This is a genomic window from Bradyrhizobium sp. LeoB3, from assembly GCF_055456055.1.
The window spans coordinates 1-56089 of record NZ_JBVBEF010000038.1 but is presented as its reverse complement, the minus strand read 5'-3'; the positions used below and the strand labels follow the sequence as shown (position 1 = coordinate 56089).

Here is a 56089-nt window from a genome sequence, read left to right as displayed (position 1 = left end):
CCGAGAAGATTTCCGCCGGCACGAACGGCATCGCCGTGGTGGAGGCGCCGAATCCGGAGATGGAAGCGCTCGCCATCGCCATTGCCATGCGCGAGGCGAGGCATCTCAATAAATCCGCCGCACTGGTCACGCCGGACCGCGCCTTGGCGCGGCGGGTGATGGCGGCACTGACGCGCTGGAATCTCGAATTCGACGATTCCGGCGGTGAAGCGCTGATGGACACACCATCGGGCATTTTCGCCCGCCTCACCGCGGAAGCCGCGACCAAGGGATTGGAGCCACCGACGCTGCTCGCGCTCTTGAAACATCCGCTGTTCCGGCTCGGCGCCGCGCCGGGCGCCTACCTTCGCGCGACCGAAGTCTTGGAGCTGGCGCTCTTGCGCGGCACGCGGCCGCAAGCCGGCAGCGAAGGCCTTGCCCGCGACTTCGAACGCTTCCGCAGCGAACTCGCCAAGCTGCGCCGCGGCGAGACCTCATCGCTTCATGCCCTCGAACAACGGACCCGGCTCCGCGACGTCGAGCTCGACCAGGCGCAGTCGCTGATATCAAAGCTGAGGGCCGCGCTTGCACCGCTTGAAAGTCTCAGCGCATCCAAGCCGTACGATTTTGCCGAGTTGGCGCTCCGTCATCGCGAGGCTCTCACTGCGTTGTCCTGCGATCAGCACGGCATCGCCGTCGCCTTCGAAGAGCAGGCCGGTTCCGTGCTCGCATCCGCATTCGATGATCTCGTGGGCGCCAAGAAACTAAGCGGCGTGATGGTCCCGCTCTCCGATTATCCCGACGTCTTTCAGACTGCGTTTGCCGACCGCATGGTGCGTCGCCCGGAATCGCCGCGCGCGCAACTGCACATCTTCGGCCAGCTCGAAGCGCGACTGACGGAGACCGATCGCGTGATCCTTGGCGGGCTCGTCGAAGGCGTCTGGCCGCCGGCGCCGCGGATCGATCCCTGGCTCAGCCGGCCGATGCGGCACGAGCTCGGTCTCGACCTGCCGGAACGGCGTATCGGCCTTTCCGCCCACGACTTTGCGCAACTGCTCGGCACTGACGATGTGATCCTCACCCACTCGGCCAAGGTCGGCGGCGCGCCGGCGGTGGCCTCGCGCTTCCTGCATCGGCTGGAAGCGGTCGCCGGCGAGGCGCGCTGGAAAGCCGCGAAAGCACTGGGCGAGACATACGTTCAATACGCCGCCGAGCTCGACCGGCCGGACAAGGTCGAGCCGATCGCGCAGCCCGCGCCGAAGCCGCCGCTTGCGACAAGGCCGCTCAAGATGTCGGTGACCGCGATCGAGGACTGGCTGCGCGATCCCTACACGATCTACGCAAGATATATCCTGCGGCTCGACCCGCTCGATCCCGTCGACATGCCGCTGTCGGCGGCCGATCGTGGCTCGGCAATCCACGCTGCGCTCGGCGAATTCACGCAAGCCTTCGCCGATGCGCTGCCGGACGATCCGCTGCGCGCCCTGCGTGAGATCGGTGGCAAGCATTTTGCGCCGCTGATGGAACGGCCGGAAGCGCGGGCGCTGTGGTGGCCGCGCTTCCAGCGCATCGCGGCATGGTTTGCCGAATGGGAGACCGCGCGGCGCGGCGCTATCGCGGCGATCAATGCCGAGATCCGTGGCGAGATCGGCATCCCCCTCGACAATGCGCGCACCTTTACACTTTCGGCGCGCGCCGACCGGATCGAGCGCCGCGGCGATGGCTCGTTCGCCATCCTCGACTACAAGACCGGACAGCCGCCGACAGGCAAGCAGGTACGCATGGGACTGTCGCCGCAGCTCACGCTGGAAGCCGCGATCCTGCGCGAGGGCGGCTTTGAGGGCATTCCCGCTGCCGCGTCTGTCGGCGAGCTCACCTATGTCAGGCTCAGCGGCAACAACCCGCCGGGCGAGCAACGAACATTGGAACTGAAAATCAGGCCGGGCGATACGCCGCAATCGCCCGACGATGCCGCCGACCACGCGCGGAAGGAGCTGGAAAAACTGATCCGCCAGTTCGAGGACGAGAACCAGGCCTACACCTCGCTGAATCTCTCGATGTGGGCCAACCGCTACGGCACCTATGACGATCTCGCCCGCATAAAGGAGTGGTCCGCGGCCGGCGGCCTGGGAGTAGAGGAATGGTGAAAGCGCCGCGCCCCATTCCCGACGCGGTGCGCGCCACGCAGGCGCGCGCGTCCGATCCCAAGGCGTCCGCGTTCGTGTCCGCCAACGCCGGTTCAGGCAAGACCCATGTACTGGTGCAGCGCGTGATCCGGCTGTTGCTGGAGGGCACGCCGCCGGAAAAGATCCTCTGCATCACCTTCACCAAGGCGGCCGCGGCCAACATGGCCGAGCGGGTGTTCTCCACGCTCGGCCATTGGGTCACCCTCGACGATACGGCGCTGGACGCGGCGATCCGCGAAGCCGGCATTGCCCATCCCAATGTGAGGCTCCGACGGGAAGCGCGAAAGCTGTTCGCCTGCGCGCTGGAGACGCCGGGCGGGCTGAAGGTGCAGACCATCCATGCGCTATGCACCCGCCTGCTGCAGCAGTTCCCGTTCGAGGCCAATGTGCCGGCGCGGTTCGCCGTGCTCGACGAGCGCGACCAGAACGAGATGATGGAGCGCGCCAATCTCGCGGTGCTGCTGGAAGCCTCGCGCAATCCCGACAGCGCCACGGGGCGTGCGTTGATGGTGGCGATGGCGAGCGCGGCCGACGTCACCTTCAAGGACGTGGTGCGCGAAGCCTGCCTCAGCCGCGATCATTTCATGGCCTGGACCGATGCCGCGGGCAGCGCGGTGGCCGCCGCCGGCCAGATGTCGGCAGCACTTGGCGTCGCCGCTGATGATTCGATCGAGGACGTCGAGCGCGCGATCCTGGATGGTCCCTATCTGCCACGCGCGCGCTGGGAGGACATTGCGCTCGTCCTCGACACCGGCAACAAGTCCGACCAGGATCAGGCGTCACGCCTGCGTGAGGCGCTGGTCTTCACCGGCAGCGCGCAGGTCGATGCCTATCTTGGCGTCTTCCTTACCGACGCCGACCGCACGCCGCGCAAGTCCGTGGTGACGAAGAAATTCTTCGACAACAATCCCGCCATCGGTCGGCTGTTCGAAGCAGAAAGCCAGCGCATCCATCCGCTGATCGAGCGCCGCCGCGCCGTAACGATCCGCGACCGCACCGAGGCGCTGCTGCATATCGCGACTGCGGCGGCCGCGAACTACCGCCGCGAAAAGCTGGAGCGCGGGCTGCTCGACTATGACGACCTCATCGACAAGACGCTCGAGATGCTCGACCGCGTCTCCTCGGGTTGGGTGCACTACAAGCTCGACCGCGGCGTCGATCATGTCCTGATCGACGAGGCGCAGGATACCAGTCCCAAGCAATGGGACATCGTCGCGCACATCATTTCCGAATTCACCTCCGGCGCCGGCGCGCGCGACGGTGTGGTCCGCACCGTGTTCGCGGTCGGCGACGAGAAGCAGTCGATTTTCTCGTTCCAGGGCGCGGCCCCGCATGAATTCGATCTGCGCCGCCGGGAGCTGAAGAAGAAGTTCGAGGATGCCGGGCTGAAATTCGATCCCGTTTCCTTCACCTATTCGTTCCGTTCGGGACCCGCGATCCTGCAATCGGTCGACCACGTGTTCCGTGAGCAGGAGATCTATCGCAGCATCCATGCGGTCGAGAACGGCTATCCGCTCCACAATGCGCTCGCCGACGCCGGTCCCAGCATGATCGAACTCTGGGAGCTCGCGGAAGCCGACGACAGGCAGGACATCGAGGGCTGGCGCGCGCCGTTCGACGGCGTCTCCGTCACCAGCCCCGAAGTGAAGCTTGCGAAGCGCATCCAGGCCGAGATCAGGCGGCTGGTGGAAAGCCGCACCATGACCGGCAGCCGCGGCAATCGCCGGCCGCTCACCTACGGCGATGTGCTGGTGCTGGTGCGAAGACGCGGCAACGCGTTCGACGCCGTGATCCAGGCGCTGAAACACGCCAATATCCCGGTCGCCGGAGCCGACCGGCTGAAATTGACCGAGCACATCGCGATCATCGATTTGATGAACCTCGCGGACGCGCTGCTGCTGCCGCAGGACGATCTGGCACTGGCGGTCGCACTGAAGAGCCCGCTGTTCGGCCTCGACGACGACGATCTGTTCAAGCTGGCCTGGGAGCGCAAGAGATCGCTGCGCCACGCGCTGGCGCTGCATGCGGCGACCGATGAGCGCCTCGCGGCCGCGCTGAAACGGCTCGAACGATGCGAGCGGCGCTTTGCGGACTCTACGCCGTTCGCCTTTTATGCCTGGCTGCTTGGCGGCGAAGGCGGGCGGGCGCGCATCCTGCGTCGCCTCGGCCATGAGGCCAATGATGCGCTCGACGAATTCCTTGAGCTTGCGCTGGCCTATGAGCGCAAGGCACCCAGCTCGCTGCAGGGCTTCGTGGCCTGGCTGCGTGCCGCCGACACCGAGGTGAAGCGCGACATGGAGATTTCGCGCGACGAGGTGCGCGTGATGACCGTGCACGGCGCCAAGGGGCTGGAAGCCTCCGTCGTGTTCCTGGTGGACACCACCACCTCGCCCGCGGACACGCAACGGCTGCGGCTGATCCATCTGCCACAGGGCAACAGCGCGCCGCACGGGCCCGGCGTCGTGGTCTGGGCCGGCCGCAAGGCCGAAGATCCCGGTCCCGTCGCCAAGGCACGCGAGGCGATGCTGGAGGAGACGGAAGACGAATATCGCCGCCTGCTCTACGTCGCGATGACCCGGGCTGCAGATCGATTGATCGTTGGCGGCTGCCTGCCCGGCAATATGAAGAAGGTCCGGACTTCCTCCTGGTATGACCTGATCGACAAGGGCCTCGCCAATTCCGACCTCAGCTTGCAGGAGATCGAGACCCCGGCGGGCCTGGTGAAGCGTTATTTCCGGCCCGATGATGCCGATGCGACGACCGGCGTCGCGGTGTCGGGGGCGCCGCAGCCGATCGAACTGCCGTCCTGGCTGCAGCGGCCGGCGCCGACTGAGCTCGCCGCCGACAGCCGGCTGCGGCCATCCGACCCCAGCGACGACAGCCGCCGCGTCCGCAGCGGCGAGCAGCTCGTGCTGCGTGCCCGCGCCATCCAGCGCGGCACGCTGGTGCACCGGCTGTTGCAGTCGCTGCCGGACATCGCACCCGAGCGCCGACGCGGTGCGGCGCTGTCCTATCTCGAACGCAATGCCGAGGATTGGACCGCCGAGGAGCGCACGGCGCTGGCCGAAAGCGTGCTGGCCTTGATCGCCGATCCGCGTTTTGCCGCGGTGTTCGCGGCCGGAAGCCGAGCGGAAGTGTCCATCGTCGGCCGGCTGGACCAGCCCGGGCGATCGCCGGCGCTGGTATCCGGTCAGATCGACCGGCTGGTGGTGACGCCGGACGAAATTTTGATCGTCGACTTCAAGACCAACCACGCCCCGCCGAAAACTGCGGCCGAGGCGCCGCGGGGCTATATCCGGCAGCTCGCGCTCTACCGGGCCGTGCTGCGCAAGCTTTATCCCGGCCGTCCCGTCCGCGCCGCCCTGCTCTGGACCGAAAGTACTGAAATGATGGAGATTTCCGTCTCCGCGCTGGACAGGGAGCTGGCATCCCATCATGCTGGCGTGACTGAGCTTGACCCGGCAGGGGTGCGTTCATAGGTTTGTTGTACGATCCCGGGCGCGACTCAGTCGCGCCCTTTTCTTCCAACCGAACGAGGTACCCCATGGCCGTTGGCAAGGTTTCTGACGCCAATTTCGATGCCGAAGTGCTCAACGCGACCGGGCCTGTCGTGGTCGATTTCTGGGCCGAATGGTGCGGCCCCTGCCGCATGATCGCGCCCGCGCTGGACGAGATCGCGGGTTCGATGGGCGACAAGGTCAAGATCGTGAAGCTCAACGTCGACGAGAGCCCGAAGACGGCTTCTAAATATGGCGTGATGTCGATCCCGACCCTGATGATTTTCAAGGGCGGCGAGATGGCCTCGCGCCAGGTCGGCGCGGCGCCGAAGGCGAAGCTGCAGCAGTGGATTTCCGCTGCGGTCTGATCCGTCTCCTTAGAATAATTTTCGACAACGGCCGGCGGATAGTCGGCCGTTTGCGTTGAGGGGGCGTGTGTTGCGTTTGAAGGTCCTCGCCCGTGCCGTCTCCCCGTCGAAAGATCGCTTCCGATTCCGCCGCGCTGGTCGCGATGGAGGCCCGTTCGGTCGATGCGATCCCGCGCGGGGACGAATGGCAATATGAGCCGAAATGGGATGGCTTCCGCTGCCTGCTCGCGCGCCAGGGTGCGAAGGTCGACCTGCGCTCGAAGTCCGGGGAAGATCTCGGCCGCTATTTTCCGGAGCTGATCGCCGCAGCGCTCGAGTTGAAGGCGACTTCGTTCCTGCTCGACGGCGAAATTGTCGTGCCGCATGGCAAGACGTTCTCGTTCGACGATCTGCTGCAGCGGATTCATCCCGCTGCCAGCCGCATCAAGAAGCTGGCGCACGAAACGCCGGCGCTGTTCATCGCCTTCGACCTGCTCGCGACGGCCACAGAGAAGAAGCTTTCCGCCGAGCCGTTGAGCCAACGACGCCCAACGCTCGAAACCTTCGCCAAAGCGCACTTCAAGTCCACTCCAACATTTCGGCTATCGCCCGTCACCACAAGCTACGCCACGGCTGTGAAGTGGCTGAAGCAATCGGGCGGCGGCTTCGACGGCGTGATCGCCAAGCGCATCGAGCTGCCCTATCAGGCGGGCAAGCGCGAGGGCATGCAGAAGATCAAGAAATTCCGCAGCGCCGATTGCGTCGTCGGCGGCTTTCGCTACTCGACCAACAAGATCGACGGCCGGAACGTCGTCGGCTCGCTCCTGCTCGGCCTCTATGACGATGACGGCCTGTTGCACCATGTCGGCTTCACCTCCGCGATCAAGCGCGAGGAGAAGCCGGCGTTGACGTCAAAGCTGGAGACGCTGATCGCAAAGCCCGGCTTCACCGGGAATGCGCCTGGTGGCCCGAGCCGCTGGTCGACCGAACGCTCCGCGCAATGGTGTCCGCTGAAGCCGAAACTGGTGATCGAGGTCTGCTACGATCATTTCAGCGGCGAGCGCTTTCGCCACGGCACCTCGATCCTGCGCTGGCGCCCGGACAAGGCACCGCGGCAATGCACCTTCGAGCAGCTGAAGCAGAAGGCCGTCGATCCGATGAGGCTGTTGAAGGCGCAGGAATCGCAGCCCGGATGAAGCGGAGCGTAATCCGGGGCTTTCCGCACGTGGACAGACTTTCCCCGGACTACGCTCCGCTCCATCCGGGCTACGGCATCGTGCTAGCGGATCCACCCGGTCGCCAGCGCCGATGCCAGTTCCAACTGGCCATTCTCGCGCGCCAGCGCGGCCATGGCGTCGTGATCGTAGGGCACATGGCGGAACGTCACCCGCCAGGCACCGTCGGCTAATTCCAGGATCGCGTAGCGCGCGTCGGGCGTGCCCGCCTCCACGACATGCTTGTACGGATGGACGTCGCGATAGCCAGGAGAACCGACGCTGCCAGGATTGACGATCAGGCGGCCGTCACGAAGCCGCACCGCACGCGCGAGATGGCTGTGGCCGCAGAGGATGAGCGGCTGGCTGATGCCGCCGGCTGCTTGCTCGATCGTCTCCAGTGATGCCATCCGCACCGTGCCATCAGGCAGCACTGTCTCCAGCCAATAGACTTCATCGTCGGCAGGCGTCGCATGGCAGAGAAAGACCTGATCACGGAACACCCGTGTCGGCGGCACGGTACGCAGCCAGTCGAGATGGCTTTGATCGAGTTGCGCGTACGCCGGCCGGTCCCACGAACCCATCTTCTCCGGCGGCCGATCGATGAGATAGCGATCGTGATTGCCAAGTACGTGAACGGCACCGAGCGCCATCAGCGTGTCCATCGTCCGCCGCGCGTCCAGCGGACCGCTCGCCATGTCGCCGAGATTGACGATCTCGGCAATCCCCTGCGCGCGGATATCAGCAACCACAGCTTCCAGCGCCAGATAGTTGCCGTGCACGTCGGCGATGGCGGCAAAGCGCAGCGTCATGTCGGCGGCGTGCCGTTCACGTCGAGCACATGGCCGGCGAGATAGAGCGAGCCGGTGATCAGGATGCGCGGCGGCACCTCGTAAGCAAGCTGCGAAAGCGCATGCAGCGCGGCCTCCACGCTCGCTGCGATCTCGACGCGCATGCCGAACGCGCGCGCCGCATCCGCCAGCCGGTCCGGCGGCATCGCGCCCGCACGGCCCGGAATCTCGACCGCGATGATGTGGCGCGTCAGACCGGCGAAATTGGCCAGGAAGCCGGATGCATCCTTGTTCGCCATCATGCCGGCGATCACCACCAGCGGACGCGACACGCGCTCTTCGAGATCGCCGACCGCAGTGGCCGCCACGCGACCGCCTTCGGCATTGTGTCCGCCATCGAGCCAGATCTCGGAGCCCGGCGGCGCCAGATTGACCAGCGCACCCGACGCCAGCCGCTGCATTCGCGCCGGCCACTCGGCATTGACGATGCCGGCCTCGAACGAAGCGATCCCGATCTTGAACGCATCGATCGCACGCAGCGTCGCGATCGCAAGCCCCGCATTGTCGAACTGGTGACGGCCGAACAGTTTTGGCGCTGCCAGATCCATCAGGCCGCGGTCATCCTGATAGACCAGCCGGCCGCGCTCGACCCCGACATGCCATTGCTGTCCGGCCACGTGCAGTGGGGCCCGTCGGCGCGCCGCCTGAGCCTCGACGACGGTCATCGCATCAGGCGACTGCTCGGCACAGATCACCGGCACGCCGCGCTTGATGATCGCGGCCTTCTCGCCTGCGATCGCGGTCAGTGTGTCGCCGAGGAATTCGGTGTGATCCATGCTGATCGGCGCGATGACGGAGGCAAGCGGCGTCTCGACCACATTGGTCGAATCCAGCCTGCCGCCGAGACCGACCTCCAGCAGCGTGACGTCGGCCGCATGCTGGGCGAACAGGCAGAACGCCGCCGCGGTCTCGATCTCGAAGATCGTGATCGGCTGGCCGTCATTGACCCGTTCGCAATGCTCGAGCACCGCGCGCAATTCATCATCGCTAACAAGCACGCCGCCACCGACGCGGCCGAGCCGATAGCACTCATTCAGCCGCACCAGATAGGGCGAGGTGAAGACATGCACACGCAAGCCGGCTGCTTCCAGGATCGCACGCAAATAAGCGATCGTGGAGCCCTTGCCGTTGGTGCCGGCAACATGGATCACCGGCGGCAGCTTGCGCTCGGGATGATCGAGCCGCGCGAGCAGGGCGTGCATGCGATCGAGGCTGAGATCGATCGTCTTCGGATGCAGCGCCGACAGGCGCGCAACCAGCTCGCCGAGCGGCGGCGATGGCTGGGCGGGCGGTACGCTCACGCGTGCGGCGCTGCCGGCACGGTTTCCGGTGCCGAGACGATCTGGGTGGGTGCCGTGACCTCCGGCGCAGGTTTCGAGGGCACCTGCAGCGCCGGCGATTTGGTGAGCAGGCGGCACAGCCGTGCCAGCGTCGCGCGCATGTCGTGGCGATGCACGACCATGTCGACCATGCCGTGGTCGCGCAGATATTCGGCGCGCTGGAATCCGTCCGGCAGTTTCTCGCGGATAGTCTGCTCGATCACGCGCGCGCCGGCAAAGCCGATCAGCGCGCCGGGCTCGGCGATATGCACGTCTCCCAGCATCGCATAGGAGGCGGTGACGCCGCCGGTGGTCGGATTGGTCAGTACGACGATGTAGGGCTGCTTGGCTTCGCGCAACATCTGCACGCCCACGGTCGTCCGCGGCATCTGCATCAGCGACAGAATGCCTTCCTGCATCCGCGCGCCGCCCGAGGCGGCGAACACGATGAAGGGCGACTTCTTCTCGACCGCGAGCTCGAGCCCGCGCACCATCGCCTCCCCGGCAGCCATGCCGAGCGAGCCGCCCATGAAGTCGAAATCCTGCACCGCGATCACGACGCCCGCGCCCTCGAGCTTGCCGTATCCGACCTTGATCGCGTCATTGAGACTGGTCTTGGCCCGCGCATCCTTGATACGGTCGACATATTTGCGCTCGTCGCGGAACTTCAGCGGATCGGGTGTTACGTCCGGCAGCGCCACGTCGAACCAGGTCTCGTTGTCGAAGATCGACTTCAGCCGCGCCACCGCGCCCATGCGCATGTGGTAATTCGAGCCGGGGATGACGAACTGGTTGGCCTCGACGTCCTTGTAGAACACGAGCTGCCCGGAATCCGGGCACTTGATCCAAAGATTCTCCGGCGTCTCGCGCCGCAGGATGCTGCGGATTTTCGGCCGGACGACATTGGTGAGCCAGTTCATGCTTCGCTCCGAAATGCGGTCGGTTCCGCATTGGCTGAATATATGGCGGGCCGGGTAACGCCCGGCAAGCCGCCTGCAACGACGGTAGCGGCCTATTCGGCCGCTTGTTTGGCGCCTCGCACGCCCTGCGCCAGCGCGGCAGCAAGATCGGCAACGGCCGGCACGGTCCTGGCGGTAGCCCGCCCCTCCGCATCGAGACTGCCGCGCAGGGCATCGACCAGCGCGGTGCCGACCACCGCCCCGCTGCTACTCTCGGCAATGGCTCGAGCGGCTTCCGGGGTACGGATGCCGAAGCCGACGCAAACCGGCAGCTTGGTATGCCGCTTGATGCGTGCCACCGCTTCGCCGACCGCCGTGGCGTCTGCCGCCGCGGCGCCGGTGATGCCAGTGATCGAGACATAATAGACAAAGCCCGAGGTGTTCGCGAGCACCGCCGGCAGGCGCTTGTCGTCGGTGGTCGGCGTCGCCAGGCGGATGAAATTGAGCCCGGCCTTCATCGCCGGCAGGCACAGCTCGGTGTCCTCCTCCGGCGGCAGGTCGACGATGATCAGGCCATCGACGCCCGCGGCCTTGGCATCGGCGAGGAACTTGTCGACGCCATAGATGTAGATCGGATTGTAATAGCCCATCAGCACCAGCGGCGTGGCGTTATCATCCTTGCGGAAGCTGCGCACCATTTCGAGCGTCTTCTTCAGCGTCATGCCGCCCTTGAGCGCGCGCAGCCCCGCTGCCTGGATCGACGGCCCATCCGCCATCGGATCGGTGAAGGGCATGCCGATCTCGATGATATCGGCGCCGGCATTCGGCAGAGCCTTGAGGATGTCGAGCGATGTCGCAGGGTCGGGATCGCCGGCCATCACGAAGGTGACAAAAGCGGAGCGGCCCTGCTTCGCGAGCTCGGTAAAACGTGCATCGATACGGGTGGTCATGGCGCGGCATTCGCTGTGCTATACCTCTCCCCTCCGGGGAGAGGTCGGCTGCGCAGCAGCCGGGTGAGGGGGATGGAGGGGTTCAAGGCAAGAGCACGAAGCCTCCGCGCGTCGCAGACCAGCGCCGAGGCCAAACTTTGGCAGGCATTGCGCAACAGGAAGCTGGCGCGATGGAAATTCCGCCGCCAGCATCCAATCGATCGGTACATCGTCGATTTCGTCACGCTCGATGGGAAATTGATCGTCGAGGTCGACGGAGCGACCCATTCCAGGGACTCAGAGATCAAGTACGACGAGGCGCGAACAAAGGTTCTCGAAGCCTGCGGCTTCCTCGTCGTGCGCGTCCAGAATACGGACGTATATGAGAATCTCGACGGGGTGCTTGAGATGATCGAAACCTCACTTCGGTTCGAGTGAGCGGAGAGACCCCTCACCCGGCTGCTGCGCAGCCGACCTCTCCCCTGCGGGGAGAGGTCGGAAAGGGAGCGGCGGCGAGAGGTCACTTGTTTCGGCCCTTCAAGATGTCGCCGACTTGCGGCACGTCCTTGTCGCCGCGGCCGGAGAGGTTGACCACCATCAGGTGATCCCTGGGCCGCTTCGGTGCGAGCTCCATTACCTTGGCGATGGCATGCGCGGGCTCGAGCGCCGGGATGATGCCTTCGAGCCGCGACAGCAACTGGAAGGCTTCCAGCGCTTCCTCATCGGTCGCCGAGAGATAGTTGACGCGGCCGGTCTCGTGCAGCCAGGCGTGCTCCGGCCCGATGCCGGGATAGTCCAACCCGGCCGAGATCGAATGTGCCTCCTGGATCTGGCCGTCTTCGTCCATCAACAGATAGGTGCGGTTGCCATGCAGCACGCCGGGCCGGCCACCCGCGATCGACGCCGCATGCAATTGCGTCAGTCCGTGACCGGCGGCTTCGACGCCGAAGATCTCGACCGAGGGATCGTCGAGGAAGGGATGGAACAGCCCCATCGCATTAGAGCCGCCGCCGATGCAGGCGACGAGCGAATCCGGCAGGCGGCCCTCGACCTCCTGCAATTGCTGGCGCGTTTCGATGCCGATGATCGACTGGAAGTCGCGCACCATCATCGGATAGGGATGCGGGCCAGCCACCGTGCCGATGCAGTAGAATGTGTCGTGCACATTGGTGACCCAATCGCGCAGCGCATCGTTCATCGCATCCTTCAGGGTGCGCGCGCCCGACTGCACCGGGACCACCTTGGCGCCCAGCATCTCCATGCGGATCACGTTGGGCTGCTGCCGCGCGACATCGACCGCGCCCATATAGACCACGCATTCGAGCCCGAACCGCGCGCACAGCGTCGCGGTGGCGACGCCGTGCTGGCCGGCGCCGGTCTCGGCGATGATACGCTTCTTGCCCATACGGCGCGCCAGCATGATCTGGCCAAGCACATTGTTGACCTTGTGCGAGCCGGTGTGGTTGAGCTCCTCGCGCTTGAAATAGATTTTTGCGCCGCCGAGATGCTCGGTCAGCCGCTCGGCGAAATAGAGCGGCGACGGCCGGCCGACATAGTGCTTCAGATGGCCGTCCATCTCCTTCTGGAAGGCAGGATCGGCCTTGGCCTCGGCATAGGCTTTTTCGAGGTCGAGGATCAGCGGCATCAGCGTTTCCGCGACGAAACGTCCGCCGAAAATGCCGAAATGCCCGCGTTCGTCGGGACCGCTGCGGAAAGAGTTGGGTAGCGCTGGACTCATCGAACCATCAATTCTTCTGTGGCGCGCGCGGGCGCGCTGTCTCTACTCCCTCGCCCCGCTCTTGCGGGGAGAGGGTCGGGGTGAGGGGCTCTCGCCGCAAATTCGCTAGCAGTTGTGATCGCGGAGACTCCCCCTCACCCGGATCGCTAACGCGATCCGACCTCTCCCCGTGAACGGGGAGAGGTGAGGGGACGCCACGCGCGGCGCGGATGAAAGCGCGGATCAGCTCGGGATCCTTGATGCCGGGCGACCGTTCGACGCCGGACGAAATATCGACGCCGCCGGCACGGGTGACACGGACGGCCTCAGCGACATTGTCGGCATTGAGCCCGCCTGAGACCATGAAGGGCAATGCAAGCTCGAGCTGTTCCAGCACGTGCCAATCGAACACCGCCCCGAGCCCGCCCGGCCGGGTCGCGCCCTTCGGGGCGCGGGCGTCGAACAGGATGCGGTCGGCGACGGCGGCATAGCCTCCGAGCGGCGCGAGATCGGCCGTCGTTTCGACGGCGAGCACCTTCATCACCTGCAGGCCGAGCCTCTGCTTGATGTCGCGCACGCGCGCCACCGTCTCCTTGCCGTGCAGTTGCAGGATGTCGGGCTGCAGCGTTTCGACGATGTTTTCGAGCGTGGCGTCATCCGCATCGACGGTGAGCGCCACCTTCACGGCGCGGCCTTTCGCCTGCCGGCCGAGCTCCCGCGCGGTCTCGAGCGAGAGATGCCGCGGCGAGGGCGGAAAGAACACGAAGCCCACCATGTCGGCACCGGCCTCGAGCGCGACGTCGAGCGTCTCGCGCGTAGACAGGCCGCAGATTTTGACGAGCAGGGACATGGTCTCTCAGGAGCGCTGCAACGGCCGAAACTGGCAGCTCCGGCACGGACGGGCGGGTTCTACAACGTCGCGCCCTGCTTGTCTCGCCCGACGACCCCCGATGAACCGCCATTTGATGGAGCTGTGAGGCGACGCCGTTCGGCTTGGGCTGCGGCCAGGGTCGCCCGCAGATCGGCCAGCTCCGCCCGGGCCTGCCGGGCGTCAGCCTCATGCTGTCGCGCCGCGCGGCGCCAGCGATGCTGCTGGAACCAGGTCGCCACCCCGCCCGCGAGCACGCCCAGGATCGCCACGATAATGAGCACGAGGAATAACGGCAGCGTTATCGCCACCGTCGGAGTGGTCGAATTGAACGGATCGAATGAAACCGTCACCAGGTGACGGTTCGCAACAGCGAAGATGATGAAGAACAGGCCAAGCAGGATGACGAGCAGCGTCGTGAAGAACTTTCGCATCACCATCCCTCGCATCGGCCGACAATCGCGTGCCGATCTATAGCAACCGGAGACGCGGATGCGCCAGCGATCTCCGCGAGATCAGGCGCTCGATTCCGGCGAGCTGCCGCCGCTGGCATCGGTGTCGCGGTTCAGGCGCTCGCGCATTTCCTTGCCGGTCTTGAAGAACGGAACGCTCTTCTGATCGACCGGCACATGCGCGCCCGTTCGCGGATTGCGGCCGGCCCGCGCCGGACGATGCTTCACCGAGAACGCGCCGAATCCACGCAGCTCAACCCGATCGCCGCGCGCCAGCGCAGCCACGATCTCATCGAGGATCGCATTGACGATGTTCTCGACATCCCGCTGGTAGAGATGCGGGTTGTGCTCGGCGATACGCTGAACAAGTTCGGATTTGATCATCGAGAGTGTGGCCCGGGACCTTGCGGATATCCATTTCCGTGAAAATGCCTTGAACTGTCAAGACGCTAAATCACTTTTGGCGCCGATGAAGAGCCGTGACAAATGGCCCGGGACCGGCTTTTCGCGATTCCCGCAATACGGGAGCGCGGCCAGAGACCGATTGTGCGCATCTCAATTGCTCCCCGACGGCTGCCAAAGCGCCAGCAAGCCATCCATGCCGAACCGATCGACTGCCTGGACCAGGCCGGCCTGCTCAATGCGGCGCGCAATCGCGCTCAAACCAAATGCATCAAGCGTGACCGAAGCGGCCGTGCGCAGGAATGTCAGATCACCGAAGCGCGGATTGAGCTTGTAGTCGCGGACCGGCAATTCGCTCTTGATCTTCTTCTCCTGAACCAGCCAGGCGACCGCAGCCCTCTCATCGCCGAGCTGATCGATGAGCTTCAATTCCACCGCCTGCCGGCCGGTGAAGACACGCCCGTCCGCGACCTTTTCAAGCAGGGCATCATCCATGCCGCGTCGCTCCTTCACGAGGCCGCGGAACCAGGCATAGGAATCCTTCACCAGCGCATCGATCGCGGCGCGCGCTTCCGGGCTGGTCGGCTCGAAGCCGTTGGGCGCGGCTTTCAGCGGCGAGGACTTTATCTCCTCGACCTTCACGCCCACGGTTTTCAGGAGCTCGCTGACATTCGGAAACTGGAACAACACGCCGATCGAGCCGACCAGCGAGCTCTGCTGCGCGACGATGTGGTCCGCGGCAATCGCGGTAATGTAACCGCCGGACGCCGCCAATCCCTCGACCACGACGACCAATGGCTTCTTCGCCTTCAGCCGCGTCAGCGCGTCGTAAAGCTGCTCGGAACCGGCGGTGGTGCCGCCAGGCGAATTGATATGGACGATGACGGCCGCAGCTTGCGACTTCTCGAGCCGTTCCAGCGCCTCGACACGATCCTGGTCGCTGCGGATCAGGCCCTCGATATTGATGCGCGCGATCGATCCCGCCGCCGTCAGCGAGCCGCGCCCACCCGCGACGATCACGCCGACGCCGACAAGGGCCGCGACCGCAACCACCGCAGCCGCGACGCGCCAGAAGGTCAGCTTGCGGCGAATCCGACGACGATCGACGATCACGTCTGAATCAAGCGACATCGAAAATCTCCAAAAGAGCTCAACGCGTTCTTGCAATCACAGGATGACGGAGAGGTTATCAAAATACATCAATTGCGGTGCAATATGAAGAAAACAAGGCTGGCATAGAGTTACAAGCGTAGCACGGATGGAATACGCCGAGATACGCAGCCGTAGCCCCTGAACAAAAAAGCCCCGGCCGAAGCCGGGGCTTGATGATGCGACGAAGAAAGCAAGTGCTCACTTCTCGTTGGCACGATTCTTGAGTGCAGTGCCGAGAATGTCGCCGAGCGTCGCGCCCGAATCCGAGGAGCCGTACTGCGCGATGGCTTCCTTCTCTTCGGCCACTTCCAGCGCCTTGATCGAGACCTGCACCTTGCGGGCCTTCTTGTCGAACTGGATCACCCGCGCATCGACCTTCTCGCCGACGGCGAAACGTTCGGCGCGCTGATCGTTGCGGTCGCGGGCGAGTTCCGAGCGCTTGATGAAGGTGGTGAAGTCGGTACCGGAGATCTTCACCTCGATGCCGCTCTCCTTCACTTCGAGCACTTCGCAGGTCACGACCGCGCCCTTCTTGACGTCGCCCGGCTCGGCGAAGGGATCGCCCTCGAGCTGCTTGACGCCGAGCGAGATGCGCTCCTTCTCGACATCGACGTCGAGCACGACAGCCTTCACCAGGTCGCCCTTCTTGAAGTTGTCGATCACCTGCTCGCCCGGAAGCTTCCAGTCGAGATCGGACAGGTGCACCATGCCGTCGACATCGCCTTCGAGGCCCAGGAACAGGCCGAACTCGGTCTTGTTCTTGACCTCGCCCTCGACCACCGAACCGACCGGATGCTTCTCGACGAAGACTTCCCAGGGGTTGCGCATGGTCTGCTTGAGGCCGAGCGAGATGCGGCGCTTGACCGAATCGACTTCGAGCACCTGCACCTCGACTTCCTGCGAGGTGGAGACGATCTTGCCGGGATGCATGTTCTTCTTGGTCCACGACATCTCGGAGACGTGGATCAGGCCTTCGATACCAGGCTCGAGCTCGACGAACGCACCGTAGTCGGTGATGTTGGTGACGCGGCCGGTGAAGCGGGCGCCAAGCGGATACTTCGCCTCGATGCCCTGCCACGGATCGTCCAGGAGCTGCTTCATGCCCAGCGAGATGCGGTGCGTCTCGTGGTTGATCTTGATGATCTTGACCTTCACGGTCTGGCCGATGGAGAGCACCTCGGTCGGGTGATTGACGCGGCGCCATGCGATATCGGTGACATGCAGCAGGCCGTCGATGCCGCCGAGGTCCACGAACGCACCGTAATCGGTGATGTTCTTGACCACGCCGTCGATCACCTGACCCTCTTCGAGGTTCTGCACCAGCTCCTGGCGCTGCTCGGCGCGGGTCTCTTCCAGCACGGTGCGGCGGGACACCACGATGTTGCCGCGGCGGCGATCCATCTTGAGGATCTGGAACGGCTGCGAATTGTTCATCAGCGGCGCGACGTCGCGGATCGGACGGATATCGACCTGCGAGCGCGGCAGGAAGGCCACCGCACCGTCGAGATCGACGGTGAAGCCGCCCTTGACCTGGTTGAAGATGACGCCGGTGACCTTCTCGTTGTTCTGGAACGCCTTCTCGAGCTTGCCCCAGCTCTCCTCACGCCGCGCCTTGTCGCGCGACAGCACCGCTTCGCCCAGCGCATTCTCGATGCGGTCGAGGAACACCTCGACCTCGTCGCCGACCTTGAGATCGCTTTCGCGGCCGGGGCCGGCGAATTCGCGCAAGGCCACACGACCTTCGGTCTTCAGGCCGACGTCGATGACGGCCATGTCCTTTTCAATGGCAACCACCTTGCCCTTGACGACCGAGCTCTCCTGCAGATTGCCGCCGGCAAAGGATTCATCGAGCATCGCGGCGAAATCGTCGCGGGTAGGACTATAGGAAGCAGCAGTATTCGAAGCCATATGTTCTCCAGATGCGGGTGTCTTGCCGGCCGTTCGGGTTAAGGGCGCACCGCGCATGTGGTGTCAGGTCCGCAAATCCTGACGACCGCTCCTTGCGCGAGGGCGCAAAAGCGGGCCGGCAGCAAGCCACATGTTCGATACGTTGATGGCGCGCATTCCGCAAAAGTGGAAACCGGTTTTGCGAAAGAATGCGCGTGACGTAGACGTCCGAGCCCGGAAACGAAAGATCGACGTCAGAAACCGATGGAGCGGGCGCTCCTCCAATATCGGCCGGGGCTCATACCCCGCTGCCGGCCCGCTCGGGCGGCCCCGACATAGTCGATGGCGGCACGGACGCTGCTGATATAATATCCACCGCTATTTTCGGCAAGCCAGAAATGCCCGATTTGCGGGGCTTTAAGGCTGACACAAGCCTTAACAATGCCGGACTGCATTTGAACAATTGTTGACCGTGTCGCGCGAAAGGCATCTGGCAGGGCTTGTGGTGGAACCCGGGCTTAAGTGAGCCCGCGCAGAGTGGGGCCCACCCAAGAGACAGGGAACAACCATGAAAAGCCTGATCGCCCTGGCCGTCGTCGCTGCGTTCGCACTCGGCCATGCCATCGCCGCGATGCCTGGCGCGGCGGCGTCGATGCGGACCTTTTCGGCTGCACAGTCTTCCTCCGGCCTGGCTGACCAGGAATCCTCGACGCGCTAGACCCGTCCACGCGCCGCGCGCACCGCTTCGACAATGTCGATCGCGGCGCGCACGCCGGCCTCGATATCGAGATCGGAATTATCCAGCGTATGCGCATCTGGCGCCGCCTTCAGTGGGGCCACCGGGCGGTTCTTGTCGCGCTCGTCGCGCTTGAGAATATCGGCCAGCACCGCGGCCTCGTCAGCGTCCTCGCCCCGCGCGCGGGCCTCCAGCGTCCGCCGCCGCGCCCGCACACGCGGATCGGCGACGACAAAGATCTTCACATCGGCATGCGGGCAGATCACGGTCCCGATGTCGCGGCCGTCAAGCACCGCGCCGGGCGGATCGGCGGCGAACTGGCGCTGGAAATTGACCAGCGCCTCGCGCACTTTCGGGATCGCCGAGACCACGGACGCCGCATCGCCGATCCGCTGAGTCTTCAACTCGGGATGGCCGAATTTCTCGGGGTCCAGTTCCATCGCCGCCTTGATCGCGCGCGCTTCATCGGTGAGGTCGACGCCGGCGTCGAGCAGCGCCTTCGCCACCGCGCGATAGATCACGCCGGTGTCGAGATGGCGGTAGCCATAGTGGGCGGCGAGCCTCTTTCCCAGCGTACCCTTGCCGGATGCGGCCGGCCCGTCGATAGCGATGATCATGAAAACTCCGCGCCGAGCGAGCGCATCATCGGAATGAAATCCGGGAAACTGGTGGCGATGAAGGCGGTGTCGTCGATCGTCACCGGCCGGTCGGCGGCGAGCCCCATCACCAGGGCCGACATCGCGATGCGATGATCCATGTGGGTGGCGACCACGCCGCCGCCGGGCACATGGCCCTTGCCCTCGACGATCAAATCGTCGCCTGAGATCTCGACCTTGACGCCGTTGACACGCAGCATGTCGGCGGTGGCTTCGAGGCGATCGGATTCCTTGACGCGCAATTCCTGCAGGCCACGCATGATGGTGGTGCCCTCGGCGTAAGCGGCCGCCACCGCGAGCACCAGATATTCGTCGATCATCGACGGCGCGCGTTCCGGCGGCACCTCGACCCCGCGCAATTTGGAAGCACGTACGCGCAGGCGCGCCATCGGCTCGCCGCCGTCCATGCGCAACTCGTCCTCCTCGATCGAGGCGCCCATCTCGCGCAGCGTGGTGAACAGTCCGGTGCGCAGCGGATTGGTCATGACGTCGGGCAGCACGATATCGGAGCCGCCAACGACCAGCGCCGCCACGACCGGGAACGCGGCCGAGGAGGGATCGGCGGGAACGACGACCTCGGCGCCGTGCAGTTCCGCCTGGCCGGTCAGCGCGATCCGGCGGCCGTGGCTACCTTCCTTGCTCGAGGTGAGCGCGGCGCCAAAATGCTTCAGCATCAGCTCGGTGTGATCGCGGCTGGCCTCCTGCTCGATCACCGTGGTGACACCGGGCGCTGCCAGCCCCGCCAGCAGCACCGCGGACTTGATCTGGGCCGAGGCGACAGGGGTCTTGTAGACGATCGGCACCGGGTTGCGGGCGCCATGCAGCGTTAATGGCAGCCGGCCGCCCTCTCTCATGTCCCCCGCCCTCGCGCCCATCAGTTCCAAGGGATCGAGGATCCGCCGCATCGGCCGCGAGCGGAGCGAGGCATCGCCGTCGAAGATCGCCGTGATCGGACAGCCGGCAACCGCTCCCATCACCAGCCGGCAGCCGGTGCCGGAATTGCCGAAATCGAGCGGCCCGGCGGGCTCCGCGAAGCCCCCGACACCGACGCCCCGGACTGACCAGGCAAACGGGCCGGTACGCTCGACCTCGGCTCCGAGCGCCCGCATCGATTTGGCGGTATTGAGCACGTCCTCGCCCTCGAGCAGCCCGGAAATCCGGCTTTGGCCGACCGCCAGCGCGCCCAGGATCAGGGCCCGGTGAGAGATCGACTTGTCGCCGGGGACGCGGGCCTTGCCGCTCAGGGGACCGCTCGTGCGGGCCTCCAGGGGGGTCTTGGAGGGGGTCTTTTCGGGGTTCTGGTGGTCGGAATGGGCCAAGATCACGTCCTCTCGCGGCGCGGCAGGTAACATATCGAACCCCCGGCGTCACCCGGTGACAAATGCCCGCAAACCGCTATTGACAGCGGCCCCTCAACTAGCCAAGTGAAGCACCGCTTTTCAGAAAATTCCTGGGATCACCACGTGGCCAAGTCCGACCTCGGAACCAAACGCATTTGCCCGACCACGGGCAAGAAGTTCTATGATCTGAACAAGAACCCGGTTATCTCGCCTTACACCGGCGAAGTCGTGCCGATCGCCCCCGTGGCGCCGCCGCGCACAACCCGTGGCGCCAGCGTCGCTGCGGCCACCACCGCTGCGGATATGCCGGAGCCCGCGGAGGCCGAAGAATTGGTCTCGCTCGAGGAGGCCGACGCCGAGGAGAACACCGGCAAGGTCAAGGCCGTCGTTCCCGAATCCGAGGACGACATCGAGATCGACGAGACCCTCGAAGACGATGACGATGATGATTCCACCTTCATTGCCGACGAAGAAGAAGGCGATGAGGACGTCACGGACATCATTGGCGACGTCGGAGGCGATGAAGAGACTTGAGATCGATCCAGAACTGTGTTCTGGGTCTCTCCGCGCGAGTCGGATGCGGCTCGCGATCCCTTAAGGGGCCATAGCTCAGCTGGGAGAGCGCTTGCATGGCATGCAAGAGGTCGGCGGTTCGATCCCGCCTGGCTCCACCACGCTTCGCCCTTCGGGCTACGCGTGGCGCAGCCGCGCGGAGCTCGAAGGGCGAAGCGTGTCGTAGACCTCCTGCCAGACATTCCTGATGTGGTACGTCTACATCATCCGCAGCATCAATTTCCCGGACCAGGAATACATCGGCGCCACTGCGGATTTGAAACGGCGCTTTCCGGAACACAATGCCGGCAGGTCCGCGCACACCGCCAAGTTCAAGCCATGGCAACTGATCTGGTACTGCGCCTTCCCCGATAAGTACAAAGCGCTCGCCTTCGAGAAATATCTCAAGTCCCACTCCGGCCGCGCCTTCGCCAAGAAGCGCCTCTGATCCCCCTCACTCCCCCACCGCCGCATTCAGCCTGTCTCGCAGCGCGACGATCTCGTTCTTCATCGCCGAGAGTTCGGGGATCGAGCAGGCCGAAGCAACCAGGACCTGCTGCGGCACTGCTCTCGCCTTTTCCTTCAGCGCCTGCCCCGGCGGCGTGAGCGCGATCAGCACCTGCCGCTCGTCCTCCTTGCTACGTGTGCGCTTGATGAACTGCGCCGCTTCCAGCCGCTTGAGCAGCGGCGTCAGCGTGCCGGAATCCAGGAACAGCCGCTCGCCGATATCCTTGACCGGAACACCGTCCTTCTCCCATAGCACCAGCATCACCAGGTATTGCGGATAGGTCAGGCCGAGCCGGTCCAGTAGCGGCTTGTAGACGCGGTTGAACGCGTGCGCGGCCGAATAGATCGCAAAGCAGATTTGATTGTCGAGCCGTAGCGGCTGGTCCGCGACCGCCAATTGTTTCCGTGCCATTTCTCAGCCTCGTCAGAATCTCAGTTCATTGTGGGCCGGTGCGGCCGCACATTCAATTGCGAACAATTAAGTGTGAGGCCATGCGTTTTATATTGCGCGCAATCCAATTGCCTGCAATGTAAGTGGCGTCGAAACCATTGATGAGGGAGACACCCCATGTCCGTGAACGTGCTCTACAAGACCAGCGCAAAGGCCACCGGCGGCCGCGACGGCCATGCCGCAACGCTCGATGGCGCACTCGGCGTCAAGCTCACCACCCCGAAGGAGCTCGGCGGTGGCGGCGGCGCCGGCAACAACCCCGAGCAGCTCTTTGCGGCCGGCTACGCCGCCTGCTTCATCGGCGCGATGAAGTTCGTGGCCTCGCAGGGCGGCCCGAAGGTGCCCGCCGACGCTTCGGTGACCTCGACGGTCGGTATCGGACCGCGCTCCGAAGGCGGCTTCGGCCTCGATATCGCGCTCGACATCTCCCTGCCCGGGCTCCCGCGCGCGGATGCAGAGGCGCTGGTGGAGAAGGCCCACCAGGTGTGCCCGTATTCCAACGCCACGCGCGGCAATGTCGATGTACGCCTGAACGTGGTGTAATCCGTATGGCGGAATAGCCCGCTGATTTTTTGCGGCGGGCTATTCGCGTTGCGATCGGTGACGGCATGCCCCCACGCGCGATAAGGCATTGCCGCCGCGTTCGAAGACCGCTAGCTCTGGCGAGCCCTCCATCTGTTTGACTTGAGCGAAGGTTTCCCATGAGTTCAGAAGCGGTCGCAGGCGCAATGGCCGGCCTGCGCGTGATCGATCTGACGCGCGTGCTCGGCGGTCCCTATTGCACCCAGATTCTCGCCGACCACGGCGCCGACGTGATCAAGGTCGAGCCGCCCGCCGGCGACGAAGTGCGCGACTGGGGCCCTCCCTTTCATGAGGAGGATGCGGCCTATTTCGTCGGCATCAACCGCAACAAGCGCTCGATCGGGCTCGACCTTGCCTCCGAAGGCGGCCGTGCCGTGCTGATGAAGCTGCTCGAAGGCGCCGACGTCCTGATCGAGAATTTCAAGCCGGGCACGCTCGACAAATGGGGCATCGGCAACGATGTGCTACGCGCGAAATTCCCACGCCTGGTGCATTGCCGGATTTCCGGCTTCGGCGCCGACGGCCCGCGCGGCGGCAATCCCGGCTATGATGCGATCATCCAGGCCATGACCGGCATGATCGCCGCCACCGGCTCGCCGGAAAGCGGCCCGATGCGGATCGGCGTGCCGCTGGTCGACATCACCACCGGGCTCTATGCGGCGATCGGCATCCTGATGGCGCTGTCGGAGCGGCAGCGCTCCGGCCGCGGCCAGTTCCTTGAGACCACGCTGTATGAAACCGGCCTTGCGATCATGCATCCGCACACGGCCAACTATTTCATGCACGGCAAGCCGCCCGGCCTCACCGGCAACGAGCATCCCAATCTCGTTCCTTACGCGATCTTCCCGACCAAGACCGACAACATCTTCATCGGCGTCGGCAATGACGGCACCTTCCGCAAACTGGCCAAGGAGATCGGCAAGCCCGAGCTCGGCACTGATCCGCGCTTTGCCCGCAACAAGGATCGCATCGCCAACCGCGACGCGCTGCGTGCCGAGCTTGCCGCGGTGTTCAGCCAGTATGAGGCCGAGCCGCTGTGCAACCGCCTGCTCGCGGCCGGCCTGCCGGCGGGCCCGGTGCAGAAGATCGACCAGGCGCTGACCAACCCGCACACGATCTATCGCGGCGATATCATCGAGAAGGATTGGTACAAGGGCGTCGCCTCGCCGGTCCAGCTGGAACGCACCAAACCCAGCCTGCGCCGCACTCCGCCGAAGTTCAGCCAGCACGCCGCCGAGGTGCTCGGCGAGTTCGGCTACTCGCAGGCGGAAGTCGAGTCGCTCATCGCCAAGGGCGTGGTCTGCGGGCCCGAGCGGAAGCGCTGACCTGCCCAGGCTACGTGCTCGTTTTCCGGGATGCGCCGAAGGCGCAGGCCCGGAATCCATCGGGCCACAAACGATGTGGATGAATGGATTCCGGGCTCACGCGGAGCCTGTCATCGGGCCGCGGAATGACGGCTAAAGCCAGCGCCGGCCCCGACGTTCGGGGCGCCGTCATCGGTGCTGTTAGTGGTTTCTACCTTTCGCCGGCTTCCCCGGTACCCTGATCTTCGCTTATAGGTCATTTTCACGTCATTCCGCGCTGTTAGCGCAACCGGCGGAGATGGCGGCTTAATGGGAGGGGTTTTGATGGCTTTTCGACAGTTCGGCGCTGCAGCGGCAATCGCGGTCGCACTGGCATTCGGCGCTTCGCCGGCATTTGCGGTGACCGAGATCCAGTGGTGGCACGCAATGACCGGCGGCAACAACGACGTCGTGGTCAAGCTCGCCAATGACTTCAACGCATCGCAAAGCGAGTACAAGGTCGTTCCGACCTACAAGGGCGGCTATGCTGATACAATGAATGCCGGCATTGCCGCGTTCCGCGCCGGCAACGCGCCCCACATCATGCAGGTCTTCGAGGTCGGCACCGCCACCATGATGGCGGCCACCGGCGCGATCAAGCCGGTCTATAAGCTGATGCAGGAGGCCGGCGAGAAATTCGATACGAGCAGCTACCTGCCTGCGATCACCGGCTACTACTCGACCTCGAAAGCCGAGATGCTGTCCTTCCCCTTCAACTCGTCCTCGACGGTGATGTGGGTCAATCTCGACGCCCTGAAGAAGGCTGATATCGCCGAGATTCCGAAGACCTGGCCGGACGTGTTCGCCGCGGCAAAAAAATTGAAGGCCGCCGGCTACAGCAATTGCGGCTTCTCCAACGCCTGGGCGACCTGGGTCAATCTCGAGCAGCTCTCGGCCTGGCACAACGTGCCGCTGGCCAGCAAGGCCAATGGGCTCGACGGCTTTGACACCGTGCTGCAGTTCAACGGACCGCTGCAGGTCAAGCATCTCGAAAATCTGGTCGAGCTGCAGAAGGACAAGACCTACGACTATTCCGGCCGCACCAACGCCGGCGAGGGCCGCTTCACGTCGGGCGAGTGCCCGATCTTCCTGACCTCGTCGGCCTTCTTCGGCAATGTGAAGTCGCAGGCGAAGTTCAACTGGACCAACGCACCGATGCCCTACTATCCCGACGCCAAGGGCGCGCCGCAAAATTCGATCATTGGCGGGGCCTCGCTGTGGGTAATGGGCGGCAAGACGCCTGCGGAATACAAGGGCGTCGCCAAGTTCCTTGCCTTCCTCTCCGATACCGACCGCCAGGTCGAGATCCACAAGGCCTCCGGTTATCTGCCGATCACCAAGGCCGCCTACGAGAAAGCGAAGGCAGAGGGCTTCTACAAGGACCAGCCCTATCTGGAGACCCCGCTGAAGGAGCTCACCAACAAGGAGCCGACCGAGAACTCGCGCGGCCTGCGCCTTGGCAACATGGTCCAGCTTCGTGACCTCTGGGCCGAAGAGATCGAGCAGGCGCTGGCCGGCAAGAAGACGGCCAAGCAGGCGCTCGATGCCGCCGTCGAGCGCGGCAACCAGATGCTCCGGCAGTTTGAAAAAACCGCTGTACGCTGAGATCTCTCGCTTCATTTTGATATCGTCGTCCCGGCCTTGAGCCGGGACGACGGCTGATCTGGGGTGTCATGCAGAAGCAGTCGGTTTTCCAGTCGAAGCTGTTGCCTTTTGCGCTGGTCGCGCCGCAGCTCGCGATCGTCCTGATCTTCTTCTATTGGCCGGCCGCGCAGGCCGTTGTGCAATCCTTCCTGCTTCAGGATGCGTTCGGGCTCTCGACCAGTTTCGTCTGGTTCGAGAACTACCAGGACATCCTGAGCCAGCCGGATTATTGGGCGGCGATCGTCAGGACTTTCGTTTTCTCCTTCGCCATCGCGTTCTCGTCGCTGTCGTTTGCGCTGCTGCTGGCTGTGATGGCCGACAGGCCGCTGCGCGGCGGAACGCTGTATCGCACGCTCCTGATCTGGCCCTATGCGGTCGCTCCGCCGGTGGTCGGCGTGCTCTGGGTGTTCATGCTGCACCCCTCGCTCGGGATCCTGGCGCGGGGATTGCGCGGCATGGGCATCGACTGGAATCCGCTGCTCGACGGCAATCAGGCCGCGCTCCTGATCATTCTCGCCGCCGCCTGGAAGCAGATTTCCTACAATTTCCTGTTCTTCCTCGCCGGCCTGCAGAGCATTCCGAGAAGCGTGCTTGAGGCCGCCGCGATCGACGGCGCGCGGCCGATGCGGCGGTTCTGGACGGTGACGTTCCCGCTGCTGTCGCCGACCATCTTCTTCCTCCTGGTCGTCAACATCGTCTACGCCTTCTTCGACACGTTCGGCATCATCGACACGATGACGCGCGGCGGACCGGCGAAGGCCACCGAGACGATGGTGTACAAGGTCTATGTCGACGGCCTGCTCGGCGGCAACCTCGGCGGCTCCGCGGCGCAGTCGGTGATCCTCATGATCATCGTCATCGGCCTCACGGCAGCGCAGTTCCGCTTCGTCGAGCGCAAGGTGACCTACTGATGGTCGAGCAGGAAGGCATCCAGCGCTACGTCGCGCATGCGATCCTGTGGATCGGCATCGCGATCGTCGCGTTTCCGGTCTATCTCGCCATCGTTGCGTCCACCCAGGAAAACGCCGCGATCGCCAACGGCCAGATGTCGCTCCTGCCCGGCGGCCATTTTCTTCAGACCTACTACCAGACCATTTTCGTCGGCACGAGCGGCTCGACCCGCGAGCCGGTCGGCACCATGCTGCTCAACTCGCTGGTGATGGCGCTCTTGATCGCATTCGGCAAGATCGCGGTCTCGATCATCTCGGCCTATGCCATCGTCTATTTCCGCTTTCCATTCCGGATGACAATGTTCTGGCTGATCTTCATCACGCTGATGCTGCCGGTCGAGGTGCGGATCTATCCGACCTACAAGACCGTCGCCGACCTGCATCTGCTCGACAGCTATGCCGGCCTCGCGCTGCCGCTGATCGCATCCGCCACCGCGACCCTGCTGTTCCGCCAGTTCTTCATGACCGTCCCCGAGGAGTTGCTCGAGGCGTCGCGGATCGACGGCGCAGGGCCGTTCAGGTTCTTCTGGGATACGCTGTTGCCGCTGTCGCGCACCAACATGGCGGCGCTGTTCGTCATCCTCTTCATCCTCGGCTGGAATCAGTATCTCTGGCCGCTGTTGATCACCACGCGCGACGACATGCAGACGATCCAGATCGGCATCCGCAAGATGATCACCACCAGCGACGCGCTGACCGAATGGCCCGTGGTGATGGCGACTGCCGTGCTCGCGATGCTGCCGCCGGTGTTCGTGGTCGTGGTGATGCAGAAGCTGTTCGTACGCGGACTGGTGGAGACGGAAAAGTGAGACATGGCTAACGTCACCCTCCGCAGCGTCCGCAAGACCTATCCGGGCGGCTTCGAAGCGATCAAGGGCATCGATTTCGAGGTCGGCGACGGCCAGTTCTGCGTGCTGGTCGGCCCGTCCGGCTGCGGCAAGTCGACGCTGCTGCGCATGGTGGCGGGACTGGAGACCATCACCGGCGGCGAGATCGACATCGGCGGCCGCGTGGTCAACCGGGTCGAGCCCGCCGATCGCGACATCGCCATGGTGTTCCAGAACTACGCGCTCTATCCGCATATGAGCGTCTACAACAACATGGCCTACGGCCTGCGTAACCGCCGCATGCCGGAGGCGGAGATCAGGACGCGCGTCGAGGAAGCCGCGCGCATCCTCGAGCTTGCCGCGATGCTCGACCGCAAGCCGCGGCAGCTCTCCGGCGGCCAGCGGCAGCGCGTTGCGATGGGGCGCGCGATCGTGCGGCAGCCGAAGGTGTTCCTGTTCGACGAGCCGTTGTCGAACTTAGATGCCAAGCTGCGCATCGCGATGCGTGTCGAGATCCGCAAATTGCAGCGCCGGCTGAACACGACCTCGATCTACGTCACCCATGACCAGCTTGAGGCGATGACGCTCGCCGACATTCTCGTCGTGATGAACGGCGGCTTGGTCGAGCAGATCGGCAATCCGCTCGAAATCTACCAGAAGCCGGCGACCACCTTCGTGGCCGCCTTCATCGGCGCGCCGCCGATGAACCTGATGCCGCTGGCTTCCGATGAGCTCAGGTCGCAGCTCGCCGGCGATATCAGTGCCAGCAAGGCCGGCATTCTCGGGATCCGGCCCGAAGACTTCGTGATCGCGAACGAATCGGTCGCCGGCGGCATCGCGCTTGGCCTCACCGTGGAGGCGATCGAGCATGTCGGCGCCGAGACCTTCGTCTACGGCACCCGCCAGCGCGAGGAACAGGGCGTGGCCGCCAACCCCGGCGAACTGCCGCCCGGCGAGGTTATCGTCCGGGTCCCCGGCGCGACCGGCCCGGCGATCGGCGAGCGCATTCGGGCGGTCGCCCCTCGCGACAAATTGCACCTGTTTACGGCCGATGGCCGGAAACGGATCGGCTGAAGCCTAGATCCCTCTCCTCGTCATTCCGGGGCCCGCGCAGCGGGAACCCGGAATCCATCGCACCGCATCCACGCAGAGAAATGGATTCCGGGTTCATCGCTTCGCGATGCCCCGGAATGACGGCGTTTGAGGTTGCCACTGGCCCGATTAATCCTGATTCCAGAGGTGCTTGAACCCACCGCGAATCGCCCCCATATTCGCTCATGACCGGAGGGCAAGAGGCCCATCGGTTGCATGGGGTGCCGCAAGGGCCCCTCAAAGTCGCTTCGAGAGGACTTTGGATGTCTCGTGTTCCAACGTTGTCCAGTCCGTTCCTTTTGGGATTCGACGAGATCGAGCGTGCGCTCGATCGGGTCGTGAAAGGCGCCGACGGCTATCCTCCATACAACATCGAACGGTTTGACCGGTCCAACGGCCACCCCGAACGCCTGCGCATCACCCTGGCAGTGGCGGGGTTTACCCGCGACCAACTCGATGTGACGGTTGAGGAAAACCAGCTCGTGATTCGGGGCCGCCAACAGGAGGATAAGGCTCGGCAATACATCCATCGCGGCATTGCCGCGCGCCACTTCCAGCGCACTTTCGTGCTGGCGGAGGGGATGCAGGTGCTGGGCGCCGATCTGAAGAACGGGCTGTTGTCGGTCGATCTGGCCAGGCCGGAACCTGAAAGGGTCATTAAGACAATCGCCATCAACGAACACGAATAATGGAACGAGGAGCGGACTCGACCGCTTATTCGACAGAGGAGTCGAGACCATGAGTGAAGTGAGTACGACGTTAGAACGCGATAGCGTGTCCCCGGAGGCGCTGGCCCATCTGGGCGAGGGTCATATTGCCTATGTGAAGCAGGTCCGTTCCGAGGATGTACCGGATCTCTTTCCCCAGGCGCCGAAGATTGCGCCGGGACTCAAACTCTTCGCGCTCCATGCCGCCGACGGCACGCCGATGATGCTGACCGATAGCCGGGAAGCCGCGGTCGCCAACGCGTGGAGCAACGAGCTGCAGGCCGTCAGCGTGCACTGACGCGTTGGCTGACGAACGCGACAAACTGCGAATTCAAATGCGCGGGCTGTCTTCAATTGAAGACGGTCCGCGTATTTTTTTGTCTCGTGAAGAATGCGTGCGAGCGCTAAGCCGCGCTTGCCGGCGGCAGCGCTAGCACCGAGTAGATCGCCTGCGCGTCGCGGGAAGCACGCAGCTTCTTGGCGACGTCCTGGTCGCGTAACAGGCGGGCGATGCGCGCCAGGGCCTTGAGGTGATCGGCGCCGGCGCCTTCGGGGGCGAGCAGGAGGAAGATGAGGTCGACCGGCTGACCATCCATCGCCTCGAAATCGATCGGGCGCTCCAGGCGCGCGAACAGGCCGAACAGCTTTTCCAGCTTCGGCAATTTACCGTGGGGAATGGCGACGCCGTAACCGACTGCGGTGGTGCCCAGCTTCTCGCGCTGCAGCAATACCTCGAAGATTGAACGTTCGTTCTGCCCCGTAAGAGTTGCGGCCCGCGCGGCGAGCTCCTGCAGCGCCTGCTTCTTGCTGATAACTTTCAACGCCGGGAGAATCGCCTCGGGTGCGACCAGATCGGTAATCGTCATGGGGCGTTCCGAGGGTGAAGTGAACCGTCAAGTTGCGAAATAGGTTGTCAGGCGCAGGCGTCAAGAAGATGAATCGGGAAGCGGCTTTTTGGCCCAGATCCCGATCGGGCGGCTTCTACTCCAAGGCATGAGCCGTGCCAACTCCCGCCGGCTAGTTCCCTTGAGCCTATGCTTAAGGGCGGCGGACCATAGGGACGGCCACGGGGCGCGTCAATGCGGAACGGCATAACCATCATGGATTAACCACGGGAGGATCGACCCAGCCCACATTGCCGTCCGCCCGGCGGTAAATGATGTTCACACGGCCGCTCCCACCGTGCTGGAAGACCAGGCAGGCTGCGCCGGTCAGGTCCAATTCCAGCACCGCCTCGCTGACCGACAGCCGCTTCAGCGAAGTGGTCGCCTCCGCGATGATCACGGGACTGTATTCGGTGACTTCCCCCTCGCCTTCCGCCGGCGCCTCGATCACATAGCTTGGCGCATCCAGGGGGACGCCGTTGAGCTCGGCAAGGGCGGCGGAGGCCGCGTAGGCCTTGCGGGCCGAGCGGTCCTTGAGCCGGCTCTTATAGCGGCGCAGGCGCTTCTCGATCATCAGGAGCGCGGCGTCGGCGCTGGCATAGGCGTCGGGGGCGTTCGAATCCGCTTCCAGCGTGATCCCGGAATCCAGGTGCAGCGCACAGTCGGTGCGGAAGCCGAAGCCGTCCTTGCTCAGCGTGATATGGCCGGAATAGTTGCCGTCGAAATATTTCTTCAGAACCTCATCGGTGCGCTCGTTCACGCGTGCGCGAAGCGCCTCGCCGATTGAGATGCTCTTTCCCGAGATTCGAAGAGTCATTGCGTGCCTCTATGCCTATGAAACCCCCGATCGCTTCGGAGGGGTACCAAGACTAGCGCGATTTAACGCGAACGCAATTACACCGGTGCGGTATCGCGCGACCGGTCCGGAGAGGAAGCAGGTGCTGAAAGGGCGTTTCCAAGCATGCTCTGTTTGTCGCGGCGGCGCTGCACCGAGGAAGGAATTCGCATCGCTTCGCGATACTTCGCGACGGTGCGGCGGGCGATATCAATGCCCGACGCGCGCAATCGTTCCACGATCGTATCGTCAGAGAGGATCGCGGACGGCGATTCGGCGTCGATCAACTGCTTGATGTGATGACGCACGGCTTCGGCAGAATGCGCCTCGCCGCCGTCGGCGGAGGCGATCGACGCCGTGAAGAAGTACTTGAGTTCGAAAGTGCCGCGATTGGTCGCCATATATTTGTTGGCGGTCACACGCGACACCGTCGATTCGTGCATCTGAATCGCATCCGCCACGGCTTTCAGATTGAGCGGCCGCAGGTGCGCCACGCCATAGGTGAAGAAGCCGTCCTGCTGGCGCACGATCTCGGTTGCAACCTTGAGGATCGTGCGGGCGCGCTGATCGAGGGCGCGCACCAGCCAGGTCGCGTTCTGCAGGCAATCCGTAAAATAGGACTTGTCGCCGTCCTTTCGGATCGTCTTGGACAGTTCGGCATAATAGGTCTGGTTCACTAGGACGCGTGGCAAGGTGTCGCTGTTGAGCTCGACATGCCAGCCGCCATCGGGCCCCGGCCGCACATAGACGTCCGGCACCATGGTTTGCGTCCGCGACGTGCCGAACTTCAGGCCCGGCTTCGGATCGAGCCTGCGGATCTCGCCGATCATGTCGGTGATGTCTTCGTCGTCGACGCCGCACAGCTTCCGCAGCGATGCGATGTCACGCTTGGCGAGGAGATCGAGATTTTCGACCAGGGCTTGCATCGCAGGGTCGTAGCGATCGAGTTCGCGGAGCTGGATCGCCAGGCACTCGCTCAAGTTTCGCGCGCAGACACCGGGGGGATCGAATTTCTGCAGCACCGAGAGCACTACGTCGACCTCGTGCTGCGGCGCACCGAGCCGCTCAGCGGCCTGTCCGAGGTCAGGCGGCAGGTAGCCGGCCTCATCGACGAGGTCGATCAGATACTGCCCGATCATACGCCGCGAAGGCGAGGCGAACGCGACCGCAAGCTGCTCGGCGAGATGGTCGGCAAGCGTCAGCTCGGCGGCGACAAAGGCTTCGAGGTTGTAGTCCTCATCGCTCGAGGCACCGCCGCCCCATTCGGTATAGGCGGTCGGGGCCGCGTCTTTCGCGGCGCGTTCAGCAGCCTCCGCCGGCTCTTCGGAGAACACATTTTCGAGGCCGGTATCGAGCGTCTGCTCGATCTCGGCGCGGCTGCCGAGATCACGATTCAGCCATTCTTCCTGGCCCGGCTCGAAGCCGTCGGCGGAACTCGCCGCCTCGCCACCGGCTTCGCCATAGCTGGAACCGTCAGTGTCAGAAAATTCCTGCCGCTCCATCGCAGGCTCGCCCGGCACCGGCGGTTCCGGACCGTCGCTACTGCGTTCCAGCAGCGGGTTCCGTTCCAGCTCCTCCTCCACGAAGGCCGAGAGGTCCAGGTTGGACAATTGCAGCAGCTTGATCGCCTGCATCAACTGCGGCGTCATTACCAGCGACTGCGACTGGCGGAACTCTAGTCTCTGGGTCAGTGCCATGGAGGCAGGAACGGTCCAAAAAAGAAGTTGGCTCGATTCTTGCTTAGCCTAGTCCAAGGCCAATGTACACGGCTTGACGGATCGGAAAGAAGGACTAGAGGCGGAATTCTTCGCCAAGGTAAAGTCGGCGGACATCCGGATTGTTGACGATCTCATCCGGACTGCCTTCCGTCAAGATTTCCCCGGCGTAAACGATGTAGGCGCGGTCGGTCAGGCCGAGCGTTTCCCGCACATTGTGGTCGGTAATCAGCACCCCGATACCGCGATTGGTCAGGTGACGGACCAGATCCTGGATGTCCCCGACCGCGATCGGATCGATGCCGGCGAAGGGCTCGTCGAGCAGCATGTAATTGGGCCGCGTCGCCAATGCCCGGGCGATCTCGACGCGGCGGCGCTCGCCGCCGGATAGCGCGATCGACGGTGTCTTTCGCAACCGCGTTATGTTGAACTCGTCGAGCAGCGCATCGAGTTCCGCCTCGCGCTTCTTCCTTGAAGGCTCGACCACTTCAAGCACCGCGCGGATGTTCTGCTCGACCGACAATCCGCGGAAGATCGAGGCTTCCTGCGGAAGATAGCCGATGCCGAGGCGGGCGCGCTGATACATCGGCAGTTTCGTTACATCGTGGCCATCCAGCTCGATGGCGCCGCGATCGGCCTTGATCAGCCCGGTGATCATGTAGAACACCGTGGTCTTGCCGGCACCATTGGGGCCGAGCAGGCCGACCGCCTCGCCGCGGCGGACATAGATGCTGACGCCGCGCACGACCTGGCGGCTGCCGAAACTCTTTTCCACGCTATGCACAGCCAGATAGCCCGGGCGCCGGATCAGGCGCGGCGCCGCGCTGGCGGCCTTGGTCTTTGCGGGCTTGGCGGCGCGCGGGCGCGACCTCTCCTCCCTGGGCGGCTCGGGCGCCGGTTGCGGATGCGGCACTTCCAGGCCGGGCATCGGGGCGGCACGCGCCACCGGCGGCGTATCCCGAACAGAGCTTGTCAGCATCTCGCCAAAGGAATCGTCGAGCGCGGTGATGTCGTCACGCGAACGCGCGAAGCCGGAACTGCGTTTCGCAGGGCGCCTTCGGAACATGCCGAATATGTCCACCATCCCGCTTCGCCAGCCTTTCACGGTATCCCCGGGGACTACGCCCGCGGCCTAATCGATTCGCTCGCGAACCTTGAATGTGCATGGATGCCGTTGCCCTGCGGAATCGCTCGCCCACCCCCTGGCGCGTTCCACCACCGGACGTCCACTCTCTGTTCGGAAAACCGGTTCCCATTTTTCCGGATCATGGCCTAGATACAGTCTCGCCCCGCCGGCTTCAACCTCGCCGCCTCGAGATATTCATTAAGTCATTGATTTATTTCAACTTACTGGACGACGATCCGCCAGACGGGCTACCGGGCGGGGGCGGGCAGCCCCCTTGCCCGCCGCCGCCTTGCCCGCCCTGTCCCTGCTGGATCAGGGCCTGCACCCTGCCGCTATCGGATTCCACGCGCGAGACGCCGGTCGTCATGTCCACCAGCAGCCGATCGCCGCGCAGCACGTTCTTGCACTGCGTCAGCACGACGCCGCCAAGCATGGTGATGAGATTGGCCTTGGTGTCGAAGATCGCGGTCTCCCCGGTGACGACCTGGTCTTTCTGGGTGACCACGACGTTGCCCTTGGCCTCCAGCCGCTTGATCGAGGAGCTGCCGCCCGGCCCCGGCTGGGCCGACTGCATCGGCGCAGATTTTGCGCTCTTGGCGTTCGACGGCGGCGGCGAGCTTTGTCCCGAACTCGATTCATAGAACACGACGAGCGTCTTCGACGTCATGGTGGTGTCGCCCTGTACCACCTTCACATTGCCCGAGAATGTCGCTTCCTTTTTCTTGTCGCGCATCTCGAGCGCCGCCGCCTCGATCTGGATCGGCTGGTCGCGATTCTGGGTAAAGCCCTGCATGGCGTTGGGCACGCCGGAGACTGCGCCCTGCGCGCGCACCGGACCCGGTGCGATCATCGCGAGCACGAAGGCCGCCGTTGCAACACCGCGCGAAGAAAACTGCTTCATGAAGATCATTTCGTGTTGGCGGACTTGCCTGAGCCCGAGCGCGTTTTCTGTGGTGGCGGCGGCGCAGGTGCGGGCGCCGGCTCTGGTTCAGCCTGGGCCGGCGGATTATCCATGATCAAATTCATCACGACATTGCCTTCGAAGCGCACGAGCTCGCCGTTGTTGTAGATCCGGAGCTTGTCGGCGGTCAGCGTGCCGTTCAGCAATTTGACGTCGACATGCTCGTCCGACGTCACCGTGCCCTTGTTCATATCGACGAAGGCTTGCGAGAGCTTGGCCTCATAGCCGGTCGACGATTGCAGGAAGATGTCCTTGCGCAGGTCGAGCTGCTGCTGCTTGCTGTCGAAGAAGCCGGTGCGCGCATCCAAGGTCACCGTGGTGCGGTCTTCCATCAGCATCTTTGCGCGCAGGGTCTGGAGCTCGACATGATCGGGGTCCGTGAGGTCCTGGATCGCCGCCTTGGCCCAGAGCTCGTATGGGCGCTGGTCGGTGGAGAAGCCTGCGAGGTGCGGCGATTCCATCGTGATCTTGGTGCCGGAGACGACCAGGTTGCCGATGTCGACCGGCAGCTTCGGCAACAGCATGCGGAACGGATTGAAGACCGACACCCCAACGATCGCAAGCAATGACAGCACCACCGCCGCAGGGACCGCGATGCGCAGAATCCGCACCATCCGGCTGTGGCGCTCGGCGGCGGCAAAGCGCGCCTCGAGGCCGGCTAGATAGGCTGGGGTCTGGACCGAATTCACCGCTACTCCAAGGGCGCGAAGTCTGGCAAAGGCTTACACCATTCTACCCGGGACCGCCGGATTGCGCAGCCGGGACGTCGCGTCGCGACTGCCGCACACTCGCGTTACGAGTGTGACCGAAACGGGGCGGACGGACGCCTTATCACGCCCGCCTCGGACAGGTTCAGGAATGCGCAAAAATATCTTCGGCTTCCCAGCCGCCGAGATCGAGCCGGGCGCGGGCGGGCAGGAATTCGAAACAGGCTTTCGCCAATTCGGTACGACCCTCACGCGCCAGCATGGCATCGAGCTTTTCGCGCAGCGCATGCAAATGCAGCACGTCGGACGCGGCATAGGCAAGCTGCGCCTCGCTCAGCGTCGGCGCGCCCCAGTCGCTCGATTGTTGCTGCTTCGACAGTTCGATATTGAGCACCTCGCGCACCAGATCCTTCAGCCCGTGACGGTCGGTATAGGTGCGGCTGAGGCGGGACGCGATCTTGGTGCAGTAGACCGGTGTCGGCATCACCCCATAGGCATTGTAGAGCGCCGCGAGGTCGAACCGCGCGAAATGGAAGATCTTCAGGATATTCGGATTGGCGAGCAGCGCCTTCAGGTTCGGCGCATCGCCGGGCGCCGCTGGCACCTGCACGACGTCGGCGGTGCCGTCGCCACCCGACATCTGCACTACGCAGAGCCGGTCGCGATGCGGATTGAGCCCCATGGTTTCGGTGTCGATCGCAACGGCATCCTTGTAGCGGGACAGGTCCGGCAAATCGCCGCGGTGCAGGCGAATGGTCATGAAAGCGTGCCTCGGTCAAAAAAGTTCGATTCGAGGCGCGACACTAGCCTCCAAAGCGCGAGGAGGCGAGCGCCGGGAGGCCCTCAGATGCATCAAAAACGACCATTTATCGGGGTTTTCCGTCGTACCAAGCAGGGCAGTCGGGTGGCCCGCAAAGGATGTGGCACGGCCCGCGCTTGTCCTTGTAGAAACTAGGGAATTTTGCTTCGTTTGTTGATAGGATCAAAGAGGCAGGAACCGGGTGAATATGCCGTAACCTGGGTTGCGCGCTGCGCTCCACCCGGGCCACCGGCTGCAAGCTGGACCAACGGAGCAAACCCGTGCACAGCGAGAATCGACAGGCTCATTGGCAAAGCGTCTACACCAGCAAGTCCGAGAACGAAGTCAGCTGGTTTCAACAGAGCCCAACTCCTTCAATCGAATTGATCATGCAGGTCGGAGCGACGCGCGCCTCCGCTATCATAGACATCGGCGGCGGTGCTTCACGTTTGATCGATAACCTCATCGAGAATGGGTTCGAAGATGTGACCGTGCTCGATATATCCGAAGCTTCGCTGCAGGTTGCCAGAACCCGTCTTGGGGACCGGGCTACAAAGGTCGATTGGATCGTCGCTGACGTCACGACGTGGGAGCCGCGAAGGACCTACGACATCTGGCATGATCGTGCCGCTTTCCACTTCCTGACCGAGCAGCGCGACCGCAGTGCCTATGTCGACCGCTTGAAGCAGGCGGTGAAGGTCGGAGGCCACGCGATCATCGCCACCTTTGCATTGGACGGACCGGAGCGCTGCAGTGGCTTGCCTGTGGTGCGCTATGACCCTGAAAGCCTCGGCCGGATTCTGGCTCCCGCGTTCCAGCTCACCGACCACCGACAACATAGGCACGCGACGCCATGGAGCACGCAGCAGTCGTTCCAGTTCAGCCTATTCCGCAGGACCGACCTCCCCTGACCTTGGCAGCGTCTGGACTTTAGCGCGCCCGCTTTGTACGGACGATCTCCTCCCGAAGAGGCCGGGAGATCGGGATACGATCAGGACGATGCGCCGAATACCCAGACCGCTCCAATCGATGAAGCTCCTGCTCGCCTGGATGATGCCGCAAGGCACGTCGTTCGAGACCTATGCAACAGGGTCGAAGCTGCGCTTCTTCGTCCAGTGCCGCGACGTCATCGGCCGCCACATCGCTAAATATGGCCGGTTTGAACCGCAATTGACCGACTGGATTGGCGAGTACCTGCAAAACCGACCGAAGGGGATCGTCGTCGACGTCGGCGCCAATCTCGGCTGGCACGCGGTGCATGCGGCTCAACATGCCTCCGTCACCACCGTGGTAGCGTTTGAACCGGATGCGACCAACGCCTGGCTGCTCGATCGCAATCTCACGGTCAACGACATCGACAAGGTCGTCGTCTACCCCTGCGCCGTCGGAGCCGCCGCCGGGCACGCGCACCTGCACCGTTACAAGAGGTCCAACAACGGGCGCCACTCGCTGATCAAGAACTATGGCCTGGGCTCGCGCATGGTCCCGCTGACCGATGTCGATTCCGCGCTCGACGCCCTTGGGCTGGCGCAGGACAGAATTTTATTGATGAAGATCGATGTCGAGGGCTTTGAGCCCGCGGTTCTCGCCGGCGCCGTCAAGGCACTCGAGCGCGCCGATGTCGTCATCACGGAGTACTCGCCTCAATTGAGCCGCGACGGCGATCTGTCGGTCGAAGGGATGGTCGATCGGCTGCTTGCGGCTGGATTTGTCGCGCATCAGCTCGCTGGCACGTCGTCCAAGGCCGTCCGCGTTGAGCTCAAGGATCTGCGCCGCATCGAAGACCAGACCGATATCCTCTGGATCAAGCCAACAAGGAACGGCGGCGCCGGCGCCTCATCCGGGCAGGCCGAGCAGCCGGCGGGATGATGGCATGCCGCGGCTGTCGCTCATCGTCATCACCAAGAACGAAGAGCACTGCATTGCGCGGTGTCTGCGTTCGGTCGATGCGGACGAGATCATCGTTGTCGACAGCGGCAGCACCGATCGAACGGTGGAGATCGCCCGCGAGAGTGGCGCGCGTGTGGTCGTGACATCGGATTGGCCGGGATACGGGCCGCAGAAGAGCCGCGCGCTGGAGTTGGCGCGAGGCGACTGGGTTTTGTCGCTTGACGCCGACGAATGGATCGAGCCGGAATTTGGCGAGCGGATCAAACGCGCCATCAACGCGCCAGATGCGCCTGCCGCCTACCAGACGCTCCGGCGGTCGCGTTTCTGCGGCAAGGCGTTGAGATTCGGAGGCTGGTCTTCCGATTATATCGTCCGCCTGTTTCGGCGCGGACAGGCCCGGTTTTCAGACGATCTGGTCCACGAGGGGCTGATCGTGGACGGCCCCATCAGGCGGATCGATGTCACCATCGAGCATGATTCGATCGAATCCTGGTCCGACGCCGAGGACAAGATCGACCGCTATTCGCGAGCCGCGGCGGAGCAGATGAACGCCCGTGGCCGCCGCGCAGGCCGGTTCGCTGCGCCTCTGCACGGTCTGGCCGCTTTCCTGAAAGTCTACGTTCTGCGCCTGGGCTTCCTCGACGGCGCCGCCGGCTGGGGCGTGGCCCAGTACAACCGGCAATATTCCGCCGCGAAATGGCGGCGTCTCGCGGAATATTCAGCGCACGCCAAGCGTGAGCGTTGATGGCAGCGAGCCGGAGAGCTTGTTCACATGCTCGGCGGCCTTGCCGTTAACGATTTGCGGCATGGCTGAGCGCGGCGCTAGTTGCCCGTACCAACCGTACCTCGTCTCCTCGCCGCCTTCATGTCAGCGATTGCGTCTTCCATGATCGTTGCCGGCACGAAGCTTGGCGGAAACGAACGCGGCGGAAACTCCTTGAATGTGGCCACGAACTGGAAAACATCGTCCATCGCGCCGTAGACCCCACCGATCTGATTGAGATTCCAGTCCCAGTAAGTGTTGGAGGTGATGTCCGCCCGCTCGAACGGATCCTGGAACAGGTTGTAGATCTTCTGCAGGCGCAATCTCGTGAAAGGCTCGGCCCAGACCTGCAGCTGCCCCGGAGCGCGTTGCTCGGCATAGACATATTTGTAGTCGCCCTTTCGAAAGGCGACGAGCAGACCATCGTCGTCGGCGTAGAAGAACTTGTCGCGGGCGCTCTTGACCCCGTTGTTGTTTGCCGCGGTCCCGCTCACGTTGCGGAGGAATTGCGACTGGTCGTAGCCGTCGAGATGCACCTTGTAGTCGATGCCGTTGGCGGTGTAGCCGGCGCGCAGCTTGTTGACGATATCGCCTTCTCCGGCGATCGCGCACAGCGTCGGTATCCAGTCGTTGTGGCTCATGAGCTCATTGGTGACCGTTCCACCCCTGATCACGCCGGGCCAGCGAACCAGGCAGGGCACGCGGAACGCGCCTTCCCAATTGGTGTTCTTTTCCGAACGAAACCAGGTCATGGCGCCATCCGGCCAGGTGTTCATGTGAGGTCCGTTGTCGCTGGTGTAAACGACGATGGTGTTGTTCGCGATGCCCATGTCGTCGAGCGCGCGGAGCAGGGCCCCGATCGTGTCGTCGTGCTCGATCATGCCGTCGACATACTCGCTGTCGCCGTGCGTGTAGCGCCCGCGATGACTGTCGCGCACATGCGTTCGCAAATGCATGCGTGTGGAATTGAACCAGCAGAAGAAGGGCCGCCCCGCTGATTGCTGGCGCTTCATGAAATCGATCGCCGCCGCCGAGGTCTCGTCGTCGATGGTTTCCATTCGCTTCTTGGTGAGCGCGCCGGTGTCCTCGATCGTCTGCTTGCCGACCCTTCCGAAGCGCGGATCGACGGTCGGATCGTCGCGGTCGCTTGCCTTGCACCTCAACACCCCGCGCGGTCCGAATTTGGCACGGTAGGCGGGATCCTTCGGATAATCGGGCAGCTCCGGCTCTTCCTCGGCGTTGAGGTGGTAGAGATTGCCGAAGAACTCGTCGAAGCCATTCACGGTCGGCAAGGTTTCGTTGCGATCGCCGACGTGATTCTTGCCGAATTGCCCGGTCGCGTAACCGAGCTGCTTGAGCAGGCCGCCGACTGAAGGATCACGCTGGCTCATTCCCATCGGAGCCCCGGGGAAGCCTACCTTCGTCAGTCCGGTCCGGATTCCATGCTGCCCGGTCAGGAACGCCGCTCGACCTGCGGTGCAGGACTGCTCGCCATAGTAATGCAGGAATCTGATGCCCTCGCGGGCGATCCGGTCGATATTGGGCGTCTCATATCCCATGAGACCGCCGGAATAGGCGCTGATATTCGTGATGCCGATATCGTCGCCGAAGATGACGAGAATGTTCGGCTTGCGGTCGCCGGGCAGTGGCGATGCGGCGGGAGCCGGCGCGGCGGACTTCTGGTCCTGGCCGAGCGCCTCAGAGGTCAGCGTTGCGGCGACCAGGGCCGTCCCGCTCAAAAGCAAGTTGCGGCGATCGAGAAACGACTGTTTCCTCTCCGAATTCATCGTTCACTCCCATTTCTGACTACGCACCTGAAACCGACATGGCTCGTCGACGTGTCGACCGGTTCGGCATGCCGGGCGGCGGGCCGATACCGGCGGCAATAGTTCGGCGCGCACAGATGCGAGCCGCCCTTCAAGACTTTGCGGGGGATGCGGATGTTCGGTTGACCTGGATCAAAGCTCGCGCGCTCGGGGCCGCCGCGCGGATTCTGCGGAATGCAGCAAGGTTTGGCGCTGTCAGCTTCGTGACGGGCCGACCACCAGTCGGCGGTCCATTCCCAGACATTGCCGATCATGTCGTAGATGCCGTAGCCGTTCGGCGGAAATGCCGTGACGGGCGAGGTACGCGGAAAGCCGTCTTCGCAGATGTTCTGGATCGGGAAGTCGCCTTGCCAGGTGTTGGCCATGTGCCTGCCGTCAGGCGTCAGCGTGTTGCCCCAGGCGTATTCCTCACCATCCAGACCGCCCCGCGCGGCAAGCTCCCATTCGGCTTCGGTGGGAAGCTGCTTATCTATCCATTTGGCGTAAGCGAGCGCGTCGGCATACGAAACGTGCACCACCGGATGGTCGTCGAGGTCCTTGATGTTGCTTCCGGGTCCGTACGGGCGCCGCCAGTTGGCGCCCTTCATGAACGTCCACCACTGGCTCCAGTCGCGCAGATTGTGCACGCGACGTGGCGGCGAGAACACCAGCGAGCCGGCATAGATCATCTTCGGCAGGGCGCCGGGATAGTCTTTCGGGTTCGGCGGAATCTCCGCCGTGGTGACATAGCCGGTCGCGTTGACGAACGCCTTGAACGCGCGGTTGGTCACCGGCGCGCGGTCGATCCAGAAGCCGTCCACGCTTACCCGATGGCTGGGCGCCTCTTCGGGGTAGTGATTGTCGGACCCCATCCGGAAAGTCGCGCCGGGAATCCAGATCATATCGCCGGCAGCGAAATCGGTCGGCCGCCCCGTGCGCTCGATACCCGACTCCAACATTCCCACTTCCCGACACGGATCAGCGACTACCGCCGGCACGTCCCCGAAATTCAGTCAAAGCGGTCAAGGACGTGGCAAAAATCTACCACAGGTGGCGAGCCGGAAAAATGTCACTGCTGCTGACCTACGAGCGTTGAGCAGTCAGGACCGTAGCTCGGCCGAGCCCGGTCAGGAATCAGCGGCTCGAAATCAGCGATTCAACCCCTTGCAAAGAACGGTGGTGCCCAGGAAAGGACTCGAACCTTCACGGCCGTGAGGCCACTGGCACCTGAAGCCAGCGCGTCTACCAATTCCACCACCTGGGCACGTGGCGGGGTTAGTAAGGATCGGTCGCGCGCTTGTCAAATAGACGATCGGAAACTCAAATAGTCTGTACAGGGTGACCGCGATGGCGTATCGCGACATCCGGCCCAACAGGCTCCAAAATCGCAGCTATTTCGACCCCGCAGGAACTGACCCATGGCATCGAACCTGGAAACGCTCGTCACGGTTTTCGGCGGATCGGGCTTCCTGGGGCGGCACGTGGTCCGGGCGCTGTGCAAGCGGGATTACCGCATCCGCGTCGCCGTCCGGCGGCCGGAACTGGCCGGGCACCTGCAGCCGCTCGGCAAGGTCGGCCAGATCCACGCCGTCCAGGCCAATCTGCGCTACCCGGCCTCGGTGGTATCAGCGATGCGTGATTCGCACGTGGCCATCAACCTGGTCGGCATCCTCGCCGAAAGCGGCGAACAGACCTTCGAGGCGGTCCAGGCCAAGGGCGCCGAGGCGGTGGCCGCCGCTGCGAGCGCCGAGGGCGCCCGCGTGGTGCATGTCTCGGCGATCGGCGCTGATGCCGATTCGGCTTCCGCCTATGCCCGCGCCAAAGCGGCTGGCGAGAAGGCGGTGCTGGCGGCCTCGCCATCGGCCACTATCTTGCGCCCGTCGCTGGTGTTCGGGCCGGAGGATCAGTTCACCAACCGTTTCGCGGCGATGGCCCGGATGTCGCCGGCGATCCCGCTGGTCGGCGGCGGCCTGACCAAGATGCAGCCGACCTTTGTCGGCGACGTCGCCACCGCGGTGGCCGATGCCGTCGACGGCAAGACCAAGCCGGGCGCGACCTACGAGCTGGGTGGCCCGGAAGTGCTGACCATGCGCGAGATCATGGAGACGATCCTTGAGATCACCGATCGCGACCGCGCGCTGGTCTCCCTGCCGTTCGGCCTTGCCAGGATCCTGGCCGCGTTCCTGCAATTCGCGCCGGGCGCGCTGAAGCTCACGGCGGATCAGGTCGAGCTGCTGCGCAAGGACAATGTGGTGTCGGATACGGCCAAGGCCGCCGGCCTCACCTTCGAGGGGCTGGGAATCACCCCCGATTCGCTGGAAGCCATCGCCCCGCAATATCTCTGGCGCTTCCGCCCGGCCGGGCAGTTCGAGCGCAAGAACGCGTATCGTCCGCCGTCCGGGGCTTGATCCGGCACGCATAACCACGAATGTCGATATGAAGCGAAGCTACGTCCGCAGCTTCCCGCCTCTCCCCTTGTGGGAGAGGCCGGAACGCATGCAGCGAAGCGGAATGCGATCCGGGTGAGGGGTCTCTCTCAAGCGACTACCGTACTCGCGGAGAGAAACCCCTCACCCGGATTTCCCGCTGACGCGCGAAATCCGGCCTCTCCCACAAGGGGAGAGGCGGAACGGAGCAGCGAAGAGATTCCGTACAGCCGCCTGACCCTTACCTTCCGAGCGCCAGCGCGATCAGGCCGAGCGTGCCGACGATCACGCGCCACCACGCGAACAGGGTGAAGCCGTGGCGCGTGACATAGGAGAGGAACGTCTTCACCACGACCACGGCGGTGACGAGCGAGACCACGAATCCGATTGCGACGATCCATAGATTGTCCGTCGTCATCTCGGCGCGGTTCTTGTAGAAATCATAGGCGAAGGCGCCGATCATGGTCGGGATCGCCAGGAAGAATGAGAACTCCGCCGCCGCGCGCTTGTCGGAGCCGAGCAGCATCGCCGCGACGATCGAGGCGCCGGAGCGCGACACGCCCGGGATCATCGCGACGCACTGCGCCATGCCGATCCACAGATACATCAGCAGCGGATATCTCGTCGCGTCATGTTCGCGCGGCTTGAGCTCAAGCTGATCGACCCACAGCAGGATGGCGCCGCCGACGATGAGCGAGAAGCAGACGATCCATGGATTGAACAGAACACTCTTGATGTATTTGCCGGCAATGAGGCCGACGATGACGGCGGGCAGGAACGCGACCAGCACGCCGATGACGAAGCGCCGGTCATCCGCATTGGAGAACATGCCGAGCGCGACACGCGACAATTTGCCGAAATAGAGTCCGACGATGGCAAGGATCGCGCCGAGCTGGATCAGCACGGTGAAGCTGTCCCAGAAGGCACCTTCGCCGAGACCGAAGAATCGTTCCGCCAGCAGGAGGTGGCCGGTCGATGAAACGGGCAGGAACTCCGTGACGCCTTCGATTATGCCCAGAATCACCGCACGTAACGTATCGGTCATCATGATGTGGCCTGCTTTTGCTGGAGAAATCGGGTGCTTCTCGCCTATTCCCCGTTTTGCTGCAATCGCTAAAAACGCCAAACATGGGTTGCCTGATTCGTCTGATTGGCTAGAGCATGATCCGGAGAAGTGGCAGGCCGGTTCTGCGCAAAGATCATGCTCAAACAAAGACATGGGACCACGATCCGATTTCATCTGATCGCATCGTGAATTAGTGTCCCGGGTCTGCCGCGGCTTCGACAAGATCAGGCCGTGAACTGCTGAAGGACTTCATGTACACGCTGTTTCATCATCCGTTCTGTCCGCATTCCCGTTTCATTCGCCTGGTGCTCGGCGAATACGGGCTCGATCTGCGGCTGGTGGAGGAACGGGTCTGGGAGCGTCGCGAGGCCTATCTGGCGCTCAATCCGGCGGCAACGACGCCGACCTTGATCGCCGAGGGTTTCCCGCCGGTTCCCGGTGTCGGCGTGATCGCCGAATATCTCGACGAGGCGCATGGGCTCAATGCCGGCGACCGGCGCCTGATGCCGACCTCGATGGCCGAACGCGTCGAGGTGCGCCGGCTGATGTCGTGGTTCAACGACAAGTTCTTCGAGGAGGCCTCCAATCCGCTGGTGACCGAGCGCATCTACAAGCGTTTCATGAGCGAGGAGGATGGCGGAGGCGCGCCGAATGCGGAGGTGCTCCGCGCGGGCAAGGCCAATGTGCGCTATCATCTGACCTATATCGGCTGGCTGGCGCGGACGCGGAACTATCTCGCCGGCGACCGGCTCACTTACGCGGATCTCGCCGCCGCGGCGCATCTTTCGGCGATCGACTATCTGGGCGACGTGCCATGGAGCGAGGACGACGCAGCAAAAGCGTGGTACGCGCGGGTGAAATCCCGCCCGTCGTTCCGCCCGCTGCTCAGCGAATGGCTGGCGGGCGTGCCGGCGTCGCGGACCTATGTGGACCTCGACTTCTGACCCCACCGCCCAAGCTTTCACCGGCCGATCTCAGATCCGCGCTCGAGCACGAAGCCCGCGCGCTCGGCTTTGACTGCATCGGGGTCACCGATCCCGGCGCGATCGGCGGCGCGGCGAAATATTTCCGCGAGTTCCTCGACCTGGGCGGCCATGGCGACATGGACTGGCTCGCAGCGCATCCTGAGCGCCGCAGCGATCCGCGCGTGCTCTGGCCCGGCGTGCGCTCGATCATCATGCTCGGCGTCAACTACGGGCCGGACCAAAACCCGCTCGAGATCCTGAAGCGCCGCGACCGCGGCGCGATCTCGGCCTACGCGCAGGGCGATGATTATCACGACGTGATCAAGAAGCGGCTGAAGGCGCTGGCGCGGTGGCTGGTCGCGACCAGCGGCGATGAAGTGAAGGTGTTCATCGACACCGCGGCCGTGATGGAAAAGCCGCTCGCGCAAACCGCCGGCCTCGGCTGGCAGGGCAAGCACACCAATCTGGTGTCGCGCGACTTCGGCTCATGGCTGTTCCTCGGCGCGATATTCACCGCAAGCGAGCTGCCGCGCGATGCCGCCGACATCGATCATTGCGGCTCCTGCACCGCCTGCCAGGACATCTGCCCGACCGCGGCATTTCCCGCGCCCTACAAGCTCGATGCGCGGCGCTGCATCTCCTATCTCACCATCGAGAGCAAGGGACCGATCCCGCGCGAATTCCGCAAGGCGATCGGCAATCGCATCTATGGCTGCGACGATTGCCTCGCGGTATGCCCATGGAACAAGTTCGCGCAGACCGGGCGCGAAGCGAAACTCGCAGCGCGCGAGGCATTGCGCGCGCCAGTGCTTGCCGACCTCGTGCGGCTCGACGATGCCGCGTTCCGCGCGCTGTTCTCGAAATCGCCGGTCAAGCGCATCGGCCGCGACCGCTTTGTCCGCAACGTGCTGATCGCGATCGGCAACTCCGATGATGCCGCCTTGGCCGGCGAGGCCGAGCGCTTGCTCGACGATGCAAGTCCGCTGGTTCGCGGCGCAGCGGTGTGGGCGTTGTCGCAACTGATCGAGCCACAGGCATTTGCCGCGCTGGCCTCCAAGACGGTCGATGCGGAGACTGATCAGCGCGTATGCGAAGAGTGGCGGCTCGCGGCCCTTACTTCATGAGATGCCGCGCCATTTCGGGACGCGCCTTCAGCGCGTCACCCTGCTTGGCGACGATCTTTGCGATTCGCTCCGGCGCAAAGTGCATATCGACGAAGGCAGGCGCGGTGTTGGCGACCTCGTGATATTCCGCGATGCGGCCATCGCGAAGGCTCATGATGGCGACGCCCTCGAACATCGCCCGCGCGCCACCTGCCTCCGGCAGCGTCGAGCGGTAGCTGAAGGTGTAGCGCGCATAGAGCGTATGGCCGTCGCTGACGGGGTCGTGCATGTCCCAGCGGAAGTCGGACGCGGTGCGATAGAACAAATCGTCGATCATGCCAGCGATCTCGGCATGTCCCGTGAAGGCGCCATAGAACACGTCGTGATAGACGCCGTCTTCCGTGAACAAATCAGCGAATGCAGCGCCCTTCCGCTGTTCGACCGCATCGCAGAAGGCGCGAAGCAGGCTCGTTGTGTCCATTGTTATTCCTCCCTGCCGTCATGCCCCGCCACCGGGTCCCGCCTTCGGCGGGCCCGATGACAGGCTCCGGCGGGGGCATCCAGTATTCCAGAGACTTCGATGGGAATCGATAAGCCACGGCGTACTGGATCGTCCGCCGGAGCCTGTCATCGGGCGGCCATTCGGCCGACCCGGTGGCGGACGATGACAGCGGGGTGTGGCCCGCTACCCCATCTCCTTCACTGCGGCGATGATCCGGGCGATGTCCTGCGGGCGCGACAGGCGGTGGTCGCCGTCCTGGATCATGGTCAGCACCACGTCCTCGCTTGGCAGCCGATGTGCCAGCGTGAACGCGTGCTGCCAGGGCACGTCGGGATCCTGCGCGCCTTGCAGGATGCGCACCGGGCAGCCGACATCGATCTTGGCCCCGAGTAACAAATGATTACGCCCCTCCTCGATCAGCGCCCGCGTGATCGGATAGGGCGTATCGCCATATTGCGAGGGCCGCAGCCAGACGCCCCTGGTCTCGATCTCGGCACGAATTTCCGGCGAAAAGCCCTTCCACATCAGCTCTTCGGTAAAATCCGGCGCCGGCGCGATCAGCACCATCCCCGCGAGCGAGGCGCTGATATCAGCACGCCTGGCAAGCTCGCGCGCCAGCAATAGCGCCATCCAGCCGCCCAGCGAGGAGCCGATCACGACCTGCGGCCCGCTGCAGAACCGCGCGAACACCGCGACACTCTCCTCGAGCCAGCGCCCGATGGTGCCGTCGATGAACTTGCCGCCGGATTCGCCGTGGCCGGAATAATCGAACCGGACAAAGGCGCGTTCCTGTTCCACGGCCCACGCGTCAAGCGCAACCGCCTTGGTGCCCTTCATGTCGGAATTGAAGCCGCCGAGCCAGAATAGCCCGGGGTTGCGACCTCCGCGCGCACGCACCGCGATGCGGCGGCGTTCGGCGCTGTTCCCTACCTCGATGAACTCTGGTTCCTGGTCGATCGTCGCGGAGGTGGTCATGGGATCGTCATTCTCATCAGTGCGTTTTCGATGGGCACGGGCAAACCGTGAGCAGGGAACGTGTCTCGCCTTGTAGAGTATCCGCTCACCAAATATCTGCCCTATCGCGTGACCTAAATGCCGCGCATTTGACGGTTTTAGGATGCAACTTGCGAGCACGCTTGCCCGTTGCCACGTATTGCTTCAAAATATCGCCTTCCTTCACAACTTTGGAGAGTTACCCATTCGCCGTCCCAATAGAGCCCCGCCCGCTGTCGCCAAAGACGGGCCGCGCACCAACGATGAAATCCGCAACGCGCAGATCCAGCTAATCGATCAGAACGGTACCAATATGGGCACCGTGGAAACCATGGTGGCCATTAAGATGGCCATGGAAGCCGGTATGGACCTGGTCGAGATTTCGCCGAACGTGAGTCCTCCGGTCTGCAAGATCATGGACTACGGCAAATATAAATATTCTGCGCAGAAGAAAGCCGCCGAAGCCCGCAAGAAACAGAAGGTCGTCGAGATCAAGGAGATCAAGCTCCGTCCGATGATCGACGATCACGACTACGACGTGAAGATGCGCGCGATGCAGCGCTTCTTCGAGGAAGGCGACAAGGTCAAGATCACCTTGCGCTACCGCGGTCGTGAAATGGCGCACCAGGAAATCGGCACCAAGCTGTTGGACAAGGTCAAGGCTGACGTCGCGCAATACGCCAAGGTCGAGCAGGACGCGAAGTTCGAGGGACGTCAGGTCGTGATGGTGCTGGCGCCGCGCTGAGGCGAATTGTCGATCGATGAAAGGAAACGCCCCGCCGGACCGATCCGGCGGGCGTTTTCGTTTCCCTTCCCGCAACCCTCCGCCGTCATTCCGGGGCGTCCGAAGGACGAGCCCGGAATCCATCGGGCGGCTGAGTACGCGGCTAAATGGATTCCGGGCTCGCGCTTCGCGCGCCCCGGAATGACGGCGGAGGGTGTCGGGTCCGCCGGAAGCTCTAAAACATTGACCTTCTGCGGAGGTCGCGCTTGCGGGGGAGGCAAGAGACCCCCTCGTTCCGGGATTGCCAATTCGCCCCTGCTCTGCCATAAGCGCAGCCTTCGCCGCCCGGCTGATCAAGGGCTGCCGTGGCGACGTTCTGTGCGGGTTATTTCATTTGCGAAAAACCTGAGCACATTCAACGCTCTAACGAGCATTTTAGTCGGCCGACGCCCCCCGCAGGGCGGTTTCGTGCTGGCGTTTAAGGAGAGCCAAATGCCCAAGCTGAAGACCAAATCGGGCGCCAAAAAGCGCTTCAAAGTGACCGGTACCGGCAAGGTGATGCACGCCCAGCGCGGCAAGCGCCACGGCATGATCAAGCGGACCAACAAGCAGATCCGCCAGCTGCGCGGCACCCGCGTGCTGTTCAAGACCGACGGCGACAACATCAAGAAGTACTTCTTGCCGAACGCCTGATCGCGCCTGAGCCGAGCTGCGTTCCACACAGCTCCCGTCACCACTTCAGAAATCCAAGGATTTAAGTCATGTCTCGCGTCAAACGCGGTGTGACCGCCCACGCCAAGCACAAGAAAGTCTACAAGGCCGCCAAGGGCTATTACGGCCGCCGCAAGAACACCATCCGCGTCGCCAAGCAGGCGGTCGAGAAGGCCGGCCAATATGCGTTCCGCGACCGTAAGCGCAAGAAGCGCACCTTCCGCGCGCTCTGGATCCAGCGCCTCAACGCCGCCGTCCGCCCGTTCGGCATGACCTACAGCCGCTTTATCGACGGCCTCTCCAAGTCGGGCGTCGTCGTCGACCGCAAGGTGCTGTCGGATCTCGCGATCCACGAGCCGGCCGCGTTCCAGGCGATCGCCGAGAAGGCCAAGGCCGCGCTCGCGGCCTGATCCGGCTCTTCGAAGTTTCTTGAAGTCGTCATGGCCGGGTAAGAGCGCGAGGGACATCTTTCGCGCTTCAGCTCGGTATGACCGGCTAGGAGCGACGGCTTAGCATCCTGGCCAAGAGGGATTGCTATGACCGATCTTGCTCAACTCGAATCCCAGATCCTCGCTGACGTTTCCAACGCCGGCGACGAAGCAGCGCTGGAAACCGTGCGCGTCGCCGCGCTCGGCAAGAAGGGCTCGATCTCGGCGCTGCTTGCCACCCTCGGCAAGATGTCGCCGGAGGAGCGCAAGACACAAGGCGCGGCGATCAACCTGGCCAAGGACAAGGTTGCCCAAGCGCTCGCCGAGCGCCGCGAAGTGCTAAAGGCCGCCGCGCTCGATGCCCGGCTTGCATCTGAGACCATCGACGTCACGCTGCCGCTGCGCGAGGCGCCGGCGGAAACGGGCCGCATCCATCCGCTCAGCCAGGTCTGGGATGAGCTGACGGCGATCTTCGCCGACATGGGATTTTCGGTTGCCGAAGGCCCCGACGTCGAGACCGACGACTACAACTTCACCAAGCTGAACTTCCCGATCGGCCATCCCGCGCGCGAGATGCACGACACCTTCTTCTTCAATCCGAAGGAGGACGGCTCGCGCATGCTGCTGCGGACCCACACCTCGCCGGTGCAGGTGCGCACGATGCTGACACAGAAGCCGCCGATCCGCGTGATCTGCCCCGGCCGCACCTATCGCATCGATTCGGACGCGACCCATACGCCGCAATTCCACCAGGTCGAGGGGCTCGTGATCGACAAGGAGTCACATCTCGGCCACCTCAAATGGATCCTGCATGAGTTCTGCAAGGCGTTCTTCGAGGTCGACCACATCAACATGCGCTTCCGGCCGTCGTTCTTCCCGTTCACCGAGCCGTCGCTGGAAGTCGACATCCAGTGCCGCCGCGACAAGGGCGAAATCCGCTTCGGCGAGGGCGAGGACTGGCTGGAGATTTTGGGCTGCGGCATGGTGCACCCGAACGTGCTGCGCGCCTGCGGCCTCGATCCCGACGTCTACCAGGGATTCGCCTGGGGCATGGGCATCGACCGCATCGCGATGCTGAAATACGGCATGAGCGACCTGCGCCAATTGTTCGACAGCGACGTCCGCTGGCTCAGCCACTACGGCTTCAAGCCGCTGGATCTTCCGACGCTGGCCGGAGGGTTGAGTACGTGAATCTGAGTGCTGTGCCCGAGCAATATCGGAACCTGCGCGCGTTCGCCTTCGGCGACGGCCCCGGGCTTGCCGACGAATTGCTCGAACTCGTCATCAAAGGCATCAAGAGCGCGACCTGCAGCACCGAGGACGAGCCGAACATCTCGACATCGGGCGAACGCTGGATCGTGCTCGACGGCCGCGGCGAACCGGCTTGCGTCATCGAAACAACCGAAGTGACCTATCGCCGTTTTGGCGAGGTCGACGCCGCGTTTGCCTACGAAGAAGGTGAAGGTGACCGCAGCCTACAATATTGGCGGGACACGCACCGCCGCTATTTCGGTCGGCAGGGCAAATTCAGCGAAGACATGATGCTGATGTGCGAGCGTTTTCGTCTGGTTGAGGTTTTTCGCGATCACAGGTTGGCATCATGAAGTTCACCCTCTCCTGGCTGAAGGAACATCTCGACACCGACGAGCCCCTGGAAAAGCTCGCCGACAAGCTCACCATGATCGGGCTCGAGGTCGAGAGCATCGAGGACAAGGCGAAGGTGCTGGCGCCGTTCACCATTGCGCGGGTGATCTCGGCCGAGCAGCATCCGAATGCCGATCGTCTGCGGGTCTGCATGGTCGACACCGGCAACGGCGCTGCGCCGGTGCAGGTGGTCTGCGGCGCGCCGAATGCGCGCGCCGGCCTGATCAGCGTGTTCTCTGCCCCGGGCACCTTCATTCCCGGCAAGAACATCACGCTCGGCGTCGGTACGATCCGCGGCGTCGAGAGCCGCGGCATGCTGTGCTCGGCGGCCGAACTCGAGATTTCCGACGATCATGACGGCATCATCGAATTGCCCGCTGATGCGCCCGTCGGCCAAGTCTATGCCGAATGGGCCGGCCTCGGCGATCCCGTCATCGAGATCAACCTGACGCCGAACCGGCAGGATTGCACCGGCGTGCACGGAATCGCGCGCGATCTTTCCGCCGCCGACATGGGCAAATTGATCGAGCCCGCCATCAAGCCGATCAATGGCGAATTCCCTTCGCCCGTGACGGTGACGGTGGAAGACGCCTCGCTCTGCCCGGGCTTCGCGCTGCGGCTGGTGCGCGGCGTGAAGAACGGCCCGTCGCCGGAATGGCTGCAGAAGCGCCTGGCTTCGATCGGGCTGCGGCCGATCAATGCGCTGGTCGATATCACCAACTTCATGACCTACGATCGTGCGCGTCCCCTGCACGTGTTCGACGCCAAGAAGGTGAAGGGCAATCTGGTGGTGCGCCGCGCCCGCGACGGCGAGACCCTGCTCGCGCTCGACGGCCGCACCTATACGCTGGATTCCTCGATGTGCGTGATCGCCGACGACGCCGGCGTCGAATCGCTCGCCGGTATCATGGGTGGCGAGGCTTCCGGCTGCGACGAGAACACCACCGACGTGCTGATTGAATCGGCGCTGTGGAATGAGATCAACATCGCCCAGACCGGACGCAAGCTCGGCATCAATTCGGATGCGCGCTATCGCTTCGAACGCGGCGTCGACCCGGCCTTCATGGTGCCGGGCCTCGAGCTTGCGACCAAGATGGTGATGGAATTGTGCGGCGGCGCGCCGTCGGAAAGCATCGTCGTCGGCAATCGCTACGGCGACGACCGCGTGATCGATTTCCCGCTGACCGAGGTCAAGCGCCTCGCCGGAATCGAAGTCCCGCTGGTCGAGACGAAGCGCATTCTCAGCCATCTCGGCTTCATGGTCGCGGGCACCGGCCCTGTGGTGAAGATCGCGGTGCCGTCCTGGCGCACCGATGTGCATGGCAAGGCCGACATCGTCGAGGAGATCGTCCGTATCGTCGGCGTCGACAAGGTGCCGATGACGCCGTTCGATCGCGGCGAGGAGCCGCGCAAGCCGGTGCTCACCTCTATCCAGCTCCGCACCCGCCGTGCCAAGCGCGCACTGGCCGCGCGTGGCATGGTCGAGGCGGTGACCTGGTCGTTCATCTCAAAGCCCGCAGCCGAATTGTTCGGCGGCGGACAGGCCGAACTGGCGCTTGCCAACCCGATTGCCTCTGATCTCTCGGACATGCGGCCGAGCCTTTTGCCTGGCTTGGTCGCAGCCGCGCAGGCGAACATCAACCGCGGCTATCCTGACGTCGCGTTGTTCGAGGTCGGGCAGGTGTTCAAGGGCGACAGGCCGGAAGACCAGTTCGTTGCCGCTTCCGGCGTGCGCCACGGCTTCGCCTCGCTGGAAGGCGTGGGGCGGAGCTGGTCCGGTTCGGCAACGGCTGACGCATTCGACGCCAAGGCCGACGCGTTCGCGGTGCTGGCTGCGGCGGGCACGCCAGTGCAGGCGCTGCAGATTGTGCCGGGCGGGCCCGCCTGGCTGCATCCCGGCCGTTCCGGAACGATCCAGATGGGCCCGCAGAATGTGCTCGGCTATTTCGGCGAGTTGCACCCGCGTGCGCTCGAGGCGCTCGGCGCCGATGGCCCGATGATCGCGTTCGAGGTGATCCTCGACCGTATCCCGGAGGCCAAGCGCAAGCCGACCCGCGCCAAGCCCGCGCTCGAACTCTCCGCGTTCCAGCCGGTGTCGCGCGATTTTGCCTTCATCGTCGACCGCAGCGTCAAGGCGGCGGATATCGTTCGCGCCGCACTGGCCGCGGACAAGAAGCTGATCACCGATGTCACCGTGTTCGACGTCTATGAAGGCAAAGGCATGGAGGACGGCAAGAAGTCGATCGCGATCGCGGTCACCATTCAGCCGCGCGAGAAGACGCTGACCGACCAGGAGATCGATGCGGTAGCGGCCAAGATCGTCGCTGACGTCACGAAGAAGACCGGCGGCACTCTCCGGGGATGAGCCCGTTTGGTCTCATCCCTTCGGAGGTTGGCCTTAACGTTGCGCTGGCAATCTGTGCCATCGCCTTTGTCTCGGGAACGGCGCGCGGCTTTTCCGGTTTCGGCTCCGCGCTGATCTTCATGCCGCTGGCAAGCAGCATCGCCGCGCCCCGCCTGGTCGCAGCGCTGCTGCTGATCATCGACTTCGTCGCAGCGATGCCGCTGGCTCCGAACGCGTGGAAGCACGCCGATCGCAAGGCCACCGCGATCATGGTGCTCGGTGCGCTCGTCGGCGTGCCGATCGGCACCTATTTTCTCAGCGTGCTCGATCCCGTGACCACGCGCTGGATCATTTCCGGCTTCGTCGCTGCGCTGATGGTGCTGCTCTTGTCGGGCTGGCGCTACCGCGGCAAGGACCACGCGGCGCTTTCAATCGGCATCGGCGGCCTCTCCGGCTTCTGCAGCGGGCTCGCGCAAACGGGCGGTCCGCCGATCGTCGGCTACTGGCTCGGGCGCCCGATCAGTTTCACGGTGGCGCGCGCCAATATCGTGCTGTTCTTCGGCGCCTCGGATTTCTTTTCCCTCGTGAGCTATTTCTTTACCGGCCTGATCACCACCGATTCCATCAAGTTCTCGCTCGTGGTCGGGCCGGTCTACGCCATCGGCGTCTGGTTCGGCGCCTCCCTGTTCGGCAAGGCCAGCGAACGTGTCTTCCGCGCCATCTGCTACGCCCTGATCGCCGCCGCCGTCATCGCCGGCCTGCCCATCCTCGACGGCGTGCTGCGGGGACGATAGATTCGGGTGTTGAACGCGGGCGGAAAAAAGCCAAGGGAGGAATCCATGATCGATCGCCGGAATGCGCTAAAACTGGCGCTCGGGGGCGCCGCCGCACTTACCGCACCGGCCGCGCTGGCACAGGCCGCAAAGCCTCGAACGCGGATCGTGTTTCTCGGCACCAAAGGCGGCCCGCGCGTCGGCATTGGCGCTTCAAATCCCGCCAACCTCGTTGTGGTCAACGACACGCCGTTTGTCATCGATTGTGGCATGGGGGTGAGCCGTCAGCTCGTGAATGCGGGCGTGCCAATCCCTTCCATCAAATACATCCTCATCACCCACCATCATTCCGATCACAATCTCGAGTACGGCAACCTCTTCTACAATGCCTGGGCCGCCGGGCTATCCACGCCAATCCATTCGTTTGGGCCGAAGGGGATCGAGGCGATGACGAAGGCGTTCTGGGAGCTGAACAAATTCGATGTCGAGACCCGGATCGAGGATGAAGGCCGGCCCGATCCGCGCAAATTGCTGATCGCGAAGGACATCGACGACGGTGTGGTGTTGAAGACATCCGAGGTGACGGTCACGGCCTTCCGCACGCCGCACCCACCCATCGTTGACAATTTCGCCTACAAGTTAGAGACGCCCGATGGCACCATCGTGTTCTCTAGCGATACTGCCTACAATCCGAAGCTCGCTGAATTCGCTGAGGGAGCCGACGTGCTGGTGCATGAATGCATGTATCTGCCTGCCGTCGATCGGCTGGTCGCTAAAACGAAGAACGGCGCAACGCTGAAGAAGCATCTTCTCGAGAGTCACACCACGACCGAGGATGTCGGCCGCGTGGCGGCGGCCGCGGGAGTCAAGGTGCTGGTGATAAGCCATTTCGTCCCCGGAGACGATCCGCTGGTCACTGACGAGAATTGGACCGAAGACGTGAAGAAGAATTTTTCCGGCCGCATCGTGGTAGCAAAGGATCTGATGGAGTTGAAGCTGCCGGTGTGAGTCGCATGTCAACGGCGATCACGGTGATCGCCGACCATGCTACAGGGGTTGTGTGCAGCACAGCAAGGATATCGGCACGACGAAGAGCCGAGCAGCACTACTGCACGAGCCGAGCGCGCAGCCGTGTAAATTCGGCGTCGCTGATCGACCCTGCCTGTTTCAGCCGACCGAGCTTTTCGATTTCGTCTGCGGCGCTGAAACCAATCGCGCTCCTGAGTTCGTCGCGCGCCTGCCGAGCTTGTTGCAAGTTGCGCTCCGCCATGCCTCTTCCCTGAAAGATCAGGTATGCAAGCATGAAAATGAATGGAAATATGATCCATCCTATCACCCATAGCGCCTTGACCCAGCCGGAAATGTCGTGGCGTCGGAATAGATCGGAAGCGACGGTAATGAGCAGCCAGAACCACACGATGAAGAAGAATATGGTGAGGACGTCCAGCAGGAAATTTCGATAGGTGAAGCCCTCCTGAAAGAAGAACATTGCGATCCTCCTCTGCCTGCCACTGCGTGCAACAGTTCCAGCCGACCCGATATTGTTCCTTAAAGCGCGATCCCGCCGCCAGCGTTTGATTTAGATCAATGCACGTCGGATCGAGGATCAATCAGGCGACGCCCCCGATGTCTTCAACCTATGGCTGCTTTGCCCTTAAGAACGGAAGCCGCTCGGGTACACGCCTTCCGACTAGTGCGTGATGAGATAAGGTCGAATTGTGTTCCCACGGGCGCTGCCTCTTCTCACCTCTCCCATAGGGAGGGTAGTGTGCGGAAGGTTCTGCAAAAGCCTGAGAGGCTGGAGCGGTCATGGTAAGTCCGGTGATTGCGAAGATCACC

At 63.7% G+C, this 56089-nt stretch carries 55 protein-coding genes, 2 tRNA genes and 1 pseudogene (1 of these 58 cut by a window edge); 31 read left to right on the top strand and 27 right to left on the bottom strand.

Annotation, left to right across the window (positions count from 1 at the left end; genetic code table 11):
- The 4 genes from addB to ACZXDY_RS23450 all read left to right on the top strand — a co-directional run.
- On the top strand, window positions 1-2126 hold the 3' portion of the coding sequence (gene addB, locus ACZXDY_RS23465; protein WP_464347116.1) for a double-strand break repair protein AddB. It extends 1021 nt beyond the left edge of the window; the window shows 2126 of its 3147 coding nt (coding positions 1022-3147); its start codon lies beyond the left edge, outside the window; the stop codon is at window positions 2124-2126.
- Window positions 2120-5644, top strand: a complete 3525-nt coding sequence (gene addA / locus ACZXDY_RS23460; protein ID WP_464347115.1) for a double-strand break repair helicase AddA — start codon at window positions 2120-2122, stop codon at window positions 5642-5644. Before addB ends, addA begins: the two co-directional genes overlap by 7 nt.
- A gap of 65 nt (window positions 5645-5709) precedes the next feature.
- Window positions 5710-6030 (top strand): thioredoxin, encoded by a 321-nt coding sequence (gene trxA / locus ACZXDY_RS23455; protein ID WP_464347114.1) that lies wholly within the window; start codon window positions 5710-5712, stop codon window positions 6028-6030.
- A 143-nt stretch (window positions 6031-6173) separates the two neighbouring features.
- A complete protein-coding gene (locus tag ACZXDY_RS23450; protein ID WP_464347128.1) occupies window positions 6174-7205 on the top strand; it encodes an ATP-dependent DNA ligase in 1032 nt (343 codons plus the stop codon).
- 83 nt (window positions 7206-7288) lie between these two features.
- On the opposite strand, the gene ACZXDY_RS23445 is transcribed toward ACZXDY_RS23450, so the two are convergent.
- The 4 genes from ACZXDY_RS23445 to trpA form a co-directional block, all read right to left on the bottom strand.
- Window positions 7289-8029, bottom strand: coding sequence for a metallophosphoesterase family protein (locus ACZXDY_RS23445; protein WP_464347127.1), 741 nt, complete (start codon window positions 8027-8029; stop codon window positions 7289-7291).
- 2 nt (window positions 8030-8031) lie between these two features.
- A complete protein-coding gene (locus ACZXDY_RS23440) occupies window positions 8032-9333 on the bottom strand; it encodes a bifunctional folylpolyglutamate synthase/dihydrofolate synthase (protein WP_433994547.1) in 1302 nt (433 codons plus the stop codon).
- Between the two features lie 38 nt (window positions 9334-9371).
- On the bottom strand, window positions 9372-10313 hold the full coding sequence (gene accD, locus ACZXDY_RS23435) for an acetyl-CoA carboxylase, carboxyltransferase subunit beta (protein ID WP_028167302.1): 942 nt from the start codon (window positions 10311-10313) through the stop codon (window positions 9372-9374).
- A 92-nt stretch (window positions 10314-10405) separates the two neighbouring features.
- Window positions 10406-11242 carry a tryptophan synthase subunit alpha gene (gene trpA, locus ACZXDY_RS23430; protein ID WP_464347113.1) on the bottom strand — a complete coding sequence of 279 codons (837 nt, stop codon included), beginning with the start codon at window positions 11240-11242 and terminating at the stop codon, window positions 10406-10408.
- 72 nt (window positions 11243-11314) lie between these two features.
- Between trpA and ACZXDY_RS23425 the strand changes: the two genes are divergently transcribed.
- A complete protein-coding gene (locus ACZXDY_RS23425) occupies window positions 11315-11659 on the top strand; it encodes an endonuclease domain-containing protein (RefSeq protein WP_464347112.1) in 345 nt (114 codons plus the stop codon).
- An 82-nt stretch (window positions 11660-11741) separates the two neighbouring features.
- Here ACZXDY_RS23425 and trpB read toward each other — a convergent pair whose 3' ends face one another.
- From trpB to rpsA, 6 genes and pseudogenes are all read right to left on the bottom strand, one after another.
- Entirely contained in the window at window positions 11742-12959 is a 1218-nt protein-coding gene (trpB, locus tag ACZXDY_RS23420) for a tryptophan synthase subunit beta (RefSeq protein ID WP_028167305.1), read from the bottom strand.
- A gap of 196 nt (window positions 12960-13155) precedes the next feature.
- Window positions 13156-13788, bottom strand: a pseudogene (locus ACZXDY_RS23415) (phosphoribosylanthranilate isomerase); the annotation flags it as partial.
- Between the two features lie 59 nt (window positions 13789-13847).
- A complete protein-coding gene (locus ACZXDY_RS23410; RefSeq protein ID WP_028167306.1) occupies window positions 13848-14240 on the bottom strand; it encodes a LapA family protein in 393 nt (130 codons plus the stop codon).
- Window positions 14241-14321: 81 nt separating this feature from the next.
- Complete coding sequence (locus ACZXDY_RS23405) at window positions 14322-14672, bottom strand: integration host factor subunit beta (RefSeq protein ID WP_283807033.1); 351 nt, start codon at window positions 14670-14672, stop codon at window positions 14322-14324.
- Between the two features lie 141 nt (window positions 14673-14813).
- Window positions 14814-15791: a signal peptide peptidase SppA gene (gene sppA / locus ACZXDY_RS23400; protein WP_028167308.1), complete on the bottom strand. Its 978-nt coding sequence runs from the start codon at window positions 15789-15791 to the stop codon at window positions 14814-14816.
- A gap of 219 nt (window positions 15792-16010) precedes the next feature.
- Complete coding sequence (gene rpsA, locus ACZXDY_RS23395) at window positions 16011-17720, bottom strand: 30S ribosomal protein S1 (protein WP_208823358.1); 1710 nt, start codon at window positions 17718-17720, stop codon at window positions 16011-16013.
- A 547-nt stretch (window positions 17721-18267) separates the two neighbouring features.
- Between rpsA and ACZXDY_RS23390 the strand changes: the two genes are divergently transcribed.
- Window positions 18268-18417, top strand: coding sequence for a hypothetical protein (locus ACZXDY_RS23390; protein WP_155255439.1), 150 nt, complete (start codon window positions 18268-18270; stop codon window positions 18415-18417).
- On the opposite strand, the gene cmk is transcribed toward ACZXDY_RS23390, so the two are convergent.
- Both cmk and aroA read right to left on the bottom strand, forming a co-directional pair.
- Window positions 18414-19052, bottom strand: coding sequence for a (d)CMP kinase (cmk, locus tag ACZXDY_RS23385; RefSeq protein ID WP_464347111.1), 639 nt, complete (start codon window positions 19050-19052; stop codon window positions 18414-18416). The genes ACZXDY_RS23390 and cmk overlap by 4 nt on opposite strands.
- Window positions 19049-20443, bottom strand: a complete 1395-nt coding sequence (gene aroA, locus ACZXDY_RS23380; RefSeq protein WP_464347110.1) for a 3-phosphoshikimate 1-carboxyvinyltransferase — start codon at window positions 20441-20443, stop codon at window positions 19049-19051. Before aroA ends, cmk begins: the two co-directional genes overlap by 4 nt.
- A 111-nt stretch (window positions 20444-20554) precedes the next feature.
- Here aroA and ACZXDY_RS23375 point away from each other — a divergent pair, with 111 nt between their 5' ends.
- From ACZXDY_RS23375 to ACZXDY_RS23365, 3 genes are all read left to right on the top strand, one after another.
- Window positions 20555-20965, top strand: coding sequence for a TIGR02300 family protein (locus ACZXDY_RS23375; RefSeq protein ID WP_464347109.1), 411 nt, complete (start codon window positions 20555-20557; stop codon window positions 20963-20965).
- 64 nt (window positions 20966-21029) lie between these two features.
- Window positions 21030-21105: transfer RNA gene (locus ACZXDY_RS23370), tRNA-Ala, on the top strand.
- Window positions 21106-21191: 86 nt separating this feature from the next.
- Window positions 21192-21431: a GIY-YIG nuclease family protein gene (locus ACZXDY_RS23365; protein ID WP_130226708.1), complete on the top strand. Its 240-nt coding sequence runs from the start codon at window positions 21192-21194 to the stop codon at window positions 21429-21431.
- A gap of 6 nt (window positions 21432-21437) precedes the next feature.
- On the opposite strand, the gene ACZXDY_RS23360 is transcribed toward ACZXDY_RS23365, so the two are convergent.
- Window positions 21438-21902: a MarR family winged helix-turn-helix transcriptional regulator gene (locus ACZXDY_RS23360; RefSeq protein WP_028167313.1), complete on the bottom strand. Its 465-nt coding sequence runs from the start codon at window positions 21900-21902 to the stop codon at window positions 21438-21440.
- A gap of 156 nt (window positions 21903-22058) precedes the next feature.
- Here ACZXDY_RS23360 and ACZXDY_RS23355 point away from each other — a divergent pair, with 156 nt between their 5' ends.
- The 8 genes from ACZXDY_RS23355 to ACZXDY_RS23320 all read left to right on the top strand — a co-directional run bounded on the left by ACZXDY_RS23355 (window position 22059) and on the right by ACZXDY_RS23320 (window position 29384).
- Window positions 22059-22484, top strand: a complete 426-nt coding sequence (locus ACZXDY_RS23355) for an organic hydroperoxide resistance protein (protein WP_464347108.1) — start codon at window positions 22059-22061, stop codon at window positions 22482-22484.
- Window positions 22485-22642: 158 nt separating this feature from the next.
- Entirely contained in the window at window positions 22643-23848 is a 1206-nt protein-coding gene (locus ACZXDY_RS23350) for a CaiB/BaiF CoA transferase family protein (protein WP_464347107.1), read from the top strand.
- Window positions 23849-24151: 303 nt separating this feature from the next.
- Complete coding sequence (gene ugpB, locus ACZXDY_RS23345) at window positions 24152-25471, top strand: sn-glycerol-3-phosphate ABC transporter substrate-binding protein UgpB (RefSeq protein WP_464347106.1); 1320 nt, start codon at window positions 24152-24154, stop codon at window positions 25469-25471.
- Between the two features lie 68 nt (window positions 25472-25539).
- A complete protein-coding gene (ugpA, locus tag ACZXDY_RS23340) occupies window positions 25540-26421 on the top strand; it encodes a sn-glycerol-3-phosphate ABC transporter permease UgpA (RefSeq protein ID WP_464347105.1) in 882 nt (293 codons plus the stop codon).
- Complete coding sequence (gene ugpE / locus ACZXDY_RS23335; protein WP_464347104.1) at window positions 26421-27269, top strand: sn-glycerol-3-phosphate ABC transporter permease UgpE; 849 nt, start codon at window positions 26421-26423, stop codon at window positions 27267-27269. The genes ugpA and ugpE overlap by 1 nt, the downstream gene beginning before the upstream one ends.
- Before the next feature lie 3 nt (window positions 27270-27272).
- The gene (locus ACZXDY_RS23330; RefSeq protein WP_464347103.1) at window positions 27273-28361 is read left to right on the top strand and encodes a sn-glycerol-3-phosphate import ATP-binding protein UgpC; all 1089 of its coding nucleotides are present in this window, start codon (window positions 27273-27275) and stop codon (window positions 28359-28361) included.
- 281 nt (window positions 28362-28642) lie between these two features.
- Window positions 28643-29068, top strand: a complete 426-nt coding sequence (locus ACZXDY_RS23325; RefSeq protein WP_028164847.1) for an Hsp20 family protein — start codon at window positions 28643-28645, stop codon at window positions 29066-29068.
- A gap of 49 nt (window positions 29069-29117) precedes the next feature.
- Window positions 29118-29384 carry a BQ00720 family protein gene (locus tag ACZXDY_RS23320; protein WP_028164846.1) on the top strand — a complete coding sequence of 89 codons (267 nt, stop codon included), beginning with the start codon at window positions 29118-29120 and terminating at the stop codon, window positions 29382-29384.
- A 106-nt stretch (window positions 29385-29490) separates the two neighbouring features.
- On the opposite strand, the gene ptsN is transcribed toward ACZXDY_RS23320, so the two are convergent.
- The 7 genes from ptsN to ACZXDY_RS23285 form a co-directional block, all read right to left on the bottom strand.
- Window positions 29491-29952, bottom strand: a complete 462-nt coding sequence (gene ptsN, locus ACZXDY_RS23315; protein ID WP_027581007.1) for a PTS IIA-like nitrogen regulatory protein PtsN — start codon at window positions 29950-29952, stop codon at window positions 29491-29493.
- Between the two features lie 232 nt (window positions 29953-30184).
- Window positions 30185-30787, bottom strand: a complete 603-nt coding sequence (gene hpf / locus ACZXDY_RS23310) for a ribosome hibernation-promoting factor, HPF/YfiA family (protein ID WP_028164845.1) — start codon at window positions 30785-30787, stop codon at window positions 30185-30187.
- Window positions 30788-30864: 77 nt separating this feature from the next.
- Window positions 30865-32502, bottom strand: a complete 1638-nt coding sequence (rpoN, locus tag ACZXDY_RS23305) for an RNA polymerase factor sigma-54 (protein ID WP_464347102.1) — start codon at window positions 32500-32502, stop codon at window positions 30865-30867.
- A 94-nt stretch (window positions 32503-32596) separates the two neighbouring features.
- Window positions 32597-33604: an LPS export ABC transporter ATP-binding protein gene (lptB, locus tag ACZXDY_RS23300; RefSeq protein ID WP_464347101.1), complete on the bottom strand. Its 1008-nt coding sequence runs from the start codon at window positions 33602-33604 to the stop codon at window positions 32597-32599.
- 253 nt (window positions 33605-33857) lie between these two features.
- The gene (locus tag ACZXDY_RS23295) at window positions 33858-34556 is read right to left on the bottom strand and encodes an LptA/OstA family protein (RefSeq protein ID WP_464347100.1); all 699 of its coding nucleotides are present in this window, start codon (window positions 34554-34556) and stop codon (window positions 33858-33860) included.
- Window positions 34553-35296, bottom strand: coding sequence for an LPS export ABC transporter periplasmic protein LptC (lptC, locus tag ACZXDY_RS23290; protein WP_028164841.1), 744 nt, complete (start codon window positions 35294-35296; stop codon window positions 34553-34555). The genes ACZXDY_RS23295 and lptC overlap by 4 nt, the downstream gene beginning before the upstream one ends.
- Window positions 35297-35459: 163 nt before the next feature.
- Entirely contained in the window at window positions 35460-36074 is a 615-nt protein-coding gene (locus ACZXDY_RS23285; protein ID WP_464347099.1) for a ribonuclease D, read from the bottom strand.
- Window positions 36075-36394: 320 nt separating this feature from the next.
- On the opposite strand from ACZXDY_RS23285, the gene ACZXDY_RS23280 reads away from it, so the two are divergent.
- The 3 genes from ACZXDY_RS23280 to ACZXDY_RS23270 all read left to right on the top strand — a co-directional run bounded on the left by ACZXDY_RS23280 (window position 36395) and on the right by ACZXDY_RS23270 (window position 38748).
- Window positions 36395-37024 (top strand): class I SAM-dependent methyltransferase, encoded by a 630-nt coding sequence (locus ACZXDY_RS23280; protein ID WP_464347098.1) that lies wholly within the window; start codon window positions 36395-36397, stop codon window positions 37022-37024.
- A gap of 118 nt (window positions 37025-37142) precedes the next feature.
- Window positions 37143-37982, top strand: coding sequence for an FkbM family methyltransferase (locus tag ACZXDY_RS23275; RefSeq protein WP_464347097.1), 840 nt, complete (start codon window positions 37143-37145; stop codon window positions 37980-37982).
- A 4-nt stretch (window positions 37983-37986) separates the two neighbouring features.
- Entirely contained in the window at window positions 37987-38748 is a 762-nt protein-coding gene (locus ACZXDY_RS23270; protein ID WP_464347096.1) for a glycosyltransferase family 2 protein, read from the top strand.
- 77 nt (window positions 38749-38825) lie between these two features.
- Here the strand turns inward: ACZXDY_RS23270 and ACZXDY_RS23265 are convergent, their stop codons facing one another.
- The 3 genes from ACZXDY_RS23265 to ACZXDY_RS23255 all read right to left on the bottom strand — a co-directional run bounded on the left by ACZXDY_RS23265 (window position 38826) and on the right by ACZXDY_RS23255 (window position 41835).
- Window positions 38826-40553, bottom strand: a complete 1728-nt coding sequence (locus tag ACZXDY_RS23265) for an arylsulfatase (protein WP_464347095.1) — start codon at window positions 40551-40553, stop codon at window positions 38826-38828.
- Complete coding sequence (locus ACZXDY_RS23260; RefSeq protein WP_464347094.1) at window positions 40550-41530, bottom strand: formylglycine-generating enzyme family protein; 981 nt, start codon at window positions 41528-41530, stop codon at window positions 40550-40552. The genes ACZXDY_RS23265 and ACZXDY_RS23260 overlap by 4 nt, the downstream gene beginning before the upstream one ends.
- 218 nt (window positions 41531-41748) lie before the next feature.
- Window positions 41749-41835: transfer RNA gene (locus ACZXDY_RS23255), tRNA-Leu, on the bottom strand.
- A gap of 154 nt (window positions 41836-41989) precedes the next feature.
- On the opposite strand from ACZXDY_RS23255, the gene ACZXDY_RS23250 reads away from it, so the two are divergent.
- Window positions 41990-42979 (top strand): complex I NDUFA9 subunit family protein, encoded by a 990-nt coding sequence (locus tag ACZXDY_RS23250; RefSeq protein ID WP_028164836.1) that lies wholly within the window; start codon window positions 41990-41992, stop codon window positions 42977-42979.
- Between the two features lie 259 nt (window positions 42980-43238).
- On the opposite strand, the gene ACZXDY_RS23245 is transcribed toward ACZXDY_RS23250, so the two are convergent.
- Window positions 43239-44045: an undecaprenyl-diphosphate phosphatase gene (locus ACZXDY_RS23245; RefSeq protein ID WP_028164835.1), complete on the bottom strand. Its 807-nt coding sequence runs from the start codon at window positions 44043-44045 to the stop codon at window positions 43239-43241.
- Between the two features lie 269 nt (window positions 44046-44314).
- Between ACZXDY_RS23245 and ACZXDY_RS23240 the strand changes: the two genes are divergently transcribed.
- Window positions 44315-45007, top strand: coding sequence for a glutathione S-transferase family protein (locus ACZXDY_RS23240; RefSeq protein WP_028164834.1), 693 nt, complete (start codon window positions 44315-44317; stop codon window positions 45005-45007).
- Window positions 44956-46152 (top strand): tRNA epoxyqueuosine(34) reductase QueG, encoded by a 1197-nt coding sequence (queG, locus tag ACZXDY_RS23235; RefSeq protein WP_464347093.1) that lies wholly within the window; start codon window positions 44956-44958, stop codon window positions 46150-46152. Before ACZXDY_RS23240 ends, queG begins: the two co-directional genes overlap by 52 nt.
- Here the strand turns inward: queG and ACZXDY_RS23230 are convergent.
- Both ACZXDY_RS23230 and ACZXDY_RS23225 read right to left on the bottom strand, forming a co-directional pair.
- Window positions 46142-46612, bottom strand: a complete 471-nt coding sequence (locus ACZXDY_RS23230) for a nuclear transport factor 2 family protein (protein WP_464347092.1) — start codon at window positions 46610-46612, stop codon at window positions 46142-46144. The two genes, queG and ACZXDY_RS23230, sit on opposite strands and share 11 nt — an antisense overlap.
- Before the next feature lie 204 nt (window positions 46613-46816).
- Window positions 46817-47608 carry an alpha/beta hydrolase gene (locus ACZXDY_RS23225; RefSeq protein ID WP_464347091.1) on the bottom strand — a complete coding sequence of 264 codons (792 nt, stop codon included), beginning with the start codon at window positions 47606-47608 and terminating at the stop codon, window positions 46817-46819.
- Window positions 47609-47831: 223 nt separating this feature from the next.
- Here ACZXDY_RS23225 and infC point away from each other — a divergent pair, with 223 nt between their 5' ends.
- The 8 genes from infC (at window position 47832) to ACZXDY_RS23185 (ending at window position 55258) form a co-directional block, all read left to right on the top strand.
- A complete protein-coding gene (infC, locus tag ACZXDY_RS23220; protein ID WP_130229242.1) occupies window positions 47832-48371 on the top strand; it encodes a translation initiation factor IF-3 in 540 nt (179 codons plus the stop codon).
- 471 nt (window positions 48372-48842) lie between these two features.
- The gene (gene rpmI / locus ACZXDY_RS23215) at window positions 48843-49043 is read left to right on the top strand and encodes a 50S ribosomal protein L35 (protein ID WP_028164829.1); all 201 of its coding nucleotides are present in this window, start codon (window positions 48843-48845) and stop codon (window positions 49041-49043) included.
- A gap of 68 nt (window positions 49044-49111) precedes the next feature.
- Complete coding sequence (gene rplT, locus ACZXDY_RS23210; protein ID WP_027581334.1) at window positions 49112-49471, top strand: 50S ribosomal protein L20; 360 nt, start codon at window positions 49112-49114, stop codon at window positions 49469-49471.
- A gap of 126 nt (window positions 49472-49597) precedes the next feature.
- Window positions 49598-50680 (top strand): phenylalanine--tRNA ligase subunit alpha, encoded by a 1083-nt coding sequence (gene pheS / locus ACZXDY_RS23205; RefSeq protein ID WP_464347090.1) that lies wholly within the window; start codon window positions 49598-49600, stop codon window positions 50678-50680.
- A 2-nt stretch (window positions 50681-50682) separates the two neighbouring features.
- Complete coding sequence (locus ACZXDY_RS23200) at window positions 50683-51093, top strand: ASCH domain-containing protein (protein WP_464347126.1); 411 nt, start codon at window positions 50683-50685, stop codon at window positions 51091-51093.
- Window positions 51090-53498: a phenylalanine--tRNA ligase subunit beta gene (pheT, locus tag ACZXDY_RS23195; protein ID WP_464347089.1), complete on the top strand. Its 2409-nt coding sequence runs from the start codon at window positions 51090-51092 to the stop codon at window positions 53496-53498. Before ACZXDY_RS23200 ends, pheT begins: the two co-directional genes overlap by 4 nt.
- Window positions 53495-54271 carry a sulfite exporter TauE/SafE family protein gene (locus tag ACZXDY_RS23190; RefSeq protein WP_464347088.1) on the top strand — a complete coding sequence of 259 codons (777 nt, stop codon included), beginning with the start codon at window positions 53495-53497 and terminating at the stop codon, window positions 54269-54271. The genes pheT and ACZXDY_RS23190 overlap by 4 nt, the downstream gene beginning before the upstream one ends.
- 45 nt (window positions 54272-54316) lie before the next feature.
- The gene (locus ACZXDY_RS23185; protein ID WP_464347087.1) at window positions 54317-55258 is read left to right on the top strand and encodes an MBL fold metallo-hydrolase; all 942 of its coding nucleotides are present in this window, start codon (window positions 54317-54319) and stop codon (window positions 55256-55258) included.
- 97 nt (window positions 55259-55355) lie between these two features.
- On the opposite strand, the gene ACZXDY_RS23180 is transcribed toward ACZXDY_RS23185, so the two are convergent.
- Complete coding sequence (locus ACZXDY_RS23180) at window positions 55356-55739, bottom strand: SHOCT domain-containing protein (protein WP_028164823.1); 384 nt, start codon at window positions 55737-55739, stop codon at window positions 55356-55358.
- Window positions 55740-56089: the final 350 nt, after the last annotated feature.

Coding starts and splice junctions, on each gene's coding strand:
- addA (WP_464347115.1), top strand. CDS start 2,120: ATGGTGAAAGCGCCGCGCCCCATTCCCGACGCGGTGCGCGCCACGCAG.
- trxA (WP_464347114.1), top strand. CDS start 5,710: ATGGCCGTTGGCAAGGTTTCTGACGCCAATTTCGATGCCGAAGTGCTC.
- ACZXDY_RS23450 (WP_464347128.1), top strand. CDS start 6,174: ATGGAGGCCCGTTCGGTCGATGCGATCCCGCGCGGGGACGAATGGCAA.
- accD (WP_028167302.1), bottom strand. CDS start 10,313: ATGAACTGGCTCACCAATGTCGTCCGGCCGAAAATCCGCAGCATCCTG.
- trpA (WP_464347113.1), bottom strand. CDS start 11,242: ATGACCACCCGTATCGATGCACGTTTTACCGAGCTCGCGAAGCAGGGC.
- ACZXDY_RS23425 (WP_464347112.1), top strand. CDS start 11,315: ATGGAGGGGTTCAAGGCAAGAGCACGAAGCCTCCGCGCGTCGCAGACC.
- trpB (WP_028167305.1), bottom strand. CDS start 12,959: ATGAGTCCAGCGCTACCCAACTCTTTCCGCAGCGGTCCCGACGAACGC.
- ACZXDY_RS23410 (WP_028167306.1), bottom strand. CDS start 14,240: ATGCGAAAGTTCTTCACGACGCTGCTCGTCATCCTGCTTGGCCTGTTC.
- sppA (WP_028167308.1), bottom strand. CDS start 15,791: ATGTCGCTTGATTCAGACGTGATCGTCGATCGTCGTCGGATTCGCCGC.
- rpsA (WP_208823358.1), bottom strand. CDS start 17,720: ATGGCTTCGAATACTGCTGCTTCCTATAGTCCTACCCGCGACGATTTC.
- ACZXDY_RS23390 (WP_155255439.1), top strand. CDS start 18,268: ATGAAAAGCCTGATCGCCCTGGCCGTCGTCGCTGCGTTCGCACTCGGC.
- cmk (WP_464347111.1), bottom strand. CDS start 19,052: ATGATCATCGCTATCGACGGGCCGGCCGCATCCGGCAAGGGTACGCTG.
- aroA (WP_464347110.1), bottom strand. CDS start 20,443: ATGTTACCTGCCGCGCCGCGAGAGGACGTGATCTTGGCCCATTCCGAC.
- ACZXDY_RS23365 (WP_130226708.1), top strand. CDS start 21,192: ATGTGGTACGTCTACATCATCCGCAGCATCAATTTCCCGGACCAGGAA.
- ACZXDY_RS23360 (WP_028167313.1), bottom strand. CDS start 21,902: ATGGCACGGAAACAATTGGCGGTCGCGGACCAGCCGCTACGGCTCGAC.
- ACZXDY_RS23355 (WP_464347108.1), top strand. CDS start 22,059: ATGTCCGTGAACGTGCTCTACAAGACCAGCGCAAAGGCCACCGGCGGC.
- ACZXDY_RS23350 (WP_464347107.1), top strand. CDS start 22,643: ATGAGTTCAGAAGCGGTCGCAGGCGCAATGGCCGGCCTGCGCGTGATC.
- ugpB (WP_464347106.1), top strand. CDS start 24,152: ATGGCTTTTCGACAGTTCGGCGCTGCAGCGGCAATCGCGGTCGCACTG.
- ugpA (WP_464347105.1), top strand. CDS start 25,540: ATGCAGAAGCAGTCGGTTTTCCAGTCGAAGCTGTTGCCTTTTGCGCTG.
- ugpE (WP_464347104.1), top strand. CDS start 26,421: ATGGTCGAGCAGGAAGGCATCCAGCGCTACGTCGCGCATGCGATCCTG.
- ACZXDY_RS23330 (WP_464347103.1), top strand. CDS start 27,273: ATGGCTAACGTCACCCTCCGCAGCGTCCGCAAGACCTATCCGGGCGGC.
- ACZXDY_RS23325 (WP_028164847.1), top strand. CDS start 28,643: ATGTCTCGTGTTCCAACGTTGTCCAGTCCGTTCCTTTTGGGATTCGAC.
- ACZXDY_RS23320 (WP_028164846.1), top strand. CDS start 29,118: ATGAGTGAAGTGAGTACGACGTTAGAACGCGATAGCGTGTCCCCGGAG.
- ptsN (WP_027581007.1), bottom strand. CDS start 29,952: ATGACGATTACCGATCTGGTCGCACCCGAGGCGATTCTCCCGGCGTTG.
- hpf (WP_028164845.1), bottom strand. CDS start 30,787: ATGACTCTTCGAATCTCGGGAAAGAGCATCTCAATCGGCGAGGCGCTT.
- rpoN (WP_464347102.1), bottom strand. CDS start 32,502: ATGGCACTGACCCAGAGACTAGAGTTCCGCCAGTCGCAGTCGCTGGTA.
- lptB (WP_464347101.1), bottom strand. CDS start 33,604: ATGGTGGACATATTCGGCATGTTCCGAAGGCGCCCTGCGAAACGCAGT.
- ACZXDY_RS23295 (WP_464347100.1), bottom strand. CDS start 34,556: ATGATCTTCATGAAGCAGTTTTCTTCGCGCGGTGTTGCAACGGCGGCC.
- ACZXDY_RS23285 (WP_464347099.1), bottom strand. CDS start 36,074: ATGACCATTCGCCTGCACCGCGGCGATTTGCCGGACCTGTCCCGCTAC.
- ACZXDY_RS23275 (WP_464347097.1), top strand. CDS start 37,143: ATGAAGCTCCTGCTCGCCTGGATGATGCCGCAAGGCACGTCGTTCGAG.
- ACZXDY_RS23270 (WP_464347096.1), top strand. CDS start 37,987: ATGCCGCGGCTGTCGCTCATCGTCATCACCAAGAACGAAGAGCACTGC.
- ACZXDY_RS23265 (WP_464347095.1), bottom strand. CDS start 40,553: ATGAATTCGGAGAGGAAACAGTCGTTTCTCGATCGCCGCAACTTGCTT.
- ACZXDY_RS23260 (WP_464347094.1), bottom strand. CDS start 41,530: ATGTTGGAGTCGGGTATCGAGCGCACGGGGCGGCCGACCGATTTCGCT.
- ACZXDY_RS23250 (WP_028164836.1), top strand. CDS start 41,990: ATGGCATCGAACCTGGAAACGCTCGTCACGGTTTTCGGCGGATCGGGC.
- ACZXDY_RS23245 (WP_028164835.1), bottom strand. CDS start 44,045: ATGATGACCGATACGTTACGTGCGGTGATTCTGGGCATAATCGAAGGC.
- ACZXDY_RS23240 (WP_028164834.1), top strand. CDS start 44,315: ATGTACACGCTGTTTCATCATCCGTTCTGTCCGCATTCCCGTTTCATT.
- queG (WP_464347093.1), top strand. CDS start 44,956: ATGGCTGGCGGGCGTGCCGGCGTCGCGGACCTATGTGGACCTCGACTT.
- ACZXDY_RS23230 (WP_464347092.1), bottom strand. CDS start 46,612: ATGGACACAACGAGCCTGCTTCGCGCCTTCTGCGATGCGGTCGAACAG.
- ACZXDY_RS23225 (WP_464347091.1), bottom strand. CDS start 47,608: ATGACCACCTCCGCGACGATCGACCAGGAACCAGAGTTCATCGAGGTA.
- rpmI (WP_028164829.1), top strand. CDS start 48,843: ATGCCCAAGCTGAAGACCAAATCGGGCGCCAAAAAGCGCTTCAAAGTG.
- rplT (WP_027581334.1), top strand. CDS start 49,112: ATGTCTCGCGTCAAACGCGGTGTGACCGCCCACGCCAAGCACAAGAAA.
- pheS (WP_464347090.1), top strand. CDS start 49,598: ATGACCGATCTTGCTCAACTCGAATCCCAGATCCTCGCTGACGTTTCC.
- pheT (WP_464347089.1), top strand. CDS start 51,090: ATGAAGTTCACCCTCTCCTGGCTGAAGGAACATCTCGACACCGACGAG.
- ACZXDY_RS23190 (WP_464347088.1), top strand. CDS start 53,495: ATGAGCCCGTTTGGTCTCATCCCTTCGGAGGTTGGCCTTAACGTTGCG.
- ACZXDY_RS23185 (WP_464347087.1), top strand. CDS start 54,317: ATGATCGATCGCCGGAATGCGCTAAAACTGGCGCTCGGGGGCGCCGCC.
- ACZXDY_RS23180 (WP_028164823.1), bottom strand. CDS start 55,739: ATGTTCTTCTTTCAGGAGGGCTTCACCTATCGAAATTTCCTGCTGGAC.